Source organism: Streptomyces sp. CA-111067, assembly GCF_050956065.1.
In the GTDB taxonomy this organism is placed as follows: domain Bacteria; phylum Actinomycetota; class Actinomycetes; order Streptomycetales; family Streptomycetaceae; genus Actinacidiphila.
Genome location: NZ_CP192103.1, coordinates 3,912,528 through 3,970,198 on the forward strand (window position 1 = coordinate 3,912,528; position 57,671 = coordinate 3,970,198).

Below are 57,671 nucleotides of genomic sequence, written 5' to 3' on the forward strand. Positions count from 1 at the left end.
TCCGCGCGGCGCCGTACCGACGCTACGGCGGGGGCCGGCAGCTCGCCGATGCCCTCCTCGGCCGCCTGCCGGTAGGCCGCCTCGACCACGAAGACGCGGGCCTCGGTGAGCGACCTGAAGTCGGCCGAGCCCAGCCGCCGCACCTGGAAGCCGCGGTGCTGCTCGACGTCCAGGAGGCCCTGCGCGGCGAGGTCCACCAGCGCCTCGCGCACCGGCGTCGCCGACACCCCGTACAGGTCGGCGATCTCCTTGACGGTGAAGTGCCGGCCCGCCTGGAGCCGGCCGGTCAGCACCTCGTCGCGCAGCGCGTCGGCGATCTGCTGCCGCAGGCTGCTGCGCCGTACCGGCGATCCGCCGCCCTCCTTCATCGCTCTCCTCGCCGCCTCGTCGTGCGCACAGCTGCGTCTGGTTGTGCGTCCGGCATACGGGCGCGGGGTTCGGGGCGTCCGGCATACGGGCGCGGGTTCGGCGTCCGGCGTACGGGCGCGTGTCTGGCATACGGGCGCGTGTCCGGTTGCCGTACATCCGTGTGGCTTGTGCGCACACGATAGGGGGTCGGCCGGGGCCGCGGTGCGGCAGTCGGTGACGGCCGCCGTTTCCCACGCTCACCCCATCCGGTGAGGCGCGCCACTCACTCTCCGGCGTTCATACGAATATTGTTCGCCTACGGGGAGCGGAAACGACATGTCGGTGGCGCCGGACGCGGGGCGGGCGGGGGACGAGGATGGAAGAGCTGAGGACGGACGACCCCCGCTGGATCGGGTCGTACCGGCTGCTGGGCAGGCTCGGCACCGGCGGCATGGGGCGGGTCTTCATCGCCCGCTCGGAACGCGGCCGCACGGTCGCGGTGAAGCTGGTGCGCGCCGAACTGGCCGAGCAGGACGAGTTCCGCACCCGGTTCCGGCGTGAGGTGCGGGCCGCCCGGCAGGTCGGCGGCCGCTGGACGGCGCCGGTGCTCGACGCCGACACCGAGGCGGAGATCCCGTGGGTCGCCACCGGGTACGTGGCCGGGCCGTCGCTGCACCAGGTGGTCGGCAAGGACTACGGGCCGCTGCCGGAGCGCTCGGTACGGGTGCTGGCCGCCGGACTCGCGCACGCGCTGAGCGACATCCATGCGGCCGGTCTCGTGCACCGCGACCTCAAACCGTCCAACGTGATGATCACCATCGACGGCCCCCGGGTGATCGACTTCGGGATCGCCCGCGCCTTGGAGACCGTCGCCGACGACCACACGCTCACGTACACCGGCGCCATGGTGGGCTCCCCCGCCTTCATGTCGCCCGAGCAGGTGCGCGGCGACCGGGTCACCCCGGCCGCCGACATCTTCTGCCTGGGCTCCGTCCTGGCCTACGCCGCCACCGGGCTGCAACCGTTCGGCGCGGCGAGCAGCGGCGTCCACGCACAGATGTTCCGGATCACGCAGGAGCCGCCGGACCTGGCACCCGTCCCCGAGGGGCTGCGCGACCTGGTGGCGGCGTGCCTGGTCAAGGACGCCGAGCAGCGGCCGACGCTGGCACAGGTGCGCGAGCGGATCGGCGAGATACCCGAGGAGGCGGACGGCGGCCGGGCCGCCGAGCCGTGGCTGCCGGGCGCCATCGTGGCGCAGCTGGGGCGGCACGCGGTGCGGCTGCTGGAGATGGAGGCGGCGGAGACGGGGTCGCTGCCGGTGGTGCGGGCGGCGGATCTACCGCCGCAGCAGCATGAGCAGACGGTGCCGAACGCGCCCAAGGTGCAGGGCGCGCCGGGCGTGCGGACGGCGCCGACGGCGGGCGGGCCGGTGCCGCCGACGGTGGCCGGGCCAGGGGGCGGGCCTGCGGTGGAGGCGGGGCCCGGGGGCGGGCCGACGAACGGGACCGGACCGGCTGGAACGGCGACCGGGTTTGGGGGCGTACCAGCGGCCGGGCCGGCGTACGGCGCCGGGCCGACGACCGGGAACGCACCGCCGCCGGTCGCGCGTCCTGCCGACGCCATGCCCCCGGCGGGCGCCGCGCCGCCACGTACGGCCGTGGGCGCCCCGGAGCCGGACGAGCGGTCCTCGGGTCAGCGGGCCGCCGGACGCGGCCGACGCGGCGGCCTGATCGCCGTCCTGGCCCTGCTGGCGGTGATCGCCGGCGGCACGACCGCGTACGTCGTCGTCAGCGAGGGCCGGCACGACGACGGCAAGGCCGCCGGCCGGGGCGGCCCGTCGTCCTCCGCGCCCCCGCTACTGACGACGGCCCCGGCGGCGGGCAGCCCCAAGGGGCATGTCGCCCCGACCGATCCGGACTTCGCCGACGCGGTCAAGCCGCCGCCGCTGATGGTCGGCACGTGGCGGGCGACGCTCAGCGGCACGCCGGGCGACGGGCACGACAACATCCGGCTGCTGGACATCAAGCCGACCGGCCGGGTGGTGCTCGACGGGCAGAGCCCCGACTACACCTGCCAGTGGCTGATGCACGTCGCCGACGCCGGCCCGCCCACCGTGCTGAGCCCGTCCATGGTGGTCAGCGCGAAGCCGGCCGGGCTGTGCGAACCGGGCGGCAGCACCTCCCTGGTCCTGGTGGACCAGGACCACCTGCGCCGCGACAACATCGACTCCGACAAGGCGCCGCTGACGTACGAGCGGATCAACTGACCGGCTGACACCAGCTGACACCGGCTGACCGGCACAACTGCCACGGGTAAGTCCCGCCGTCCAGGACGGCGGGACTTACCCGTGGCGTGCACCCCGCAGGGGACCCGCTCAGAGGAACGAGTTGATCTCGATCGTCTCCGTACGCCCGGGCCCGACCCCGATCGCCGAGATCTGCGCGCCCGACATCTCCTCCAGAGCCTTGACGTACGCTTGCGCGTTCTTCGGCAGATCCGCGAAGGTGGTCGCCTTGGTGATGTCCTCGGACCAGCCGGGCAGGAACTCGTAGATCGGCTTGGCGTGGTGGAAGTCGCTCTGGTTGTACGGCAGTTCGTCAACCCTGCGGCCGTCGATCTCGTACGCCACGCAGACCGGGATCCGCTCCCAGCCGGTGAGGATGTCCAGCTTGGTGAGGAAGAAGTCGGTGATGCCGTTGACGCGGGTGGCGTACCGGGCGATCACCGCGTCGAACCAGCCGCAGCGCCGGTCGCGCCCGGTGGTGACACCGAACTCGCGGCCGATCGTGCGCAGTTTGTCGCCGTCCTCGTCCAGGAGCTCGGTGGGGAACGGTCCGGAGCCCACACGCGTTGTGTACGCCTTGAGGATGCCGATCACCCGGGTGATCCTGGTGGGCCCGACACCGCTGCCGGTGCAGGCGCCACCGGACGTCGGGTTGGACGAGGTGACGAAGGGGTAGGTGCCGTGGTCCACGTCCAGCAGCGTGCCCTGCCCGCCCTCCATGAGGACGACCTTGCCCTCGTCCAGCGCCTTGTTCAGTACAAGGGTGGTGTCGGCGACGAAGTCCTTGAGCTGGTCGGCGTATCCGAGGTATTCCTCGACCACCTGGTCGGTACTGATCGCCCGCCGGTTGAAGATCTTCACCAGGATCTGGTTCTTGTCCTGGAGCGCGGCGTCGACCTTCTGCTGGAGGATCGATTCGTCGAAGAGGTCCTGCACCCTGATGCCGACCCGGTTGATCTTGTCGGCGTACGCCGGGCCGATACCGCGCCCGGTGGTGCCGATCTTGCGGCTGCCGAGGAACCGCTCGGTGACCTTGTCGATGGTCTGGTGGTAAGGCGTGATCAGGTGGGCGTTACCGCTGATCAGGAGCTTGGACGTGTCAACGCCGCGCTCATTGAGCCCGCTCAGCTCGGAGAGCAGGACCGACGGGTCCACCACGACTCCGTTCCCGATCACCGGGACACAGCCCGGCGAGAGGATTCCGGACGGGAGAAGGTGGAGCGCGTACTTCTGGTCGCCGACGACGACCGTGTGGCCGGCGTTGTTGCCGCCCTGGTAACGCACCACGTAGTCCACGGAGCCGCCGAGCAGGTCGGTAGCCTTCCCCTTGCCCTCGTCACCCCACTGAGCACCGAGCAGCACAAGTGCGGGCACAGGCGTACACCCCTTCCGGGCGGGGCATGTCCAACGTGCAGAGAGCCGTCGAACCTGCCCCGGAATAGACGAAGCCCCTGACGCAAAGGCGCAAGGGGCTCTTGCACCGAGATTTTACCTGAGGAAGGACCAAGGTGTCGGCTCAGCTTCCTGGGCATCCTCCCCCGGACTCCGGCAGGGGTCATCCCCTGCTCCTGGTGGTCGATCCCGCGGCGCGCGCCGTCGACGGCGAATCCGTCAGGATCGCCAAGGATGTGCTCTGCGCGGGCGCGGCCTCCGTGAAGATCGCGCTGCCCGACTCCGTAGAGGAGGTCGAACGCGCGCTGGCGCACCGCGGGCGGCGGCACCCCGTGGTGCTCGGCGACGACGCGGCGCTGCTGCGGATGGTGCGGATGCTGCACCGCGACCGCGCGCTGCACGACTGCCCGGTGTCACTGGTGCCGATCGGACCGCGCTCCGCGCTGGCCCGGGCGCTGGGGGTGCCGGGCCAGGTGCCCGCGGCGGCCCGCGCGGTGCTCGACGGCACCGCGCGCGAACTCGACCTGCTGGTGGACGAGAGCGGCGGCATCGTGCTGGGCGCGCTGAGCATCCCGTGCGGCGCGCCGGTCTCGCAGACCGCCGCGCACTGGTGGACCCCGGTGGAGAAGACCGCGCGCTCGCTGGTGCGCACGCTGACGGCGCCGATCCCGGTCAACGGGCAGCCGCCGCCGCGGGCACAGCGGCTGCGGGTGGAGGCGGACGGGGTGCTGCTGACGGACCTGGACCAGCCGGTGCACGAGGTGTCGGTCCGCCCGGCACCGGCCGGCCTGGCCGAGATCCTGGTCCGCCGCACGGCGGGCGCGGCACAGGTGCGTACGACGGCGCGCAGCATCACCGTCTCCGGCCGGGACTTCCGCTACCGGGCGGATTCGGCGATCACCGGTCCGGTGCGGACCAGGACGTGGACGGTGGAGCCGTCGGCGTGGCGGCTGACGGTGCCGAGGTGAGCGGGTAGCGGGGGGCGCGATCAGCGCAGGTCCCGGCTTCACCAGGAGGCCGCGGGGGCTGCTGTCGATGTGCGGCTACCGCCTGCGCGGGCGTGATCAGCGCACGCCCCGGGCGCGCGGGCGTGATCAGCGCAGGTCCCGGCTTCACCCGGAGGCCGCGGGGGCCGCTGTCGATGTGCGGCTACCGCCTGCGCGGGCGCGACCAGCGCAGGTCCCGGCTTCACCAGGGGCGCGGGGAACTGCGCGACAAGCCCCCACCGGCGCGCGGACGGGGAAGGACCGGACCCGCGACGGCGGGTGGCCGCTCGCGCCCGGCTGTGGCGGCGCGCCGCCGGCTGAAGGCGAAAGGCCCCGGCGCACCGGGTCTCACGCGACCGCGCCGGAGGCGACGCCTCACCAACTGACCAGCAGCTCCTCCACCCCGCGGATCACATAGCCAGGCCGCCAGCGCGGCTCGGCGAGCAGCCGCATCCCGGGCGCGTGGCGGAGGAAGCGGCCGAAGGAGGCGCTGAGCTCCAGGCGGGCCAGCGGGGCGCCCAGGCAGTAGTGGATGCCGGCGCCGAAGGTGAGGTGGCGGTTGTCGGCGGCCGGGCGGGTGACGTCGAAACGGTCGGGGTCGCGGAAGCGGGCCGGGTCGCGGTTGGCGGAGCCGAAGAGCAGGGCGACCTCGGAGCCGCGCGGGATCACCGTGCCGCCGACCTCGATGTCGTCCAGTACCCACCGTTCGAACATCTGCAAGGGGGTGTCGTAGCGCAGCAGTTCCTCCACGCCGTCGCGCAGCCGGTCCGGCGACTCGGACAGCAGGGCCAGCTGCTCGGGGTGGTGGAAGAGGGTCAGCCAGCCGACGGTGGTGGTGTTGACGGTGGCCTCGTGGCCGGCGTTCAGCAGCAGCACGCAGGTGGAGATCATCTCCTGCTCGCTGAGGGTGTCCCCGTCGTCCTGGACCGCGATCAGCGCGCTGATCAGGTCCTCGCCGGGGTCGGTGCGGCGGGCGGCGATCAGTCCGCGCAGATAGCCGGAGAACTCCTCGCTGGCGGCGACCGCGCGGCGGGCGGTGTCCTCGGTGGGGTTCAGCTCGAACATGCCGGTGATCGCCGCCGACCAGGGCCGCAGCAGCCCGCGGTCGGCCGGCGGCACCCCCAGCATCTCGGCGATCACCGCGACCGGCAGCGGCTCGGCGACCCGGGCCAGCAGGTCGCCGCCGCCGTCGGCGTGGAAGGAGGTGACGAGTTCGGCGGCGAGCCGCTCCACGGTGGGGGCCAGCTGCTCCACCGTGCGCGGGGTGAAGGCCTTGGCGACCAGCCGGCGGATCCGGGAGTGCGCCGGGGCCTCCAGGTCGAGCAGCCCGTTGCCGTTGAGGGTGGTGAAGGGCTCGTTTTCTGGCGGCGGCGCGGTCCGGCCGAACTCCTGGTGGCTGAAGCGGTGGGTGTAGCTGCGGCCGAGCCGGCGGTCCCGCAGCAGGGCGCTGACGTCGTCGTGGTGCGGGATCAGCCACTGCCGGGTCGGCTCGAACCAGTGCGCGCGGCCGGCCGCGCGCAGGGCGTCATAGGCCGGGTACGGGTCGGCGACGAAGGTCTCCGACCAGGGGGCGAAGGGCGGCAGGGAAGGAGAGGGGGCGATGTGGTTCATGGCAGGTCGATGAGTCCGTGTTCTCGCAGGTAGACGAGTTGGGCCTGTACCGAGAGCTCGGCGGCGGGCCACAGCGTGCGGTCCACGTCGGCGTAGACGCGGGCGACGACCTCGTGGGCGGTGCGCAGTCCGGACTCCACGGCGGTCTCGACCTGGGCGAGCCGGTTGGCGCGGTGCGCGAGGTAGAACTCGACGGCGCCGCGGGCGTCGGCGAGCACCGGGCCGTGGCCGGGCAGCACGGTGTCCACGCCGCCGTCCACGGTGAGGGTCTGCAGCCGCCGCAGCGAGTCCAGGTAGTCGCCGAGCCGGCCGTCGGGGTGCGCGACCACGGTGGTGCCGCGGCCGAGCACGGTGTCGCCGGTCAGCACCGCGCTGTCGGCGGGCAGATGGAAGGAGAGCGAGTCGGCGGTGTGCCCGGGGGTGGCGATCACCTGGAGTTCCAGGCCGCCGGTGGTCACGGTGTCGCCCGCGGCCAGCCCCTCGTCGCCGAGCCGCAGCGCCGGGTCCAGCGCCCGTACCTGGGTGCGGGTCAGCTCGCCGAACCGGGCGGCGCCCTCGGCGTGGTCGGGGTGGCCGTGGGTGAGCAGGGTCAGCGCGATCCGCTTGCCCGCCTCCTCCGCGGTGGCGACCACCCGGGCGAGGTGCGCCTCGTCGAGCGGCCCGGGGTCGATGACGACCGCCAGCGGCGAGTCGGGCTCGGAGACGATCCAGGTGTTGGTGCCGTCCAGGGTCATCGGCGAGGGGTTCGGCGCGAGCACGCACAGCGCGCGGGCGGTGGCCCGGCCGCCGACGACGTCGCGGGGCTGCCCCGGCGGGGTCCCGGCGGTCACGGCTGCACGTCCCCGCCGCGCCGCGGGTCCACACCGCGTCCGGTGATCCCGCCCGGGCGAGGGGCGTCGGCCGGCCGCGAGGCCGGTGCAGGGCGCGGGGCGCGCGGGACGACCTTGGTGAACTCGTCGTGGCCCGGCCAGCTCAGCAGCACGGTGCCGTCGGCGCCGATCGCGGCGCGAGCCTGGATCGGGGTCAGGTCGCGGCTCGGGGCGGCGGCCAGCGCGGCGGCGGCGGAGCCGTAGGGGAGCAGGTCGCGCAGGGTGCTGATGGTGGGCGGCAGCATGACCATCTCGCCGCGGTCGTAGCCGGCCACCGCCTCGGCCGGCGGCAGCCAGACCGTACGGTCCGCCTCGCCCGACACGTCGCGGGTGCGCTGGCCGGGCGGCAGCACGGCGAGGAAGAACCAGGTGTCGTAGCGGCGCTCCTCGAACTCCGGGGTGATCCAGCGCGCCCACGGACCCAGCAGGTCAGAGCGCAGCACCAGGTCGCGGCGGGCCAGGAAGTCGGCGAAGGAGAGTTCGTGGGCGGCGAGGGCGGCGCGGTCGGCCTCCCAGTCGTCGGCGGTGGTGTCGGCCACAACGGTGTGGCCGTCCGGCCCGGCCAGCAGGACGCCCGACTCCTCGAACGTCTCGCGCACCGCCGCGCACACCACGGCCTGCGCGCGTTCGGCCGGGACGCCGAGCGCCGCCGCCCAGAAGTCCAGCCCGGGCCCGGCCCAGCGCACCGGCCGCTCGTCCCGCGCGTCCACCCCACCGCCCGGATACGCGTAAGCGCCTCCGGCGAAGGCCATCGAGGCGCGCCGCCGCAGCAGGTGAACGGCGGTCCCGCCCCCGTCGCGATCCCGCAGCAACAACACGGTGGCCGCGGCCCGCGGCACCACCGCCGTCAGCTCCCCCCGCGCGAGCGCCCGAATCCGCTCCGGCCACGAGGCGGGCACTCCGGACGCGTTGATGCTCATGTCCGGATGCTACGTGCATCCACTCCCCTTGCTCGACCCCCGCCGGCCTCTTCCCCGGCTGCCCGCCGGCGGCCGGGGCTGCGCCCCGGCTACCCCAGGTCTGTTCCTTCGGCTGCCCGCCGGTGGTGGGCTGGTCGCGCAGTTCCCCGCGCCCCTTCAGGGCCACGTTTCGCCCTCGGCCACCCACGGCGGGAGGCCGCTCGCGGCCGGCTATTCGGAAAGCTCGACCTGGATCTCCACCTCGACCGCCGCGTCCAGCGGCAAGGACGCCACGCCCACGGCGGACCGCGCGTGCACGCCCTTCTCGCCGAGCACCTCGCCGAGCAGCTCACTCGCCCCGTTCACCACAGCCGGCTGGCCGGTGAAGTCGGGAGCGGAGGCCACGAAACCCGTCACCTTCACCACGCGGGCGATCCGGTCGAGATCGCCGGCGACCGAGGCGACAGCCGCCAGCGCGTTGAGCGCGCACGTACGGGCCTGCTCCTTGGCCGCCTCGGGCGTGATCTCCGCGCCGACCTTGCCGGTGGCGGGCATCTTGCCGTCGACCATCGGCAGCTGGCCGGAGGTGTACACGTACCTGCCCGACTGCACCGCGGGCTGGTAGGAGGCGAGCGGCGGTACGACCGCGGGCAGCGTCAGCCCCAGCTCGGCCAGCCGCGCCGCGACAGCGCCCCCGCTCATGCCTGCTTCTCCCGCTTGAGGTACGCCACCAGCTGCTCGGAGTTGTTCGGCCCCGGCACGACCTGGACCAGCTCCCAGCCGTCCTCGCCCCAGGTGTCAAGGATCTGCTTCGTCGCGTGCACCAGCAGCGGCACGGTCGCGTATTCCCACTTCGTAGCCATACGGCGACTGTAATGCCTCCGCCGCCGCCCCAACGGCCACCCCGCCACCCCCGATCAGTCACCCGCGACGCCCCCGCGCCGGCCCCCGCCAGCCCCGCGCGAAGCGCCCCCGCCGCACCCCCTCCCCCGCGCGCCGCCACCCGAACAGCCATCCACCCGCTTATCCCACCCCATCAGTGGTTAGGCTCCCAAGGGTGAGCCCTCAACAGTCATCAGCCGCCAGGCTGCACATCGTGACCGGCAAGGGCGGCACGGGAAAGACCACGGTCGCCGCCTCACTGGCGCTCGCCCTCGCGGCCGAGGGCCGCCGCGTGCTGCTCGCGGAGGTCGAGGAGCGGCAGGGCATCGCCCAGCTCTTCGAGACCGAGGCGCTGCCGTACGCGGAGCGGAAGATCGCGTCGGCGCCCGGCGGCGGCGAGGTGCACGCGCTCGCCATCGACGCCGAGCTGGCGATGCTCGACTACCTCGACCTGTTCTACAAGCTCGGCCGGGCCGGCCGGGCCCTGAAGAAGCTCGGCGCGATCGACTTCGCGACCACCGTCGCACCCGGCCTGCGGGACGTGCTGCTGACCGGCAAGGTCTGCGAGGCCGTCCGCCGCAAGGACAAGGCCGGCTGGCCGGTCTACGACGCCGTGGTGCTGGACGCCCCGCCCACCGGCCGGATCACCCGGTTCCTGAACGTCAACGACGAGGTGGCCGGCCTGGCCAGGGTCGGGCCGATATACAACCAGGCGCAGGCCGTGATGCGGGTGATCAAGTCCGCGCAGACCTCGATCCACCTGGTCACCCTGCTGGAGGAGATGCCGGTCCAGGAGACCATGGACGGCGTCGCCGAGCTGCGCGCCGCCGGACTGCCGGTCGGCGCCGTCATCGTCAACATGCTGCGTCCGGTCCTGCTGTCGGACGCCGAACTGGCCGCGGTCGGCAGCCCTCCGTCGGGCAGCGGCAACGGACAGGCCAAGCGCCGTACCGCCGTCGCCAAGGCGCTGTCGCAGGCCGGCCTCGGCGGGGCCAGGCGCGGCGGGGTGGCCGAGCGGCTGGTCGATCCGCTGCTCGCGCAGGCGCACGAGCACGCCGAGCGGGTCGTCCTGGAGCGCGAGCAGCGCGCCGAGATCGGCGGGCTCGGCCTGCCGGTGCGCGAGCTGGAGCTGCTGAGCGACGGCGTCGACCTCGGCGGCCTCTACCGGCTCGCCGACAGCCTGCGCAAGCAGGCCGCGGCCGTCCCGCTGCCGGACAGCGGCCTCGCCGACATCCCCGACGAGGGCGGCCTGGACGCGGACGCGGCCCGGATCGCGGCCGCTCAGGAAGACGACGGCCACACCGACGACGAGGGACCCGAGGTCGGAGACAGATGAGCCTGGAGAGCCCCCTGCTGGAGATCGACCCGCTGCTGGACGACCCGAAGACCCGGATCATCGTCTGCTGCGGCTCCGGCGGCGTCGGAAAGACCACCACCGCGGCGGCGCTCGGCGTCCGGGCGGCCGAGCGCGGCAGGACCGCGGTCGTCCTCACCATCGACCCGGCCCGCCGGCTCGCCCAGTCGATGGGGCTGACCGAACTCGACAACACCCCGCGCGAGGTGGCCGGAATTGATCGGTCGGCCGGCGGCACCCTGCACGCGATGATGCTCGACATGAAACGGACGTTCGACGAGGTCGTCGTGCAGCACTCCGACCCCGAACGTGCCAGGGCCATCCTGGAGAACCCGTTCTACCAGTCGCTGTCGGCCGGATTCGCCGGCACCCAGGAGTACATGGCGATGGAGAAGCTGGGCCAGCTGCGGGCCCAGAACGCCTGGGACCTGATCATCGTCGACACCCCGCCGAGCCGCAGCGCGCTCGACTTCCTCGACGCCCCCAAGCGGCTCGGCTCGTTCCTGGACGGCCGGTTCATCAAGCTGCTGATGGCGCCGGCGAAGGTCGGCGGCCGGGCCGGGGTGAAGTTCCTGAACATCGGGATGTCGATGATGACCGGCACCCTCAGCAAGGTGATGGGCACCGGGCTGCTGCGTGACGTGCAGACCTTCGTGGCCGCCATGGACACCATGTTCGGTGGCTTCCGCACCCGCGCCGACGCCACGTTCCGGCTGCTCCAGGCGCCGGGCACGGCGTTCCTGGTGGTCGCCGCGCCGGAACGGGACGCGCTGCGCGAGGCGGCCTACTTCGTGGAGCGGCTGGCCGCCGAGGACATGCCGCTGGCCGGCCTGGTGCTCAACCGGGTGCACGGCAGCGGCGCCGCCCAGCTCACCGCGGAACGCGCGCTGGCCGCCGCCGAGGCGCTGGAGGACGCGGCCGACGACGCGGACGACGCACACGAGGGCGCGGACGAAGGCTCCCGCGACGCCGAAGCGGAAAAACTCGAAGACAGCCGCATTGTGGATCTACCGCACGGGAAGGCTGACTCCCGGAACCCCGGCCGTACCCCCGACAGTACGGCTGATTCGGCTGATCCCGCTGATCCGGCTGCCCAGGAGCGCACACAAGGAGGCCCGCAGGCCCGAACCGAACGGCTCGCTGCCGGACTGCTGCGCCTGCACGCCGAACGCATGCAGGTGGTCGCGCGGGAACGAAGGACCCGCGACCGTTTCGTGTCGGTGCACCCGGAGGTCCCGATGGTGGACGTGACGGCGCTGCCCGGCGACGTGCACGATCTGCCCGGCCTGCGGGCGATCGGTGACCGGCTGGCAGACGGTCGTCCCACGGCGGCGTAAGCCCACAGCCACGTAGGCCCCCGGGGCCTCAGCCGGCAGCCGCGTAGTCGTCCTCGTCGTCGAGCGGCAGCAGCCCCGTGCTGCGTTCGTACTCCGTGCGTGCCGTCTCCAGCAGCTGGCGCCACGAGGTCACGGTCGGCCGGCGGCGCAGCAGCGCACGGCGTTCACGCTCGGTCATACCCCCCCACACACCGAACTCCACCCGGTTGTCGAGCGCGTCGGCCAGGCACTCGGTCCGCACCGGGCAGCCGGTGCACACCGCCTTGGCCCGGTTCTGGGCCGCACCCTGGACGAACAGCTCGTCCGGATCAGTGGTCCTGCACGCCGCTTGCGTGCTCCAGTCGGTTACCCAGCTACTCATGCTGGCGCCGTCCTCTCCCGAATCGAGGCTCCCCCACGGCGGCAAGCGGCATATTCACCGTTGCCAGTTGAGGACGTTACGGAAGGTAGGCGCGGCGCAACAGCCCTTTCAGGCCCAATCTTGCATGGCCCGAATGGACTATGCGTGCGCGGCAGATCACCCAGCGGAGTGAGCGAGCGCCAAAACGGAACTATCGGACGTATCTCGACAGTTCACCCTGCGGAGGGGCCAAGTCCCTCGGCATATGCCCAAATTCGGACAGTTCTCATCACTCACAAGAGTGACAAAGGAAGACAGTGACGCTCCCGACGTTCGCGCCCCGTCCGTTACAGAGTAGGCGAACAGTTGGGCGCACGTCCGGGAAATGACAACGTAGGCTGCCTTCATGGCTCACAAGCGTTCCGGCGGGGGGCTCACCACGGCCCAGCAAGCCGCCAAGTTCCTCGGTGTCAGCGTGCTCGCCGGCGTGGTCCTGGCAGGGATCGCCCTGCCCGCCGCCGGTGCGCTCGGCCTGTCCGCGAAGGGTACGGCCGCGGGCTTCAACGATCTGCCGGGCGAGCTCAAGGCGCCACCGCTGAGCCAGGCCTCCAAGATCCTCGACGCCAACGGCGGTCTGATCGCGACCGTCTACTCGCGGGACCGCACCGTGATCCCTATCACGCAGATGAGCCCCAACATCCTCAACGCGCTGGTGGACATCGAGGACGCGCGCTTCTACGAGCACGGCGCCCTCGACGTGAAGGGCATCCTGCGCGCCCTGAGCAACAACGCCTCGGACGGCAGCACCCAGGGCGCCTCCACGCTCACCCAGCAGTACGTGAAGAACGTCTTCGTGGAGGAGGCCGGTGACGACGCGACCAAGGTCGCCCAGGCCACCCAGCAGACCGTGGGCCGCAAGATCAAGGAGATGAAGTACGCGATCCAGGTCGAGAAGGAGCTCGGCAAGAAGAAGATCCTGGAGAACTACCTCAACATCACGTTCTTCGGCGAGCAGGCGTACGGCATCCAGGCCGCCTCGCAGCGCTACTTCAGCACCGACGCCAGCAAGCTCACCCTCCCGCAGGCGGCGATGCTGGCCGGCCTGGTGCAGTCGCCGAGCCTCTACGACCCGATCGCCGACGCGCAGCAGGCCATCGACCGGCGCAACGTCGTACTGACCCGGATGGCGCAGCTCAAGGACATCACCCCGGCGCAGGAGGCGGCCGCCAAGAAGGCGCCGCTGGCGCTGAAGGTGAGCAGCCCGAAGAACGGCTGCATCACCGCGGTCAACGGCGCCGGCTTCTTCTGCGACTACGTCCGCGAGACGTTCCTGCAGAACGCCGCCTTCGGGAAGACGAAGGAGGAGCGCGCCAAGACCTGGGACATCGGCGGTCTGACCATCAAGACCACGCTCGACCCCAAGGCGCAGGCGTCGCTGCTGTCGAGCGTCAACAAGCACGTCTACAAGACGGACGTCATCGCGGCGGCCGACACGATGGTGCAGCCGGGCACCGGCAAGATCGTCGCCATGGGCCAGAGCAAGCCGTACGGCTTCGGCAAGAACGAGACGCAGATCAACTACTCGGTCAACATGGACATGGGTAACAGCGGCGGCTTCCAGAACGGATCGACGTTCAAGCCGATCACCGCGGCGGCGGCGCTGGAGGCGGGCTACAAACCGGCGCAGGCGTATCCGTCGCCGTACCAGACGACGTACCCCGACGTGACGACGTGCAGCGGGCAGACCCTTCACAGCACTGCCCACACGCAGAACGAGATGCCGACCGAGGTCGGGCCCTACGCGATGCCGGACGCGCTCAAGCACTCGATCAACACGTACTTCCTGGCCCTTGAGCACGACATCGGCCTGTGCCCGATCATGAAGATGGCCGACAAGCTCGGCTTCGGACGGGCCGACGGCAAGCCGTTGCGCGAGGGCGCGTCCCTCACGCTCGGCGTCAACGAGGTGTCGCCGCTCACCGTGGCCTCCACGTACGCCGCCTTCGCCAACCGTGGCGTGTACTGCACGCCGATCGCGATCGAGGCGGTCACGTCGCCGGCGGGCAAGGCGCTGCCGGTGCCGAAGAGCATCTGCTCGCGGGCCATGTCGCAGCAGACCGCGGACACCCTGAACACCATGCTCAAGGGCGTGGTCGACGACGGTACGGGCACCGCGGCCAACCTCCCCGACCGCGACACCGCGGGTAAGACGGGTACCACCGACGACCGTCTGGACGCCTGGTTCGCCGGCTTCACGCCGAACCTGGCCTCCGCGGTGTGGATGGGCGACCCGGGCGGCCACGGCGAGAAGCACCGCAAGGAGATGAGCAACATCACCATCGGCCCCAAGCACTTCTACGGTGGTGTGCAGGGCGCCGACGGCCCCGCGCCGATCTGGCAGGCCGCGATGTCCGGCGCGCTCGACGGCGTGCCGCCGGAGTCGTTCGTCACGGTGCCGCTGAACGCGCCCGACCCGAAGAAGCAGAACCCGCCGGCCACGCCCGGCGACACCACCACCCCGCCGGCCGCCGGCGACGGCAAGAACCACGGCGGCCACGGCCACCACGGCGGAGCGACGACGATGGGCAACACCGGCGCCCCCATCACCGGCGCCCCGGTGACAGGCGGCGGAGCCACAAACGAGGGCGCCGCAAACCAGGGCACGACGTCCGGCTCAACCGCCGGAACGACCACGGGCACGACCGCGGGCACGGCAGGGACGACGAACGCCGGCACCACGGCCGGCGGCAGCCCGAACCCGTTCCCCTCGCTCCCCGGCCTGACAACGGGCGGCACGGGCCAGAACGGCCCGTAGGGGCGGTGGGTTGACGCGGTAAGGGGCGCCTTCGGTTGGGGGCGCCCCTTACGTTTGGGGGGCGGGGGCCCCGAGGGGCCGCGCGGGGCGGGGCCGGGCCGCGAGCCCAGACGGGCCCCGAAGGGGCGAGCGCAGCCGGGAGCGCGGGGCGGGGCCGGGCCCCAAAGGGGCGCGGGACTGTACCTGACCTGCGGCTCCGCCGCGCGGGCGCGAGGCGGGCCGGGCCCGAAGGGCGCGCGGGACCGGGAGCGCGGGGCCGGGCCGGGCCCCAAAGGGGCGCGGGGAACTGCGCGACCAGCCACAGCGCACCGGCACTCGGGCGACAACGCGGCGGAAGCCGGGGCCGCAGGCCCCAAAGGGGCGCGGGGAACTGCGCGACCAGCCACAGCGCACCCGCACCGTGGCGACAACCCGGCGGAAGCCGGGGCCCCGGGCGCAGCCCGGACACCCCCCACGACCGGCGTCAGCCAGCAAGCTGGCGCTTCACCTCCGCCGCAACCCGCCCACCCTCCGCCAACCCCGCCACCTTCGGAGAAACGATCTTCATGACCGCCCCCATCCCCCGCGGCCCCTCCGCCCCCGACTCCGCGACGGCCTCGCGGACGATCACCGCCAGCTCCTCGTCCCCGAGCTGCTTGGGCAGGTACTCCGCGAGCACCTCCCCCTCCGCCCGCTCCCGCTCCGCGGACTCCGTCCGCCCGCCCTGCGCGAAGGCCTCCGCCGCCTCCCGCCGCTTCTTCGCCTCCCGGCCGATCACCTTCAGCACCTCCTCGTCGGAGAGCTCGCGGGCGGCGGTACCGGAGACCTCCTCCTTGGTGACGGCGGTCAGGGTGAGCCGGATCGTGGCGGAGCGCAGTTCGTCGCGCGCCCTGATGGCCGAGGTAAGATCGTCCCTCAGCCGCTGCTTGAGCGTCGTGGTCATGCCCCGATTTTCGCACCCCGGGCGCGCCCCGGCGCCCCATTAACCCCGGGGCCCACCCCGAAGCGCCCACCCGCACCCCCGCGACCCACGACCCGCGCGAAGAGCGAGCGCAGCCGAAGCGCCGCCGGCCCGCCGACTCTGACACGATGGGCGTATGCGCGCGCGATACGGAATCCCCCTCGGTGTGACGGCGACCGCAGCGGCCTGCGTGGCTTATGCGGCCGGATTCGAAGCGCGGTCGTTCCGGCTGCGGCGCGTCGAGGTCCCGGTGCTGCCCGACGGCATGCGCCCGATCCGTGTCCTGCAGCTCTCCGACATCCACATGGTGTCCGGCCAGAAGAAGAAGCGCCGCTGGCTCCAGTCGCTGGCGGGCCTGTGCCCGGACCTGGTGGTGAACACCGGCGACAACCTGTCGGACCCCACCGCCGTCCCCGAAGTGCTGGACGCCCTGGGGCCGTTGCTCCGCTTCCCCGGCACCTACGTGTTCGGCTCGAACGACTACTACGGGCCCAAGTTCCGCAACCCGGGCCGCTACCTGCTGGAGAAGGCCCGCGGCCAGCACGGTCTGAACGGCAAGGACCACACCGCGCACGGCGTCATCCGCAACCCCTGGGGCGACCTGCGGGACGCGTTCGACGCGGCCGGCTGGGTCGGCCTGAGCAACACCCGCGGCCGGATCAAGCTGGACCACGGCCCGGTGCTCGGCCTGACCGGCCTGGACGACCCGCACATCAAACGCGACCGCTACGCCCCGGTGGCCGGCGGCCCCGACCCGGACACCGACTTCAACCTGGCCCTGGTCCACGCCCCCTACCTGCGCGTCCTGGACGCCTTCACCGCCGACCGCTACCCGCTGATCCTGGCCGGCCACACCCACGGCGGCCAGATCTGCGTCCCCTTCTACGGCGCCCTGGTCACCAACTGCGACCTCGACACCGACCGCGTGAAGGGCCTCTCCACCCACACGGCCACCGGCTCCACGTCCTACCTCCACGTCTCCGCCGGCTGCGGCGCCAACCGCTACACCCCCGTCCGCATCGCCTGCCCCCCCGAAGCCACCCTCCTCACCCTCACCCCCCAAAACCGGATTTCGCCTCCGGCCCCCCGTCCGCTAAAGTAAACGACGTTGCACCGGGGTGTGGCGCAGCTTGGTAGCGCGCTTCGTTCGGGACGAAGAGGCCGTGGGTTCAAATCCCGCCACCCCGACTGGTGACACTGCAGGTGAGGGGCGGTCTTCCGGTTCGGAAGACCGCCCCTCACGGCGTTCCGGGGCCCCTCTGGGAGAAAATTGGGAGAGGATCTTGGTCGGGGATGGGGTCGGCGACCCGAGCGACTTCCTTGCGGATGTAGCGCGACTTCCGCGGCTGGGAAGGCGAACGGGTCTGGCTCAACAACCATCTCGCGCTGACAGGGACCTTCCGTGCCGGCGGACACGTCCACCTGCGCTGGACCCTGCGGTTATTGAGCCCCGCCCCAGTCGGCCGGGCGCGACGGACCGATGAACGCATGAGCCCAGCGTTCTGGCGGTACGTTCGCAGGCGGTGGACGACGGAGGTGCTGGTGTACCTCGTCGTCACGGCCGTAGCCACGAGATCCCGGACGCGCGCCGAGAATTCGGTAGATGGCTGCGCAGGCGAGAACCGGTTCCGGCTCACCTTCTGTGGAATTGGGTGGGGCAAGTGCGCGGGGCGGGGCGGTCACCGCAGGCCGTATTGGTAAAGCCGAGTTCTGGCACCCTGTTCCCATGGACGCGACGGCTACTGCAGAGGACATCACCGAGGCTGCATGGAGGAGGCTTCTCGTCTCCGACCGCGTGGACGGCGATGTTGTCCGCGCCGCGTACGCCGAGCCTAGGCTGCGTGGGGACGAGCGGGCCGTGGGGGCTGGAGGGCACAGGACTTCAGGAAAGTCGAGCCAGAGCCCGTTCGCGCGGACAGAGCCAGCCGAGGCCACGGTGTTTCTTCCTCTCAAGCCCCCGAGCCGTCTCGCATGTCGACGAACCCGGTCTCGATGTCGCCCAGGAAGGTGACGGCCTCCCTGCCGACGCCGAGAGCGTCGAGCAGGACGTCAAGCGCCGCATCGACGTCGGCATGATCTCGGCTGACCCAGACGAAGACGTCGGGAGCAGGGCCGCCCTCCAGACGGCTGAGCGCGAAGTGGAACTTCCGGATGCTGAACATCGCCGCATCCACCCAGCCCAGGTCCTCCCAGCTCCGCTCGACATCCAGCCGCAGCCGCGCGGCCAGCACATCCAACGAGGGCGACAGACCTGCCACGAGCCGGAACGAGCTCGTGGCGTACTCCCACAGGCCCCGCTGGAAAGCCGGGTTGCGCTTCCCGCCCTGATATACCGGCGCCCGTTCCCAATCCGGTTCCGGCCCAGGAACCTCGACCTCGAGTTCCGCCACGCGCCCTCCCAGCCGCCGCTGCCGCATCGCGATGTCCACTCTAATCCGGCCCTTCGGTAGGGCGGCAGGGTCAACAACCCGACGAACGTATGCGGGCACAGCACCAGCATTGACCGACCCGGGAACCGTTCTCCCGGATCCTGCGTGACCTGTCTACGTTGTCGGCTGGTAATGAGGGGCCCGATGAGACGCCGTCCCGCCCGAGACCGCGGACGAACGCGCCCGTACCGCCGTACGCGGCCGAGCTCTGGTCCGCACGGCCCTCGGCGCGAGTCACCCGGCCACGCCGGCCGCCGCAATGCACGGCGGCAGGACACCGAGCTCGCGAAGGGCACAGAACTGCTGGCGCGGGGACGAGCGGAGGATGCCGAGCGGTTGCTCGGGAAGCTCGGGCGCAGACGAGAGGCAGAGCACCGCCCAGCGGACCCGCTTGCCCGCGCCCGCGGCTGCGGCTGCGGCTGCGGCTGCGGCGCAGATCACCGCACTCAACCCTGCCGCCGCTGAGACCGCGGCGCGGACCGCGCTCGCAGCCCACGAAGCCCGGCTCGCCGCCGGTCACCAGGACGCCCAGGCGCTCAGGATCCATCTGGCCTCCGCCCTCAGCGTGCTTGGCCGCCACGAGGACACGCTTGCGATCATGGCGTCCGCACGTCCGCACGTCCGCCGCCGCGGCCTCGGAGACCCACTTCGACCCCACACACCCCAGAACGGTGGCGCCCCGCACGGCGGCCTCCTAGGGTCTGCCCTTCGTGCCCCCCACAGCCAAAACTGCTTGGACGTCGTCGGTGACGGTGCCATCGGGATTGCGGCCGAAGGCCGCCGCAAGTACGGCGGGGAGGTCAACCTCTGCGACGTCCGTACGTACCTCCGCCAGCACGCGCGGGAACTCCTCGTCGTCTATGGCGCCCCCGTGTTCCCGGCGCAGTCGGTGGATGACCTCCACGAGGTCCGGCCGCAGCCGCATCCAAGCGCGAGACGTGCGGATCTCCTCCTCGACCTGACCCATGAACCAGCGCATGACCTCGTACGGAACGTCCAAGTGGCGCCCAGCAGGGACGAAACACACCGTCGGCTCCCGTGCCGGATCCTCGTCGGGGACGATCGTCATCACGACCGTCCGCCGATCGGCAGCGAGGTCCAACTCCAGGTACCAGGCGTCGTCTGCTACGGAGTACATCGCGGTGAGCGCGTAATCACCGTTCGGGGCCGGAGTGGGCATGGCCGCATGCTTGCAGGCCGCCCGGTGGCTGCCAAACCACTATTTTCCCGCGTCCCGGACACACGCCGTGCGATGCACGAAAAACGCCCCGGCCCACTGCTGAAACGACGCGGGAGGCCTCCGTGGTCCTACTCGGTATGGGCGGTCCGCGGTGCCATCGGGTGCATGGCCATGCGGGAACCGATCACCGCTACACGGCTCAGCATGTCGGTCACCTCGGCCAAGGTAGCCGTCGGCGGCAGAACGAAACGGGCGCCGAAATGCACTTCACCACTGAGCGCGGCCTGTCTTTCGCCGAAGCCGTAGCCGAGGAAGACGGGGCTGCCCAACTGCCGCAGCCGCGCCACACCGTCGATCTCCCACGGAAGCTTCTTGCGAGGAGGATGCGCTCGCCACGGTATCCAGTGCTCGGCTGCGAGGTACTCCCGCCACAGGACGTTCAGGTGATCCCAGTCGTAAGTCCGGGACGAGGTGACGTTCTGCTGCACGAGGAAGAAGCGGACTTCTGGTCCGCGCAACCCTGAGCCGTCGGTCAGTTTGCCGACGTCCTGAGTCGGCAGATGCTCGGTCGCCTCCCAGCGCACCGTGTAACTGCTGCCCGGAACAGGCGCATCAACCATGGCGGCGTACAGACCGCCGGAGCCGATCTCCTGCACCGCCGAAGAAGACCCCGGAGGAACGCCGACGTTCTCGCGGAGGTAGGCAGAACGCAGCCGCAACCCGAGGTACAGATCGTCCCCCTCGACCTGGTTCCACACCGTCGCGCCGTCGACGGCAGACACCGTTGCGGCGATGTGACGCAGCCATGCCGCCGCGGTCGTCGCCACCCAGGGAACCGATGACGAGACGAACGGGTCGAGCAGGCCCTCCCACGTCCGGTTGTCCCACTCCACCGCGTGCTCGGTGTTGAGGCGCAGGCGTAGCAACGAGACGGCGAGGAACCGGCAACCCTCACGGTCGGACTCATCGACGTACCGGTAGTAGCGCTCCAGTTGCTCATCACCGAGCCCGGCCAGCAGCTTGACCTCGATGACGGCCACCGTCCGACCGTCGGATTCGACGACCAGGTCGGGCCGATCCGACAGCTTGCGGGCCCGCGACTTGGCCACTTCCCGGCGGATGACCAGCGGGGCGTCACCAGCAATTCCCAGGCTGTGGCGGGTCGTCATCTGATCAGCGTCCATCAGGGTGGCGAGCAGGTCGCTCCAAGCGTTCTCGGAGTTGATGGAGAGCAAGTACCGAAGGTTCGGCGTGGCGGTCATCCGGCATCACCACTCCGTTCCCGGGCGACCTCGTCGATCGCTTGTATCTCTTTAGCGCATCCCCAGGACAACATGACGCCCGCACCTCCGTGGCCGTAGTTGTGCACCACCAGGGTGCCGTCGTCGAGCCGGTCCTGGGCCCGGCATTCGGGTCAGCGGCCACCGAAGCGACCGCTCGATTCGGCCGCCAGGACTTCGCGGGCCCGGTGAGCACAGTCGAAATGGAGAACCTGATGAGCACTGGGAGCGCAGCGACAACCGCCAGACTCTGCCGAACTGGGTGAGCACCGCGCTCGGTCGCACCGGGGATGTGGCGGGAAACACCGTGTGCCGGGTGAGAGAAGCCGTGCCAGAGAAGGTCAAGGAGCCGATCCGTCGCCCAGGTGACGCCGTCGCCAACGACTCGGGCGGGCCGGCTCCAAGGTGTCGGTTCAGGACGTGGCCAAGGTCGTGCCGGTCGTAGGTGTCCTTGTCGGTGCCGGCATGAATGCCGCGATCCTCGGCAGGGTGGCCGCCGACGCCCAGCAGTACTGCCAGACCCGCTTCCCGTGCGAAAAATACGGACTGCCGACGCCGAATGCCTCGCGCGACACACCCCCGTCTAAAGCGACGAGAAGCGGCTTGAACGTACAACCACCGGCTGTTCTCAGGCATCTCACATCTTGTGCGACTGGCCGCGGGGCAGTCATGTGTCCACAAGGGGACTCAGTGAGCAGTGTCGGAAGATCCCGTCTGGCTGCCGTGACCGCGGTCGCGGTCACGCTGGCGGGCGGTCTCGTCGCCGGCGTCACCTCGTCGGCGTCGGCCGCATCGGCGGCGTCGTGCGCGACGAACACCTACACCCGGCAGTTCTTCGCCAACACCGTCTTCTCCGGCGCGGCGAAGCGCACGGACTGCGACGCCTCGATCGCCGAGAACTGGGGCACCAACTCGCCCGGCGTGGCCGGTGTCGGCCCGGACAGCTTCGGTGTCCGATGGAGCGTGAACCGCGACTTCGGCTCCGGCGGCCCGTTCACGTTCGCCGCCTCCGGCCAGGACGGCATCCGCGTCTACCTCGACGGCGTACGCAAGATCGACCTGTGGAAGAACGGCGCCACCACCGTCTCCAAGACGGTCGACCTCACCGTCCCCAAGGGCACGCACACCCTCCGCGTCGACTACGTCAACTGGAACGGCGCCGCCGCCGTCAACTTCGGCTATACGCCGGGAGGTTCCGGCTGGGACCACTTTCCCCCGCTCGCGCCCGCCGGGTTGAAGGTGGTGTACGACAAGGGCACCCACTCCGCCACCCTCACGTGGGCGCCCAACAAGGAGATGGATCTGGCCTCTTACCCCTATCAGGTGTACCGACAGATCGGGGACAGCGGCTGGGACCTCGCTTCGGGGCCGATCAACAAGACCACCTGGACCGACCCCGACGTGTCGCAGGACGGCAGGCTCCGCCAGTACACCGTCGAGGCCGAGGACCGCGTGGGGAACGTGTCCGTGAGGGCCTCCGCCCTGACGGTCAGCCCGCCCGACACCACCGTTCCGACGGCACCCGTCCTCGCCGTCAATCACAAGACGGGCACCGCCAGTTCCCTGGACATCGGCTGGGACCAACCCGTCAACAACACCCAGCAGGAGCTGCTCGGCGGCGGCACCCTCGCCCTCTACCGCGCCACCGGCGACACCCTCGGTGACCACCCGGAACAGATCGCCACGTTGACGGCGGCCTCACCGTCGGTCGACGACTACGTGGACGCGCTGCCGGCGTTCGACGGCACCACCTACACCTACTCCGCCGCGGTCACCGACGCGGCGGGCAACGTGTCCCCGATGTCGAAGTCGGTCACGGTGACCCCGGACAGCGTTCCGCCGCCCGCGCTCACCGGCCTGACCGCGACGCCGCGCGCCGACGGCGTCGTCCTGAGCTGGGACCTCCCGGCCGAGAGCGGCCTGAGTTACACCGCCTTTCGTGTCATCCACCGTCCCGACGGCAGCATCCACTCCGACAGCACCGGCTGCCAGGACCTCGGCTCCGCCTATCCCGGCGAGGATGTACCGAACGCGCTGCTGTGCGCAGGAGCCCCGGACGGCGAGACGGTGACTTTCGCCGTCGTGGCGCTCGACCGGTGGGACAACCACATCGCCTGGACCGACGCCCCCACCGTCACCGTCACCGAACCCGACAACAGGCCCGACGACGCCCGCGGCGAGGAAACCGGCCCGCTCACCATCGTCAACCCCACCACGATGGGCACGTACGGAAACGTGCAGTGGACGTGCGACGACGAATCCGTCTGCGCCGGCGTCACCGAGTACCACGTGGACACCTGGAACCCCTCCACCCACACCTACGTACCTCGCAAAACCGTCCCGAGCTCCAAAGGCCCCCATTTTCAGGCGAGCCTGCCGGTGGTTCGAGGCGATACGACATACTTCCGGATCACCGGAGTCCGGACCGACGGCACCACCGCCGCCGTGAGGCACGGCGCGGCGTACTACGGCGCCATGCTGTGAAAGCCGGTGCCGGCTACCACCGTTGAGCGTCACACGTCCTCGCGTTCCCATCGACCCGACGATCTGGTTCCGCTCCAACGCCCGGACGAATTTCCTGGAGCGGAACCGCGATCCGCGATCGCTGTGCAGAATGCACCCGGCGACGTTTTCACGTCCGGCCACGGCATTTTCATGGGCTGAAGACGTCCTTGACCGCGCAGAGATACAGCTTCCCTTCTCCTGCTGCGTGTTCGGTGATGTCGGTGATGTCGGTGAGCCACAGACGGTTGGGTCCGGCGGCGGTGAAGTCGCGGCGGACGAGGTCGTCGTGCACGGGCGCTCCGGCCCCCTTCGCCCGGCCACGCTTCTTGCCGAACACCCTCCACCAGCGGTTGTCCCGGCAGAGTCCCTTCGTCGGTGGCCGCGCTACGCATCCACGTGAACAGCGTCATCAGACGTCACCCGGCCTGCACCAGACCCGACATCAGATCGCGTACGGCCTTCTGAAGGCTTACGTCCAGGCGTCGACAAATCAACTCATTGCGTTAGCCACAATCGGACGGCGTGATCGAGGTTTGAGATTGCCGCGGGCTGTATGAGCTGCACGGAAAACCGACGTTCGCGGCTGTACAGAAACCGGGTTTGCGGGGCATAATCGGTCGCCTGGGCCAACTGGCCCTCCAGCGAAGACTTTCGGCGGCGAGACGCCTCGCAGGCCACCGGGCGCGTCTCTCCTCATGCGTGGAGTCAGTCCTCACCCGCCTGCCTGTACCTGGCTGCCCGACCAGCATTCAGGGAGCATGACTCAAGTGCGAGCGATAACCAAACGAGCCGTAGGCGTTGCTGCGACCATCGGCTCCATCACGGCCGTCGTCACCCTCGCAGGCATCGGTACGGCCTCCGCGCACGGCAACAACGGCGGCAACAACGGCGCCGGCTGCGACAGCGTCGGGATCGAGTACAAGATCGACGGCGGCCACTGGACGACGAGCGGGCGCATCAACGGGGACACCCCGCCCACCAAGATCAGCGTGCGGCTGACGGACAACCCCGGCAAGAACTGCCGGTACGACGTGTCGCTCGCCTCCTACAGCGCCGAGGGCCCGGCGTGGGAGAACTCCGGCCAACAGGACTTCCTGGGCTGGGACACCGTCACCCTCAACAAGGGCAAGAAGTCCGCGACGCTCGACGTCAGCGGGAGCGCCCCGACCTGCTTCGGACAGGTGGACCTGTACGGCAACGGCACCGAGTTCGACGGGGGTGCCGGCAGCGCCCACGGCCCGCTGCCGCACTACCCGAACTCCGCCACGCCCACCAACCTGATCACGGCGTGGAACGGCGGCCACGAATGCCAGTCGTCGCCCACCCCGACGCCGACGGCGACCACGGACTCGCCGAGCCCGACCCCGACGGAGACCACCGGGTCCCCGACGCCGACGGCGACCACGGACTCGCCGAGCCCGACGCCGACCGAGACCACCGGGTCTCCGACCGCGACGCCGACCGAGACCACCGGTTCCCCGAGCCCGAGCGTCGATGACACGTCCTCCCCGTCGCCGACCACGAGCGTCCCGACGAGCACCACGGCCCCGACCGGTACCCCGTCCGTGCCGCCGGCCACCTCTCCGTCCGGGAACGGCGACCTCGCCGAGACCGGCAGCAACAGCTCGCAGAACGTCGCCTTCATCGGCGGCGGCGCAGCGCTCCTCGTCGTGGGCGGCGCGGCCGTCTACTTCGCCCGTCGCCGCAACAACGGTGCCCACAACTGATGTAGCCGCAGGCTGAGCTGAACGACGGCCGCCCGGCCCGGGGATCCGCCCCCGCGCCGGGCGGCCGTCGTCTAACCCTGGACGGCCGCCACTTCCGACGAAACCCGGGAACCGTTCCCCCGGATCCTGCGTGACCTGTCTACGTTGTCGGCTGGTAATGAGGGGACCCGATGAGAGCACGGACGTTGGTCAGCGTGGCGGTAACGGCTTGCGTGGCCCTGGCAGTGGGCGCGTGCGGTCCGGAGAAGTCGAAGGAGGACACGGGCGCGAAGCCTGCACAGTCCTCGGCTTCCACGCTGACGACCCATGAGCCGTCAGCCACGGCGTCCGCGTCGGCCCGGACCGCGACTCCGTCGGCCGAACCGACAGCCGGCGCCGGGCCCGCGCCCAAGACGAAGGCCGGCGCGATCCAGCGGTACGAGGTCTTCCTCCACGCGGTCGGCCACGAGGACATCAACACGGTCTGCGACGTGGCGGGACCCGCCGCGAAGCAGGCAGAGGACCAGGGCCTCGGCCCGTGCACCTCGACGCTTCCCGTCACGTTCAAGCTGATCTCGCCCGCGCAGAAGAAGGCCCTGCAAACCGCCACGGTCGACCCGCAGCGCGTCGTGATGCGCTCGTCCGACAAGGCCGAGATACCGGCCGGAGCGATCATGGCCTCCATGACCTTCAGCGGAGACGAACTCGGGGACTCCACCTTGGAGTACCTCAAGGGCGACTGGTACATCACCGGCTGAACCGCGCCGACCCGGTCTGCGCGCGTGGGCAGGCCGGCCGAGGACGGGCAGGGTGCCGGGCGACTACTCAGTCTGACGAAGCGTCAATACTTCCGTAGACGAAGGCTGGTTGAGGGCCCGGAGCCCGGCTCGGGATACTCGCGCGATGACCAGCAACACGCCTTCAGCTCGGGTCGGTGGACTGGAACAGGGCAAGCAGCGCACGGCCAGGTGCGCTGTCCGGGTCGAAGCTGTGAATCCCCTGCTGATCCGCGGGCACCACAGGCCCCCAGAGACGGGCGCCCTGGCAGCGGAAGCAGAACGCGATCTCAAAGAGGGACTCACTGGCCTTGCGGGCTCGAATGCCCCAGCCAGGGAAGAAGCAGCGCTGCAGTTCACCCTCGGGCAACTCGGCGACCAGCAGCAGCGCCTGCTGGACCTGGTCCGCCTCCCACAGCGCGGTGTCTTCACCGGCCAAGGCATCTGCCCAGGGGCTGCTCATGGTCTCGGTGATGCGGACGACGTCGATCAGTTCCGTCTGCACAGCGGCAGTGGGAAGCAGCATGGCGCAAGCTTCGCCGATGAACGGCCCGCCGACCAGACTCACTGCCGCTCGCGGGCCGATCGGGGAGGACGGTTCAGGCCCACGCCGGCGTTCCGGGGCCGGTGCTCGGGCGGAACGTTTCGCCAGCTCAGAAGCGGCTCAAGACCAGTCGATCTTGGGCGAATCACGTGGTACGTTCTGTCACCAACGAACTCAATAGAGTGACCCCGGCAGCGCGCGAACGCTCCGGGGTCCGGCACAAGGAGCGCGAACTCCCCATGCGGATTCATCGTAGCCGCCATACGCGCGGCTTCACGGTCCTACCGAACGCCGTGTTGCAGGATCGGCGGCTGTCCTACACCGCCCGCGGCCTGCTGGCCGACCTCCTCTCCCGGCCCGACGGCTGGCGCGAGGACGGCAGGCGGATGGCCGACACCAGCCCGCAGGGACGTCTGTCCGTGGCGAAGGCGCTGCGCGAGCTGGCTGCCTTCGGCTACTACCGCGTCGAGCGGGTGCGCCGCCCGGACGGCACCTTCGTCAGCGAGACCCACGTCTACGACACCCCGCCCCAGGTGGGACCGAGTGCCGCGCTTCCGGGCTCCGGTCGACCGGCTGGCGGCGCGCGTGACGCCCACCCCGTAAAGGACCGTGGGAAAGAACCCTCCCTCCCCCGGCAGCGGACGGCGGCCGACGCCGTGCCCGGCGTCCGCGCGGGAGGACGGGGGGAGATCCCGTCCACGTACCTCGCCCGCGTCGAGCCGCCGGACGCCCCGAGGTCAGAGGCGGCGGCGCTGCTCCACCGAGTGACGGCGGCGGAGCCGCGCCTGCGCCTCGGCACGACGGAAGCAGTCGCCCTCGCACCGCTGGTGGCCCGATGGCTGGAGCACGGCCACGGCGCCCGCGAGCTGTCCCACGCCCTGCTCGACGGCCTGCCCGAACGCGTCCACAGCGCCTCGGCGTTGCTGCGTGACCGCCTGACCCGCAAGCTCCCTCCTGCACCGGAGCCGGCCACCACACCCCCGAAACCCCACCTGCACGAGTGCGCCGCGTGCGCACGCCCCAGCCCGCACGAAGGCATCTGCCGCACCTGCGCGGGCCTGGACGCCGTCCCGCCCGAGACCGCGGACGAACGCGCCCGTACCGCCGTACGCGGCCGAGCTCTGGTCCGCGCGGCCCTCGGCGCGAGTCCCCCGGGCACGCCGGCCTCCGTAAGAGCCTGAGCCGCCCGATCCTCACGGCTGACGCCGCCCCGCGCCGGTCCCTGCCCTGAGGCGCGCCTCTCCCGACCCACCGAGCGATGCTGCCTGCCCACGCTGAAGCATGCCCGCGCCGCCCGGCGAGACCAGGAAGCAGCGTGTCCATCAATCACGACACCAGGGCACGCTAACTCCGAAAGTCTACGAAGCGCGCCCGCTCAGAGAGGACCTGGGCAGCGTGGTCCAAGTCGGCAAGGCGGGCGGCGAGGGTTGCCTCTGCTAGGCGCTGAGGCAGTGCAGCGCTGAACTTGAGGCCGTTCAGAGCACGAGGGTCGACCTCGGGAAGGCTCAGATGGTCGACGGCGTCCACAAGGTTCTCCTCCCACATCAGTGGAGTGAGGTCGGAACGTAGCCGCACGTAAAGGTCGTTGCCCCGCTGGAGCGGGTCGGCGACGCCATTGAGGGTGGCGGCCAGAGTGACGTTGGTCCGGTGGCCGGCCCAGGTCCACCACCTCAGATCCCTGTCCGTGCTGTGGTGGACGATCGTGTTCCCGCCGGGGTGGACGGTTTCCCTGCTCTCCTGGCGGAGTTGCGCCAGCGCCCCTTCCGCACGCTTGGTGAGGGCGACCGGAGGGTCCTCGCCCAGGAGGACTTCACGAGCGGCACGGGCCAGGTCGAAAGACGCCATGCGCAGGCCGCCTCCGTTCCACTTGGCCTTGCCGCCCCCGTCGACCGGCTCGACGAAGCAGCGCTTGCGGAGCCAGTCGATGTAGGTGACTTGCCAGCTTCGCCCGGCAAGCAGCAGGCGCCGCGGCCCAGCGCATTCCTCAGTGAGGAGGGCAGGGTCCGTCTTGCCGATCTCTGTGCGTCCGGTGAGGACGGTGAACTCGGGTGCAGCGGTGAACACGGCCGTCAGGCTCATGAAGTGCCGATGCCCGAAGCGGCGTTCCGCCTCGGGGCCGATGAACAGCATTCCGCCGTCCTGGTCAAGGAAGCCCTCGCGAACCAAGTGACGCACAATGGGCTCGGCAGCCGGGCCGAACGGGCCGAGACCACCCCACCACTCCTGCCAGAGCTTGTCGCCGATCCGGTGTTCCTGCAGGCACAAGGCGAGGATCTGCTGAGCGACGATGTGACGTGGCTCAGGCGGGGATACTACGGGTTCCACCCAGCCCCGGGACCACTGGAGCAGCAGGGCTGCCGCAGAAAGCAGGCCACCCTCGTCGACAGCGAGGAAGAGGCAATTGCGGATGGATCCGGTACGTCGTCCGGTGCGCCCGATGCGTTGCAGGAAGGACGCGACGCTGCCGGGAGCGTCGATCTGGATGACGCGGTCCAGGTCGCCGACATCAATGCCAAGTTCGAGGGTGCTGGTGGAGACGATGACGCAGTCGCGCGCGTCGGCGAAAGCTTCTTCCGCGCGGCGGCGCTCGTCCACAGACAGGGAGGCGTGGGAGAGGAAGGTGGTGACGCCCTTGGTGCGCAGGCTCTCGCCGAGTTCTTCGACCTGCCGTCGGGACTCGCAGAAGACCAGGCGCTTCTCGCCCCGGTGCAGGGCAGCAATGACGGTGGAGGCATTGCTGAGCGAGCCGACGTAGTCGAGTTGAACGTCGCCGGGCGGCGGCCCAGTCTGCGTGCCCGGCGAAGCATCGGCTTGAACGCGCAGGTGTGGGGCGACCACCTGCGCGGGACGCGACCCTGCGGCTGAGCCTTGGAGCCAGCTCAGGAGTTCCTCCGGGTTCCCGACGGTGGCGGAGAGCCCGACGCGTTGCACAGGACGTCCGGCGACGCGTTGCAGGCGTTCCAGTACGGCGAGGAGGTGCCAGCCTCGGTCGTCACCCGCGAAGGCGTGGACCTCATCCACCACCACGGCGCGTACACCGCCCAGAAAGGCTCGGTGATCAACGTTGACGCTCACCAGCATCGATTCCAGCGACTCGGGGGTGGTGAGCAGGATGTCGGGGCGTCGCCGCAGGATGGCTTTGCGTTTGGGGTGGGAGACGTCGCCGTGCCACAGTTCGGCCGTGCGGCCGAGCCAGGAGGTGTACGTCTCCAGGCGCGGCAGCAGGTTGTTGAGCAGTGCCTTGAGGGGACACACGTAGAGCACGGACGTGCCGGTCCAGTTCTCGGCGGCCATCCTGGACAGCAGAGGGAACGTGGCGGCCTCGGTCTTGCCGCCCGCGGTGGGGGCGAGGAGCACGGTGTCGGTTCCGGCCAGCAGCGGGTCGACGGCCTCCAGTTGGAGCGGGCGGAGCGACTTCCAGCCGAGGGTGTTGACGATGTGGTGCATCAGTACGGTGTCGAGTCGCTCCAGCGAGTCGTCCCCGGCGGTGGCCGTCACGGCAGGTCCAGCTCGACGTCGTCGGCGCTCGATGCGGCGGCGTTGCGTTCGACGTCGCTGAGCTCTGCGGAGGAGACGGTGAGTGCGTAATGCCTGCGTGGGTCGAAGTCCTGGAACTCGTCGACGCGGTCGAGAACGTCCGCCACGAGTTTGCGCAGGAACAAGCGGGGTGCGACGCCGACATTGCCGCCGAGTCCGCCGGTGACAGCTGTGGCGAGCTGGCTGACGTAGGAGTCGTCCACGGCCCGGGCGATCCGCTCGGGGTGCGTGGCCTGGTCGACGTAGAGGTCGCGGATGTTGCGGCCGAGCTCGCCGAGTCTGGCCAGGTCGAAGCCAGGTAGGCGCAGTTGCACGGCTCGTGGCGAGTCGAAGCGGGGATCAGTGGAGAAGTCCGTGGCCAGGCGCTGCGCCAACGGGGGCAGCCGCTGGACGCCCTGCTGCCCGTCGTAGAACGCTGGGGTTCCGGTGATGACAAGGAACAGGCCGGGAAAGCGTCCGGCGTCGATCTCGTCCAGCAGCTGCCGCAGCGCGTTGAGGCCCTTTTCCCGGACGTCACCGCGGACCCGCTGCAGGGTCTCGATCTCATCCAGGACCACGAGCAGCCCTGGCTGGCCGCAATCCCGCAGTACGGTCAGCAGGCCTTGAAGGAATCCGAGGGCACCGAAGTGATCCAGGTCTCCGCGTACGCCGGCGGAACGCCGCGCCGCGGCGGCGACGGACTTCTGACCGCCGAGCCAGGCGATGAGTGCTTCGGCGGTGGGCGCGTCCCCGGTTGCGCGCGCCTGGCGGTAGCCGCGCAGCGCTGAGGAGAAAGCCGGAGTGGTGCGGGCCACCTCGGCGAGGCGTTGCTCCATGAGGGCGTCCACGGCTGCGGCAAGGGTATCCGCGTCGTCTTCGTCGATCTCGCCTGCGTCGAGGACCTCCTCCTCGAGGGTGAAGAACCACGAGTCGATCACAGAGCGCAGCGCGCTCGGGGGATGGGTGGCGGTGGTGAGGCGTTCGGTGAGGCGGCGGTAGACGGTCTCGAGCTTGTGCAGGGGGGTCTCGGTCTCCGAGATCTGGATCTCGGCGGTCGCCAGTCCGGCCCGCTTGGCGCGTTCGGCGAGCCAGCGGGCGAAGAAGGTCTTGCCGGAGCCGTACTCGCCGCGGACGGCGTGAAAGGCCGCGCCCCCACGTGCCGCGGTGGCCAGGTCGTCGTCCAGGGCTCCGGAGAAGCGATCCAGGCCGACGGCGAACAGATCCAGGCCCGATTGCGGCACGGTACCGCGCCGCAGAGCGTCCACGACCTCGCGGCGGCGGGCGGCACTGATCGGAGAGACCGTGCTCATCTACGCCCCAACCCCGAACTGTTCCTGCAGGAGTGTGATGTCGAGTTTGACTCGCGCGCCCGCGTCGATGAGGCCCAGGACCGGGTACCCCTCGACGTTGAGCAGCCGCTGCAAGGCCGCGACGAAGAACTCCGCGTTGCGTGGCGCACGCCCGCCCGAGGATGCGGCGGCCGTGCTGACTGCGGCGAGCGAGAGCCTACCGTCCGCCGCAACCAGCGCGTCGATGACGGCGACGACGGCCTTCTTCTCCGGGCCTCTGCGTACGAACTGCTTCTGCGCCACGTACACGCTGGTGTCGACCACTCTCACGCCGAGGGTCGTTGGCGTCGCAGTGTTGTCGGAGCTGGTTGGTTCGGCCTTCGTCCGGGCCGCTGGGCCGGACACGGCATCGGACGGCGTGGCATTGATCGCGCCGGTGCGCGACGCGCCGTGCCACCACGCCGGGGTGACGACTTCCGGGGCCAGCAGCGACCACCCGGTCGGCAAGGCCTCTGCCGACGGCAGCATCACCAGCACTGGCACGGTCATCTCCGCCAGGGCCGCGCCGCCGTGGTAGCCGGCCCGGCGGGGGGTGTAGCGCTGGTCCTCACGCCACAACACGGTGACCTCGCCATCGCCTTCGAGCACACGCGGCCCGGACAGTCGGACCTCGTCCTCACCAGGCTGCTCGTTGGGGGTGCCGATACGCCACCGCGCCGACTCGACGCCATGTGCGGTCAGCGGTCCTTCGGTGGTGCGGTCCAGGACGTGGCCGTGGTCGGCAACCAGCACCACCGGGCGGCCCTGGCCGCGCGCCGCATCCAGCAGCTCGGACAGGTAGCGCACGCTGTCCACCGTCCAGTCGCCCTTGGCACCCTCCTGCCCGTGTTCGAGCGCATCGTCGATCGTGTCCAGGACGACTCCGACAACGCCGTCCCCTGCGATGGCCTCGACGACCTCGGGTGCCAGCCGGTGCCCTGCCGGGCCCGGCAGGTCGCCTTTGTGGAACAGCGCCGCCTCGTGCCGTCGCTTCCGCCAGAACGCGGCGAAGCCGTCCTTCTCCACATTCTGGCGCCCCGTCACCAGGCCACCGGTGAGGAGCGTGGCGCGACTGACGGTGGTGACCGAGGGGATCGCGGCCACAGCGGCGGCCCGCCGGCCGGCCTCCCGTGCGGCCTCGGTCCAGCGCGGGCTGCCCAGTTCCTCACCCAGTTGGGCGGCAACCGCGCTGGTCATCCCGTCGAGGAGCAGGATCAGCGGGGGCCGCTTCGCGGCGAGTGGCACGACGAGGTGCCGCAGCACATCCTCGACGAGCAGCGCCCCGTCAGGTGCAGTAGTGGTGGCGTGCTGTGTCCAAGTAGCCAGGGCCTTGGCGAATCCGCGGTCCAGGTGGTCGCGGCGGGCCCGGGCAGCGTCGTGGACCACCCGGTACGCCTCGTTGACGTGCGGGTCAGCCGCCCCGTCCCCGGCCCACAGCCGATTCAGAGCGCGGTCGGCCCAGCCCCAGTCGCCGAGATGGGAGTGAACTGCGGCGGCTACCTCACCCGAGCCGGGCGCAACCTGAGCCTCGGGGATCATCAGCCAGCGTTCGAGGCGTACGGCCATCTCGGCGAGTTGCACCTGCTCGCGGAACAGCAGACCCGCAAGGTGGTGGCTCCTCAGCTGGCCTAGGGCTGCCTCGGCTTCCGCAACGCCATGCTGGTCAGGGCGCGGCGTGAGGGTAGCTGCGAGCGCCCGCAGCCGAGCACGGAAGCCAGAGGGCAGGAAACCGCTGTCGGCAAGGGCCTCACGCAGACCCGCCCGGTCGGCCAGGTGGTCGGCCTGTTCCAGGACGTCCAAGACCTTGGTGCGCGCCTCAGCGCTACGCGGTCCGCCAGCAGATGCCTGGGTGATCCACCGGGCGACGACGCCGTCGACGGCTCGGGTGTAGTGCCGCAGTTCTTCCGGTCGGAAGGGGACAGGACCGAATAGCGCTCCCACAGCGAGGGCCGCGTCTGCCGTGGCTTTCGGTCCCGTCAGGACTGCCGCGACGACGCCCAGCGCCATCGCATCGCCACCGCGCCCAGCCTGCGCCAGTGTGAGGAGAAGCGGCGCTGAGTCGCCCACCGCATGGTCCAGCCAGCTCGTCAGACCGGCCCGCTCCTCGGGCTGCAGTTCCGCGAAACGGGCTGGGCCGCCGGCCGTGCGGGACCAGGTGAGCAGGGCCTCCACGTCGAAGGGCACGGCATCGGTGGACAAGCCGTCGCCCAGACTGATCCGGGCCTGCACAAGGGCACGCATGGCAGCGTCCAGGGTGAGCACGGAGCCGACAGGGAGCCATCCTCCGGCTGGTTCCGCGGCCAGCAGCGCGTCGGCGAGCCAGGGCTCGCGGCGGATGCGCGGGTCGACGTCCATGGCACCGAAGCGTTGTTTGACGATCTCGACGCGGTCCACGGTGAGCAGGGAGCGGCCGATGGCTTCGCCACGCAGATCCAATGGCATCGGACGGGTGTCGGGAGCGTCCGTGGTGACGACGAGGACGTCGCTGCCGCTGTTGCCGTCGACCTGCCTGGCGAGATGGTTCTGCCAGGCGTCCACAATGCCGAGCACCGAGGACTGGTGGCTGACGTGCACGCGTCGCTGCTCCGGCTCGCCGTTCTCTGCGGAGTCCGTGACGAGACGGGTCGTGAAATGGTCAGGAGCACCGTCGCGGTAACGGCCGCGGACCAGCACCAGGCGACTGCCCTTCGCGTGCGGCAAGGCAGTCCACAGCAGTGCTTCGACCGCGCGCTGGTCGATCTCGGGGACAGTCCCGCTGATTGCCTGGGTCACGAAGCATCACCCTCGCGCTCCCGCCAGCCGATCTCAATCTCAGCGCCGGGGTGTGCGGCGGCGTGGGCTTTGATCTGCTGGGTGAGTTCGGCCAGGGCCCGGGCCAGGTCCGCCCCCAGGCTGTCGGGGCTGGTCGCGACGATCAGGCGGCGGCGCCGATTGGGTGCCGCCAGAGTGCTAGGCATGTCCTCGATCTCCGCTGCTGCCGGCGCGGCAGCGGGCAACGGGGGATGACCGTGGACCGCCAGGCTGACCTGATCGGCGTCTCTCGGGGCCGGAACGGAAGCAGGTGCCGCAGCGGGAGGAGGTACCGGAGCGGCCAGTGCATTGAGGCGGCCGGACTCACTGATGATGTCGACGGCCCGGCTCTCGGCCTGGTTCATCACCGGGGCCAACTCCCGATCGCGTTCGAGCGCCGCGGCCGTCTCGGCGATCTCCGTCAGCAGCCGCTCGGCCCGGTCCGCGAGCCCGTCACCCCGGCTCACGAGACCGCGCACGCTGCCGAGCAGCTGCCACTTGACGCGGTCCAGCGCGTCCAGGGTGATCTGCGCCGAGGACATGGTCCTCGCCAGCGCGTCGTCCGTTGTGGCGTAGCCAAGTGCGGACAGCTCCCGAACCAGGGCCGTTGCATCTTTGTGCCGAACCAGGCGGGCGATCAGGTCTGCTGCGTCATGCACCGCCAGCTCGCGGGCGCTCTGCTCCTGCGTGAGACCCAGGGCACCCCGGTGGTTGGCCAGTGAGCGTCGCAGCCCGTTGACGGCGGCCTCCCAACGCTGCGCCTTCACTCGTACCTTGTCCGCCAGGTCGTTGACGTTGCGGGCATAGCGCACCCGGGGCACGCTCTCCCCGAACAGCGCGGCGGCGCGCTCGTGCGCGGCGGTGAACTCCTCCTCGCTGGGCAGCTCCTGAGCGCGCAGTGCCCACCCGGTACCGATACGGTCCAGTTCGGGTGCCGCGGCCGAGGCGCCGTTGAAGACCCAGGAGCGGTCGGCTACCAGTGCGTACGCGGCGATCAGCAGGTTGCTGACCGCCTTGTCCAGGCCGGTCCAGCCCAGCTCGGCGATCCAGCGGCGGATGTCCTCACCCTCGTAGTCGCCGGTGACACCGTGCGCGGTGGCGTGCTGCTCGATACGGCGGCGCCACTCGGTACCGACGTTCAGCGGCCCGTCGTGGACCTCGCCAAGTTCCAGTGCGTGCACGATCCGCTTGACCAAGCCCAACTGCTTGCCGTCCACGACGACACGACGCGAACCGTCCTCCATGGCACGAGTGATCCAGCCGTAGACGGTCTTCAGCTCGCCGGGGGTGACGGCCTTCCGGCTCTCCTGCGGGTCGAAGTCCGGGTGCTTGGGGTAGAGCGCGGCGAACAGCCCGTCCGCAAGCTTGGCCAGGTTGTACGTGAACGGTGCGCCGCCCTGGAGCTGCGGGGTGTGTCCCGGGTAGAGGGAGTAGACATGCAGCCCGTCAGGAGTCTCCGCGCCGACGTTGGTTTCGTCCACGCTCGCGATTCCGTAGAGCTGTCGCAGCACGTCGGTGAGCTGGCTGGTGAGGGTGTCTCGTTGGGCCTCGAGCTGGTGCTTCACCCGGATCTGGTCGTCAGACGGCAAATGGGCGGCGTAGTTGGCGAGCCGGTCCCGCTCCAGCAGGTACTGGATCTTCAGCAGGCGGCCGAGCTGCGCCGAGCGCTGCGGGGAGAAGAAGAACGGCAGCCAAACGACGGTGGGAGCCTCGAAGCCGTCCTGCCGTAACCACTGGATGCGCGCGGTGTCGTCGCTGGGATGCCCGTCGGACTCGTCGAAGGGATAGTCGACGACGAAGCGGACGCGGCCCTCGACACTGGGCGCGAACTGCGTTGTCGGCATGGTCGCCGGTTCCTTGACGTTCTCGAAGACGAACTCGGCGATGCGCCTGGTACCGCGCCACACCACCTCGTGCTCACACACGAACGCACCGGTGTCACGAACCCCCAGCGCCTGCCACAGCTGCTGCTTGACCCAGATGCGGCGCTGCCCGACATTGTCTTTCTCGCCGACCGCGTCCAGGATCGGCTCGACGTCGAGGTTGGACAGGTGGAGGGTGAATACCGGATCGGCGTCGTTGCCGTCACTGCGCAGCTCGCCAGGGAACTCCGCCTGAAGCTCGCGGAGCCGACGTACCGCCAACTCGCCCGGCGTCACGGCGCGGGAACGCAGCGAACCGTGGTTGAGGGCGGCAAGGCGTCCCCCCGTGAGGCGGCTCAGGGCAGGGACCTCCGGTGAGAGGAAGCCGAGGAGGAGAGTCTTCACGAAGCGGTCGTCGGCACGGTAGCCCGGATCCTCGGTGGAGCCGTACTTCTGCAGGAGGAACGCCTGGACCTTGGTGTGGAAGCGGATTGCGGCCTCGGACTGGGCGCGCAGGCGATCGGTGAACGCCTCGCCCATGCCCTCCGCAAGGACGTCCCACAGGTCGCCCAGGGGTATGAGGTCGCCGAGCTTCATGTCGCCCCGGCGGCGGTAGAGCATCTCCTGGATAAGCTTCAGACCTGTGCGCTCGCGCTGCAGCGCCCCGGAGAGGGCCACGAGGGCATTGAGCAGGACGGGCGAGAGCGGGTAGAGCTCCTTGAAGTCCCCCCAATCCGCACGGGTCGCCCCGGCCGCGTCCAGCAGCACCTCGCGGACGGCGGCGTCGGAAGACTCGACTGCGGCGAAGGCGCTGCTCAAGGCGGCGCGGGCAGCGTCGTCCTTCGGCTGAAGGACGCGTTCCTTGATGATTGCGGGGAGGTTGCGGTCCTCCAGGCTCACGACATCGAAGCGGCCGGCGAGATAGCCGACCTGCTGCTCGAGGTTTTTCACCTCCGCGCCGACCACGTCGGAGCCGACGAGCTGGGAGAGGTCGCGCTGCCGGGAGATGAACGACACGATCGGGACCGGCCGGTCGGTGTCACCCGACTCGATCAGCTTGACGAGCTTGCTGACCTCGTCGTTGACCATCGCCTTCTCGGAGAGGTGCGCCTGCAGCCAAAGGATCAGCTCGTCGAGGAAGAGGACAAGTCCGTCGTAACCGAGGCTTCGTGCGTGCCGGCTGATAACCGCGAGGCCGTTCTCCAGCGGCAGGAATGCGTTCTTGTCGCCCTGTGCGCCCCGGGCGTAGGCCGACATGGGGCCGGAGTCCGAGATCAACGCGGAGATAAGTGCGTTGCGCAGCTCGTCGCCGGGAGCAGCGGCGAAGGCCGCATCCAGGCTGGCTGAGGTCCAACCGGAGGCGGGAGCGTCTTTCGCGTCCAGATCGTCCAGGTCGCCACCGTCGCCCGCATCGCCCTGGGTAAGGGCATCTGGGCCGGAGGGGTCGCTGAGCCACTGGATGAACTTCCCGTCGTCAGCGAGGAAGTCGCGCTGCCGGCGCGCGTCGGCGAGTGCGGCGTCGGCTCGGTAGACGGGCGGCACGGGTGCGCCGGGATGCAGCCGCCGTGAGGTGGCGACGTAGCCGCCAAGCAGGGCCGAGTCGAGTGATGCGGCGCCGACCAGGTGGTACGGCACCATCAGGAACCGCTTCCTCGTCCCCTCCTGCACCAGCCAGTCGGCGTGGTCGGCGATGACCGCCTGCAGCTTCGGCTGGTCGCGGGCCACTGCCGCGCTGTCGTTGAGGATCGCGTGGAGGACGGTGAGAAAGTGACTCTTACCGGAACCGAAGGACCCGTGCAGGTAGGCGGCGTGCGAGCTGTTGTCACGGACCGACGCCTTGACAATGCCAAGGGATTTGCGGAACGCCTGCTCGAGCTGGTCGGTGACGACGTACTCGCGCACCCGCTGCGCGGATTCGCCGAAGCCGCCGGATAACTCAACCTTGAAGTCGCCCGCAAGGACCGACTCCGGCAGATTGAGGACGTCCTTCAGGTAGAGGGCGTCGCTAGAAGTACTCATGGGCGGTGGTCTCCCTCTTCCCACTCAGCCGCCAGCGTGTCGGCGGCGGAGGTGTCGGTCTTTTTCGCCGTACGTGGAGCGGCGGCCTTGCGGCTCCGGGTCTTCGGCGCGGGACGCCAGGCTGCGAGCTGCTCAGTGGTCAAGCCGCGCTTGGTGCGCTCGGTATCCAGGAAGGTGCCGAACTCCTCAGCGGCGTTGCCGCCCCACTCCTGGTCGTCGGTGCCGAACCACTGACGCACCCACGGCATCAGCTCGACCAGGCCGGCCAGGAGCGGCGTGATGCGGTCGTTGTCCCAGCTCAGCTGGGAGGTGCGGTCCTTGACGAGGTTCACCAGTGCCTGGGCCTGGTCGCGGTGGTCCCAGCCGGCCCAGCCGAGCAGCAGGGTGGGATCGGCGTCGGGGCTGGCACCCGCGTAGGAGACGAACCGTTCCTTGGGGACGTCGAGCTTGCCGCGGTTGGACCAGTAGGAGGTCTTGGCGAAGTCGACGGAGCCGTACTTCGGCGGGACAGGGATGTTCAAGCGCTCGCCGGTTGCATCCTCTTCCCGCTGGAGATCCCAGACCTCCTCCCACTGGGCGCGCTTCCGCAGGCCGGTGTCCTTGTAGCGGAGAGCGGCGAGATAGGGGACGTGCTCAGTATCGAGCGCATCGGCCAACACGGCTTCGAGCGGGAGGTCGCGCTTGCCAAGGTGGTCGGTTGCGTAGAGCGCGGCGACGGCGGGCACGTCGGGATCGAGCTTGGCGAGTTCGTCAGCAAGCCGGCTGACCGTGAGCGGGCGCGGCTGCTCGAACCCGTCGCGAAGCCTGAACCAGAGGCGGCGGTCCTCGGCGCGGTCAAGCAACCAAGTGCGGAGGGCTGCCTTTTCCCGCTTCTCCCACGGCTCCGACGCCCAGCGGCGTTTGCACTCCGGCCGCTCGATCAGCGCGATGTCTTTGTGCTTCTCAATTACGTCAATGCGGTTCTGAACGATGACACGGTACCAGTCAGGCCAGTGTGAGGGGATCTCCGTGATAGGCGTCGAGCGATGACGGCTGAACCACGCGGTTTCCTGCTCCCCGGCGGCGACTTTGCGCGCAAGCACGATCTCGAACGCGCGCTCACCGAGCCTGACGGGCGGGAGCACATCGATATCGGGAACGGTGAGGCACTGGTCAGGTGTCCTGCTCAACTGGACCAGCCTGTAGGCTCCGTAGACCTCCCAGTCGAGCTCCTCCTGCAGCGCGATCATGCGCTCGCGGGTGGCGGTGTGAACGGCGTGGGCGGCGTCGAGGTGGTCACGAGTGGGGATGGCATCACCCGCAGAGACGGCGGAAGGCTCGTGAGTGGATAGCTCCTGCGCGGCGCGGTCGAGGGCGCGGCCGAGCGCAAGGGGGAGCTGAGCGGAGAGCGGGAACTGACTGACCTTGGTGCTGTTGAACTGGTAGAAGTCTTCCCAGGGAACTGAAGTGGTACGGGCGCCCCTGCTATCGGCCCCATTTCCCTTGTTATGGCAGACCTGCTTGAGCCAGAAGGCGGCAGTTGACGAGTTCAGGACTCCCAGCAACTGCAGGTGTTCACCCTCGCCAGCCTCAACGGGCAGTTTGATCACTGGGGCTGTCTGCTTGAAGACCTTCCCGCCTCTGTCCAGCACAAAGTGGTTGTGTGTCGCCACCTCCGCAAACGTAATCGACAGAGGCGCCTGTAGTTTATTTGGGTAGATTTCCTGCCACTCATACCAGGACATGCCTCGCTGCAACATGGGCACACCAAAGCGCTTTCGGTGGGAAATAGCCGCCCGATAAGAAAGCAGCAGTTTCCCAGATGAGCCGACCTCCTCAAAGGCCAAGGTTTCGAAATTATCACCATAGACCCACAGCGCTTCATACATGGGTTTCATGGCGTGATCACGAATCACGTCGCCGGTGACTAGAAGACGCGTTGCGGAGACCTCCAATCGGGCGGCAGCGCCATTGCGAGGAAGCAAAAAGAGATCATCTTCACCTGTTACTGAAGTGATCCCAGCAGAGTCGGTAATTCTGGCAAGCTTGGCTGTGGCTGCGGCTTCGATGAGACCAACCAGGCCGCCCGAACCACCGCCACTGACCGACCAAGGGTGGAGCGCAAATCGTCTCCTCTCTGCATCCTCGACCGAAATCCACTCCGACTCGCTACCTGGATTTCCCACCTGGCCAACGATTGCCTGCCACACCAGCCCCTTTGCCGCCTCTTCAGGCTGCGACGGCTCGCCGCGCACACCCAAAACTGCCCGCACAGGCTCCTTCTGCCGCGGAATGTGGTTGCGTCCGATCAGGATAACCGTCGGCGTCCCGTGCCCCGGTATGTATGCGCCCGAGGTGTCGATGATGTGAGTTAAGTGAACCCCTACCCGCTCACTGACGAAGAACCCCTCGATCAGCTTCTTGCCAAACTCCCGCTTCATGAAAGAATTCGCCGTGATCTGCCCGACATAACCAGCGGCGCGATCCGACCCACTCGTCCGCACTGCCAACTGGAACAAGCGCTCGACAAACGGCACGGACAGCGCGTACTTTCCCGAACATGACTTGTACGCTCGGTAGTTCTTGTTCTCCTGCTTGTCCTTCACCGTGATATAAGGCGGGTTGCCGACCACCACGTGGTACGTCGAAACGCCCAGTAGGTCGTAGCGCTTCTCGTGTTTCTTGACGTCCTCTGTCCGGTAAGCAAACGCCTCGCCGTCCGACAGCAGGTCACCCTGGATGCCCGCCGCACCCCGTCCGTGCAGCAGCGAGTCACCTGCCGCCACATTGATCGGGAACGCCGGTGCCTGGTCGAGTCGCTTCGCGCCGCCAGCTTGCAGAGCCGCGATCAGGAGGCGGAAGCGAGAGATCGACACTGCGAACGGGTTCTTGTCACACCCGTGCACTGACTCCAGCGCGCGCCGGATCAGGACCCCGCCATTTGTGCCTGGCGCAGCAGCCTTCCACTTCGCCAGCAGCCGCTTGAACATCCCCAGCAGGAAATGCCCAGATCCGCACGCCGGATCGATCACTCTCAGGCCCGTCACGATCCGCTCGTCCCGACCGATCTTGGTCTCCGGAACGAGCCCGAATTCCCGAACCGCCGGCTCCAGCGTCAGGTCGAGGATGAACTCCTCCACGAACTCCGGTGTCTGCAGCAGCGCGTACATCTTCCGCGCATGCTCGCTCAGGTCCTGGTACAGGTCACCTAAGAAGCGCGTGCTCAACCCCTCGTACTCAACAACGCCGTCCTCGCCGACCACCGGCTCGTCGGTGAAGTCGTGCAGGATCTCGCCGTCCGGCCCGGGCCGCCGCCAGAACTTCAGCAGCGCGCTCGCCGCCTCGTACGACGGTTCCAGTTCCCACAGCGGGTTGTGTGCACGGTCGAACAGGCCGGCAACCGCCGGATTCGTCGCCGCCAGCGAATCGAATGCGTGCACCAGCCAGTCGCGATCGTTCTTCTCCGGATTCAGGCGGAAGAACTCGGCATCACGGTCCTCAGCGTTCTTCAGGCGTTCGCCCGGGCCGGCCAGGTATGGGTCGGCGATCAGCAGGTTGTCCTCGCAGAAGCGGACAAAAACGCAGGCCAGTACCCACGCCGCCGCGACCTGCGTGATCCGCTCGTCCCGCCACGCCCCGTACGTCGCCGCCGTGCGCTTGGCCTCCCGCGCCTGCGCGTACTCGGCCTCCAGTTTGGCCTTGTACTCAGCTACGTCCTCGCTTCGCTCGCGAAGGTCGCCCTCAAGTGTCTTCACCTGCTTGCGCAGGTCCTTCAGCAGCTCTAATTGGTTCACACCACGCCCGGACACAGGCCCCACCCCTCTTCGTCTTCATTGACCACGACGGCAACCCGCAGCACCGCCCACCGCCCTCCCCGAGCGGTGGTCGCTCAGCCGACCAGCGGTTCCGCCGCCTCCGCCCTCATGGCATCGAGGAACGACCGCTCCAATACCACCCGCTCGGCTTCCGCCAGCACCTCGACCGTGCGCCGATCGAGGTGGGAGGCTCCGCGCGGGGACTCCGACGGGCACAACAGCCACAACCCGTGCGGGGTCTCACCGCCCCGGCGTGCGGTGTTCTGCAGGTCAACGAGAACCTCGCGACCGCCCGCCTCCCAGTACCGCGAGAGCAATCCGGCCGTGTGTACGAAGACGACGTCACTCTGCCGCTCTCGTGCTGTCTCCGCGAGACGCTCGCCGACCCGGGGCCACACCCGTGTGACGTAGGAACGCAAGCCCCCAGGCAGCTCGCCCGAGCGCGTGAACGTGGCGTCGGCGCCGAGCACCTTCGCCCAGTCCGTCCCGCGCTCACCCGCGAAGGCACGGAACTCCGAGAGGAACACCTGGGCGAGATTCACCGGCACCACTGGGAGGGCCCCGGACACCGCCTCCGCTGCGCCCGCGAGGTATTTGAGGTGCACATTCAAAGCCACGAACCCTCCGCGCGCGACAGCGCTCCGCAGCTTCGCCATAAGCAGCGCATCGGGGCTTCGCCCGGCCGCGGCCGCACCCATCGCAACGCCGCCCGCAGCGGTCAGGCTGCCCGTGGACACTCCGCTGCGCAGCTGGGTTCCGTTCACCGAGGGCGCGGGGGGACGGAAGCAGTGCGCGGCGGTGTCGTACTCCAGTTGGAAGTCCGCTTTCTTGAGCGCGTCCTCGACCGTGACGTGCGTCGGCGCGCCGAAGTCCAGTTCAGGAAAGCGGTAGCGAACCTTGGCCAGCAAGTCCTCGACCGTGATGCCCAAGTCACGCCGGACACCCGCCGGGGCTTGTGAGATGCGCAGTGCCCGGTCCAGGGCCAGGTCGCGCGGATACAACTCCAGCCTCGGCGATGCTGCCGCCCTCGTCGCAGCCGCGGCGGCCAGGGCGACAAGGCGGGTCTCGGCGAGCGGCGCCATGCCCTCGGGCGTGGGGACGGCGCGCAGGTCGCGTACGACCGAGGCCCGGCCGGGGAGGGGGTCAGACGCGGCCAACTCATCAGCCTTCGCACCCAGCTTGGTGGCGTAGTCAGCCAGGTCAGGGGCGCTGGGTGCGTCGGATCCCGGAAGGGATTCCAGAGCGACGAGCACCCGATCGCCGCGGCGAAGCACGGCTAATCGGGGCTGGTGTTCCTCGTCCCGCCCGTCGGGCAGGGCCTCGGCCTCCACGGCTGCGCGGACGACGGCCCGGGCCCTGGCCAGGGTCCGTACCGGCGTGTCGGAGCCGGCGCCGTGACGGACGCGCAGTTCGACGGCGAGTTCATGGACGGTCATCACGCGCCCGCCCGCGTCCAGGAGAGCGACGAGCTCGTTGCGTATGTGCTGCAACCACCCGGTCTCCGCCCACCCCTTGATGGCGGCAACGTGGTGTCGGGAAACGGTGGGCTGGGCGGCTCCCAGAGCGCCGGCGACGGCGACCTGGGTGGGCCAGGGTGCGAGTTTTCCGTCCCAGGGATCGGGTTCGGGACCGTCGCCCGGCAGGCCGAGGGTCGCGCGGAGCACCTCGGATTTGTTGGAGTTGGCACGGGCAGGCCCGGGTCGGAGTAACGCGGCGAGTTGGTCGATGGAGCCGCGGGCAGTTATCTGATCGAGGACTGTCTCACCGGTTCCGGAGGCGCCCAAGACCGTACTGACCGACGTGCTTGCAGCCTTGGGGGGCTTTCCGGACCCCGCCGTTCCCGCCGCGGGCTTGCTACGCAGCGCCATCGTCCACTGCTTGTGACGGCGCTTCAGCTCGTTGCGGATGAGCACACCCGCTCCTCGCGCCTGCGAGAAGCGGTGCGGTGGCAACGCCAGGAGTTCACCGACCTTGCTTGCGCCCAGGTCTGCGGCGACGGACACGGCGCGTGGGGATAATCCGGCGGCGACCAGCTCCGTCGTCGGCTCGGCGGCCAGCGCCGCGGCGTCGCGGATCTCCTGCAGGGTGGCGGCGTCAGCCGTGACCGTGGCGGGGGTGGTGGCGGGCGGGACGGCGTCGGCATGGGTGAACAGGTCGCGCCATGCCGCACCTATCTGCTTGAGGGAGTCGAAGCGGCGGGCGGTGTCACGGTGTAGGGCTCGAGCAAAGAACGCGGTGAGGCCTTCGCGCAGGCCGGGTTCGAAGAGGTCCTCTGCGAGCGCCGGGTGCTCGTCGCTGGTCGTGCGCGGGTCGCCGGTGCCGTCGCCCCAGACGGGACGCTCGCCGCTGGCCATTTCGTACAGTGTGACGGCTGCGGCATAGTGCTCGGCATAGTCGTCGTACTCGCGACGGTGTCCGTGGTCGAGGAACGGGTCCAGGTAGCCCCTGGTGCCTGCCTTCAGATCCCGATCGGGTACATCGGCCAGGGAGAAGTCGAAGAGCATCAGGTGCTCGCGGCCGTCCGCGCCGCGCTGGACACCGAGGTTGTCGGGTTTGATGTCCCGGTGGCGGACGCCCTTTGCAGTGAGCTCTTCCAGTGCCTTGAAGAGGTCCTCGCCGAAGCTCTCGAGGGCCTCGTAGCCGAGGCGGCCCTGGCCGCGCAGACGCTGGGCGAGGGACTGCTCGCCCGCGTACTCCAGCTCGAGAACGGTTCGCCGACCCAGGGTGCGTGGACCCTCGAGCAGTCGGACGATGCGGCCGCCGCCGACCTGCTTGAGTGCTATGGCCTCGGCATGGAGCCGGGAGTCCTTGTCGTCGTCCAGCGCAACCTTGAAAACACGTAAGTGTGGGAGAGGCGCTCCCGTCTCGGGATCGCTCTGCACAAGCAGGGCGCGAGCGGTGGCGCCGCTGCCCAGCACGCGGACCACGGTCCACTCGTCGTCGAGAGCCTGGCCGGGAGTTGCGCTCAGCGGATCCACCTCGGCAGCGGCGGCCTGCGAGTTGACGTCCTGCTCGGCTATGTCGAGCCGTCTGAGGAAGGCGTCGACGGATTCGAGACGATCCGCGGCGTCGGCACGCGTGGCCTGGTAGACGAGTTCGTCCAGGGAGGCGGCGATGCTGTCGCTGACCGCATAGGGATGCAGGCCACCGTCGGCTCCCAAACGGGCCATCAGCTCACTGCGGCGGTCGGCGGGAGCGGTGCTGGTGAGGATGAGGTAGGCGACCGCGCCCAGACCGAAGACGTCCAGTTCGACCGGGTCGGCGTACTCCTCGCCGTAACCCGGGGCGAGGTACGCCTCGGCAGCATCCTGAATATGCTCCTCGCCGAGGGGGCTGTTACCCAGCGATCTGAGCGAAGTGGCTTCGAAGTCCCGCGCAGCACTCTGCCAGTCGGTGATACGCAGCACGGGCTGCCCGCCGTCAGGGCGGGCGGTGACGTAGATCGAACGTGCGGACAGCGCACGGTGGTAGAGGCTACGGCGGTGGGCGTAGCGGAGGGCGTCTGCGAGTTGGCGCACCATGTTGCGGCGGGTCTCATCGCTGAACTGAGCGCCGTGTGCGGCGAGGTAGGCGTCCAACCTCAGGTCGTCGTGGCGGTGGCGGAACAAGATGGCGGGTCCGCCGTGGTGCTCGCGGAAGTCCACGGCCTGGGCTATGCCGGGGTGCGCGATGCCCTGCAGCACCTGGTACTCGCGCAGAGCAGCGCGCTCGGTGGAGCGGCGTGCCGTCTCGGTGGCCTGGAGTTCCACCAGGTAGACGCGAACTCGGCCCTCCTCGTGGAGCAGTCCCTGGCGCGTGGCGAGACGATCCTCCCAGGTATCGCCGGCGTCGAGGGGGCGTGATTCCAGTCGCCAGTCTCCGAAGTCGAGGTGCGCCGTGGAGGCTCGGACGCCAATCTTGCGCATCAGGTCGTCGAGGTGACGGACGAAGTCCGCGGTGACACGGGTGCCCTCACGTTGCGGAGGCTGGCCGAGCAGTCCCTCCCAGATCCCGGGCAGCCCGCTCGCAATACCGTCGCGCCCGTAGACCCGGACACGCTGGACCTCGTCAAGCTCGCTGACGAGGCCGGGGTCGGAGAGGAAGACGGCCGGCTCGACACGCGGGATCCGCAGGCGTGGGTAGAGCCGTTGTGCGGCCCATACGAGTTGGCCTTTGAGTTCCTTCGACTTCAGGTCGGTCAGGTGCAGCGGATTGGAGATGGTCCGTCGCTTGTCGCTGCCCTTGAACGACCAGGTGGCTCCGCTGTTCACGAGGTGTCCAGGGTGCGCCTTGAGCTCGACCAGGTAGAGGCCGCGCGGGACGGCGATGAACAGGTCACACTCGTTGACGCGACCCGAGGCGGCGGTGAAGGAGAAGGTGGCCCAGGCCCGATATGGCTCGGTCTGCGGCATGAGCCGCTTGATGTGGTCGAGCGCGTCCTGCTCCCAGGGGAACGGGGACGTGCGGGTCTGGTGCCAGCGCTGGATCCTGGGCGGGGCGGGCTTGGGTGCCGGCTTCGGTTGAGAGGATGCCGAACCGTTGACTGCCGCCACGGGTGTTCACCGCGCCTTCCATCATCTTGCCAGCTACGCCTGTGTCCGGCGCCGCATTACCAGCTACTTGGTGTGACTGCGAGCGAATCTGTCAGAGCGGACCATTCTGGCGTCGCTGGCCCATGACATCACGTCAATACCCTTGCTGTCAGGCGGAGTTGGCCTCCCACACCTGAGGTTTGGATCGGCGATGGCAACCCTCCTCCCCAGCGACGTACTCGCCGACAGACGCCGCTGTTCAGGCCCACGGCCGGAGGCATCGCACAGCGCTCTTCGAGAAGGGGAAGCCGTCTCGATTGCCGACGAGCCTTCCTGGTCGCCTCGTCATCCAAGAGCCCATGGGGTACCCGAGAAAGCCCGGGTAACCTTGGTCCCATAGTCATCGCGGCCCGACGGGCTTCCGCTCCACCCCGGTGGAGTCTCGAAGGACATGCCCCCACCCGCACGAGTCACTTCGTGCTGCCTGGGGGAAGTCCTTGCTGTTCCGCGCGTCAGCCAGGACGGTCGCTGTCATGGCGCTCGACGGCTCGCTCTTCCTGCACCTCACCGAGCAGTTCGTCCACATGCACGGATACCGTCCCGGAAACTCCGAGGTCCGCTCGTGGGAGCGCAGCATTCCCGCGCTGGCCTCGGCCCTCGGCGACGCCGGCCTCGGTGACGTCGAAGTGATGCTGGAGTACGCGCTGCCCCTCAACAGCAAGCGTGCTGACGCTGTACTCGCCGGCGTGCACCCGGTCAGCGGGGAGCCGTCCTACGTCGTTGTCGAGCTGAAGCAGTGGAGCCAGGCCGAGCCGCACGACGACGACCCCGTGCTCTGCCAGGTCGACGCCTACGCACAGCCGGTCCTCAACCCGATCGAGCAGGTGCGGCGCTACTGCGAGTACCTGGTCAACTTCAACGGCGCCCTCGCCGAGCACCCTGACCGCGTCAGCGGGGTGGCGTACCTCCACAACGCCACGGAGTTCGGCGTGAGCGGGCTGCGGGAGATCGAGACCGACGACCGGGGGCAGCTCTTCACCGCCGAGGGCAGGGGTGCGTTCCTCGACCACCTCCGTGCCAAGTTGAGCGACAGGCAGCCGGGAGCACGAGCGGCCGACGAGCTCCTGGCCGGCAAGGCGGCACCATCCAGGCAGCTGATGGCGCTGGCCGCGCAAGAGGTGCGGGAGCGCGAGCAGTTCGTCCTGCTCGACGAGCAGCAGGTCGCGTACCGGATAGTGCTGAACGCCGTCCGCAAGGCGAAACAGTCCGACTACAAGGAGGTCGTGGTCGTCACAGGCGGGCCCGGCACCGGCAAGAGCGTCATCGCGCTGTCCGTCCTCGGCGAGCTGTACCGGCAGGGCGTGCCGGCACTGCACGCCACCGGTTCCAAGTCGTTCACCCAGACCATGCGGAAGGTGGCGGGGGCCCGCAAGCGCGAGGTGCAGGACCTCTTCAAGTTCTTCAACGGCTTCATGACGTCTGAGAAGAACTCCCTCGACGTGCTGATCTGCGACGAGGCACACCGTATCCGGGAGACCTCGGCCAACCGCTTCACCTCCGCGACCCACCGGACGGGCCGGCCGCAGATAGACGAGCTGATCGACGTGGCCCGGGTCCCGGTCTTCCTCCTGGACGAGCATCAGGTGGTGCGCCCCGGCGAGATGGGGACGGTGGCCGAGATCAAGGCTGCCGCCACCCGCAAGGGCGTCGAGTGCGCGGTCGTACGGCTGGAGAGCCAGTACCGCTGCGGGGGCAGTGACGCCTACCTGCGGTGGGTCGTGCGCCTCCTCGGCCTGGAGCCGGGAGGCCCGGTCCCGTGGGAGCCCGACGACCGCATGCAGCTCCGCGTGGCCGAGAACCCGGAGGAGATGGAGGCGTTCCTCCAAGCTCGGCGCAGCGAGCACTACGGCGCCCGCATGACCGCGGGCTATTGCTGGCCCTGGTCGGAGGCGAAACCCGGCCAGCCGCTGCCGGCGGACGTCGTGATCGGCGAATGGGCGCGCCCGTGGAACCTGCGTGGCGAGCGTGCCATCTCCGGGGCGCCCCCGTCCGCCCTGTGGGCCACCGACCCGGCCGGCTTCGGACAGATCGGCTGCGTCTACACCGCGCAGGGCTTCGAGTACGACTGGTCCGGTGTCATCCTCGGCCCCGACTTCGTCTGGCGCGGAGACCGCTGGGTCACCGACCGCACGAAGTCCAAGGACCCGGCGTTCAAGAAGGCCGCGTCCGACGCCGACGTGGACCGCCTGATCCGCAACACCTACAAGGTCCTGCTGACCCGCGGCATGGTCGGCACGGTGGTGTACTCGACGGATCCGGAGAGCCAGGCAAGGCTGCGCGAGCTGGTGGACGCGCGCCGGAGCGTTGTGCGGGCCTGATCACTGGTGATGCGCGGTGCGGCGGGGCGGGGGCCTCGCCAGCCTGCAACGCGCTCCCCCGTGACCGAGGTCAACTGGCGGGCTCCGTCGCGCCGATCAGGCGGACGCCCCCTGGCCGGCCATGAGTCGCTGGACCGCGGCCAGGATCACGTCCACCGCGTCGGGTTCGGCGGCGACGTCGGTCAACGGGACGGACAGCCAACCCCTGTAGCTCCTCTCCTTCTGCACCTCCCGTCCCTTTGCCAGAAGAGGCGACGCCGGAAGAGAAGACGCGAACGCGGCAGCGGTCTCGACACCGAGATGGTGGGTGATCGATCCGAAGCTGAAGGAGATCTCCTCCTTGGCAGGGCTGTCGTACAGGGAAATCGTCCAGACCGGAACCTGCCGTCCCGAGACGGTGTAATAGACCGACATACTCGGGTACTTGCCGGTGCCGCCCAGCAACCGTCCGTTGGCCGAGGCGTGGTCGAGCAGCGCGGTCACGATCCGCCCGTGCTCCGGTGAGAGCCGGGTCCGTATCACGGTGTCCATGTCGGCCCTGGTGGTCCGCTGTGCGGTGCGACGGGCGCTGGGGGACTTGGCAGCGGTGGCGACCTCACCATGGACGCGCGGGACGAGGACACGAAGGTCCCTGCTGCCCCGGTACTGGGTCAGCTCTACGGCATAGACGTCCGTGTGCCGCATCTGCCGATTCAGGAACTCGACGATCGCCCTCAGCTCCAGCGGAATCCGATCCGCCACGAACAGCAGCCGCATCTGCCCGGCGGACAGGCGTTCCTCGACCTCCGTCCAGAACTCCTCCGGGGAGCGGTCGCCGATCAGTTCGCCGTACGCCTCCTCGATCGATCGGCCGTCCTCAAGGCAGGTCGCCTCGAAGGAGCGCTGGAGCAGCGTCCCGGGCCAATAACGCGACCCGTTGGCGGCGTAGTCGAGCATCTGTCCCACCACCTCCCGCCGGATGCGCGTATCGGTCGCCCGCTTGACCTCCACCAGCGTCGGCACTCCGTCGGCATCGACGAACAGATGGTCCAACGAGTACACGGAACCACCCTCCGCGCTCGTCGGCACACCCATCTCCCGCGCCACCAGCACCAGTCTGAGCGGGCGGCCGTCGGCCAGACTGCCGAAGTCCAGCACTCGCGGGTGACGGGCAAGCAGTTCCTGGAACTCCGCCTCGGTCTCGAACTCGGCCGGCTCCAGTGCCTGCAGTTCCTCTCCCAGGACGAATACCGGCTGATCAGCCATTCGCTCCCCCACTTACCCCGAACTTCCCACCGTGCTCAACGAGCATTTCCACCTGGAATGACAACGGAAATCTTCATCAACGCCGAGAGCACGCGCGCGGCAGTCGCCCAGCGGCAGCCGGACCACGCTACACAACTCCTGCCAATGAGCGGCCGACAGCGGGGAAGAGCAGAGGAGCCATACTCGGCCATGGCTCTGACAGGCCGCCTTCGTGAGGGACCACCGCCGAGAAACGTCACCCGCCGCAGGGTGGCCTGCCGTAGCCTTCGGCACGGACACCAGCGACGTCGGGCTGCTGTGCGTCCCCTGGGGGAGGAGATCACATGCAAGACCCTTCGGACTCGATGGAATCGGCTGACCTTGGGGAAAGGGGTCAGAGCGAGACCATCGACTCCCGTGTAGAGGAATCTGCGACACCCCACCCGGGTGACGACTCGGCGGAGGCGTCGACGACGCTGGTGGAGGTGCGGCCCGGGGTTGCCGTCGCCCTCGGGGAAGTCTCCGCAGAGCTCGTCGCGGAGCTGAAACTCGATCCGGTCGATGTTGGGCTCCTGTCGGACGACGACCGTTCGCGCATCGCCGCAACCCTCGCCTCGATCGGCAACACGGCGGCCGTTGGCGGCAATATCGCGAACGCATTCGCCAGTGTGGAGGGTGTCTACCGGCTCAGCGACGCCACGCGGGCGTATCTGAGCGCCGGAGGAGCACTCGCGGTCAAGGACGGTGCGAATCTCGGAGGGGTGTTCGTCAACGGCCGGGTCGTTCATCAGGCCCGGCTGATCCCCGTGACCGCGGTCAGCGCGGCAGAGTTCGCGGTCGCGATCGGGCCGGCCCTGGCCATGGTCGCGCTCCAGATGATGCTGAGCCAGGTCGCGGGCCTTGTCAGAACCAACATCGCACTGACAGGCGAGGTCCTCAAGACGATGCGCCTCGGCAAGTGGGCCGAGCTGTCGGCGCTGGTCGACACCATCGATCGCGCGGTCGGCCGCGCGCAGGAACTCGGGTCGGTCGCGACGACCGAGTGGGAGAAGGTCGCGGCCAAAGAGGACGCCCTGCGTACGCAGCGCGAGACGTACCGGCTGAACGTCGGCGAGCACGTCCGGCAGCTCGGTCTGCTCGACACGGCCGCCCGACGTCAGTATCTCGAGACGAACGCCACCGCGGTCATCTTCGACGCCTACGCCCTCCTGTCCTCGCTCATGGCATGGACCGGTTACCAGACGCTCCACGCCTCGCGTGCGCGAGCCGCCGGACGTGAAGAGGCCGACGAGGCACGGCTCGTCGAGATCATCGAGCGCGAGACCGGCGAGGAGATCAGCACCGCCCTGGCCGAGACGACTGGGCTCGTCAACGCGCTCGCGCGGGAGCTGCGGATCATCGCCGAGCTGCCCGGACGCGCGACAGTGCCGTTGTTGGGGAAGCGAAAGGACGCGAAGAAGGCCCGGCTCACCAGCGCCCAACTTCTGGAAGCTATCCAGCCTCTGGCCGACGCCCTCCGTCCGCCGGCTCCGCCACTCGAAGCCCCCGAAGTCCTATGCGCGCCCAAGGCCCTGGACTCGGAACGGTATCTGCGCATCCTGCGATGGTTCCTGGAGGACGGTGAGACCCTCCGCGTCCTCGGGCTTGACGCCCCCGCCCGCATCGGTGCGCTCCTCGACGGAGCGAAGGGGAAGGTGGCGCCGGCGATGGACAAAGCGGCGGCAAGGAACCTCGTTGCCGTCACGGACCGCCGCATCATCACGGCCAGGACTCATGCCTTTCTCGGGCAGGGTGAAATCGGTCAGGACATCCCGGTCGACCGGGTGCGCTACGTTCGGGCCCCGGCCGCACGGGACGGAAGCGGGCGCACGGTGATCGACCTCATCACGTCCGACGACAACATCCGGTGGACATTCGACTCCGACGTCGACGACGCACAGGTGGTCGCGCTCGCGGCCGTGCTGGCCGAGTCGATGAACATCCCGGACGAGGAACGCGCCCTGCTCCGGCAACCGCGCCACGCCTTGCTGGGGGCGGGATCAGAGGACGGGAGTACCGGTTCGATGTCTGTGGAACAACATGGGTCCGAGGCTCCCGTGAACGATGCAGGATAGGGATCGGTGAGGGGGCTGGGTTCTCTGGGAGATGATCATGAAAAAACCGCCTCCCGCGACCCGCTCAGACCAACGCCCACCCAACTCCTGACCTGCTGTTTCCCGAACCTCGCAGGTCAGCGCAACACTCCGACTGCCTTCGGGGTGAAGCGGCCGCGGGTTCAAATCTCCCGGTCAGGAGGCGCGTCTGCCTGCCGGTGCCCGGTGGTGGGTCAATTGGTGTGGGTCAGGAGCGCGTTGATGATCGTGGGCCAGAGTGCCCGGGGGCGGTCGTGGCCCATGTCGGGGATCAGCAGGAGTTCGGAGGCGGGGATCAGGTCCGCGGTGCGCTTTCCGCCGCTGGGGGCGATCAGGGTGTCGTCGAGGCCGTGGATCACCAGGGTCGGGACGCGCAGGTCGCGCAGTGCGTCCGCGCGTGATCCGCTGAGGATCATCGCGCCGAGCTGCCGGGCGATACCGGCGGGGTGGTAGGCGCGGTCGTAGCCGGCGGCGGCCGACTCGCGTAGCGCCGTCGCGTCGCCGTATCGTTTCGAGGCCCACACCAGTTCGTTCTCGGCCGCCGCGACGTACCCCTCGCGGTCCGCGGGTCTCGGGCTGAAGAGGACGGCCTGCGCCTCCGGGCTGGGGTGGCCGTACTCCGGCTCGCCCGTCGAGGACATCATCGACGTCAAGGTCAGCACCCGCTCGGGGGACGAGACGGCCATCGTCTGCGCGATCATTCCGCCCATCGAGGCGCCGACCACGTGCGCGCGTTCGATGCCCAGCGCGGTGAGCAGCCCGAAGCCGTCGGCGGCCATGTCGAGGAGCCGGTAGGGAATCATCGCGAGGGCGGCGGGGATGTCGCCCGAGCTGACGGCGGCGATGAACTCCCCGATGTCGACGGGGCGATCGTCGAACCTGGTGGACAGCCCGCAGTCGCGGTTGTCGTACCGGATCACGTAGCGTCCGCGTTCTGCCAGCAGCCGGCAGAAGTCCTCGTGCCAGGCGAGCATCTGCGCTCCGTAGCCCATCACGAGCAGGACGGGAGGATCTCCCGCGTCGCCGAAGGTCTCATACGCGAGGGAAACCCCGGGAGACACCTCGACGATCGGCATACCCGGACCCTGCCACGGCCACCCACGAAGCGCACCCGGATATCCCGAGCGCGCAGCCCAGCGGGCAGGGCACCGCGCAGCAGCGAGCACGGCGCCCCGCCCCGGCGAGCAGGGCGCCCCGCCACCGCGGGCCGGGCCCCGCGCCACCGCGAGCACGTGGCCATCGGCCATCGACCAGCGGCCAGCGACCGACGCCTGAATCCACGATGCGTGCGACCCCGAGGTGATCGACAATCTCTCCCATGGAACCGACCGAAGCCGCGCACGCCGTCGTCAAGGAACTGCACCCCGACGCCAGGGCCGCCTTCCTCTGCGGCAGCGTCATCACCGACCGCCGCACGGCGACATCCGACCTCGACGTCGTCATCCTGCTGGACGGCGAGCCGGCACCGTACCGGTTGAGCGTCCACCGGCACGGCTGGCCGGTCGAGATCTTCGTGCACACCGAGGCGTCCTGGCACGCCTTCATCGAACGGGAAGTGCCCACGCGCAGCTCCCCGCTCATGTGGATGTGCGCCGGCGGCACCCTGCTCTTCGACACCGGCGGCGTGGGCGCGCGCATCAAGGCCCGCGCCGAGTCGCTGGTTGCGGCCGGGCCCCCGCCGACGCCCGTCGAGGAGATCGAGAGCCGCCGCTACGCGCTCACCGACCTCCTCGACGACCTCGCCGGCTGCACCGATCCCGGCGAACTCCTCTTCATCTGCGCCGACATCGCCAACCGCACCGCCGAACTCGCCCTCGCCGTCCACAATTCCTGGAACGGCGGCGGCAAATGGCTCGCCCGCCGCCTCGACGAGGACGAAGCAGCCCCCGGCCTGAGCACGCGCCTGCACGACACCGTCCGACAGGCCCTCGAAGGCCGGACGGCGCCGCTGGCCGCGGCTGTTGACGAGGTGCTGGACCAGGCAGGAGGCCGGCTCTGGGCCGGCTACCGGCGTAGCGGCACCCCCTAGGCAGCGGAACGCCCGCCCGCGCCTCGCACCACGTCCGTGCGCCGCTTCCGGCAGCACGGGCCGGAGCCGCCGGGCACCTCAGCTGCGTGCTCGTCGCGAGAGGGAGGATGGGGTGGTGATCCGCCACGACGCCGAGATACAGGCCCTGTACCGCCGCTACTGCCTCCCCGCGCGGCGCTATCTGAAGCTCGGCGGAGCGGTACTGCGCATGCCGCGCGAGGAGTACGAGCCGTTCGTCCACGCCCTGGCCGCTGATGCGGACGCTGTCTCCGACGCCGAGCTCACCACCCTCCTCGAAGGCAGCTGGCGCGAACGGCGCACCGCGGCCTGGCTCGCCGCCGTCTCGCGCCGGGACCACTTCCGCGAGCGTCTCGGAACGCTGCTGCTGGAGAGCGAGGTCTGCTACGCCGGCGGGGCCTACTGCGCGGCGCTGGCGAGCTTCGGCACCGCGCGGGACGCCGACCTGCTCGCCACCTACCTCGACCGCTACCTGCGCCGACCCGACCTCGCCTACGACCAGCCGACGGCCATGGGCGCCCTGGCCTACACCGGCTCCGTCCTGCACGACGACCGGGCCGGCCGCTTCCTCCAGGACGGCGGCCTGTGGCGGCAGTGGTTCCAGGACGCACCCCACATGCACGGCGACGACGGCATCTCCGGCTACCTGAGCGGCATCCGCCTGGCCTGCGCCGTCATCGACGAATGCGCCGGCACCTGACCCCGTCCCGCTCCAGGAGGTCCGCCTCTCACGGCGTTCCGCGGGGACCGCGGGAGGCTCGACTGCCGGGCCCCCGGCGCCCGTTGGGGACGGACGCATAGGGTGGGGGAATGGGGTGGGGGGAGTCAGTGTGATCGGTGAGCCGGAGATGGGTGACGGGGAAGGCGAGGAAGGCGGGGAAGCGTCGGGGGAATTGCTCGACGGTTCCGGGGAGCCCGGTGGCGCGAGGACGGCGGCGGTGCGCAAACCGCGGCCGTGGGTTTGGGGCGTCGGCGGGGTCGTGATGGCTTCGGCGGTGTGGGGGGCGGTGCTGCACGGGAGCGGGGGGTCGGGGCCGGACCTGCACGGGTATCACGTGGACGGCAACCCGTGCAGCGGTGAGGCTCTCGATCCGCTCAAGAAGGCCACGGGCGCACGGGACTTCACCGCGTTCAACGGCACCGTGAGCAAGGGGCCCGCGATGGACAAGCTGTCCTGCTTCCTCGCCAGCTCGCCGCCGGCCCGCCAGGGATGGGCGACCACCTACTCCATCAGCGTCAGCGTGGAGCTGCACAAGAAGACCGACCCCCGTGCCGAGTTCGAGGACACCCGTCACGCCCAGGTCTCCACCCTCCCCGGCTACAACACGAGCGGTAGCTTCTCGGTCGCCGTCACCGACAACGGTTACACCTCCGCGGCCGACGTGCATCCCGTCACCGGTATCGGCGACGCCGGATACCTGCTGACGCCCCACTCGTCCCAGGAGCAGACCCTGGAAGTCCTCCACGGCGGCGCCGTCCTCACCCTCCAGGTCAGCGGCTCCACGCAATGGAACAGCCTCGACGGATCCGACACGGGCCCCGGCGAGGAGCCGGCCGATCCCGACCTCGGCCACCTCCGCCCCGCCATGATCACGGCCATGCACCACCTGATGACGTCCCTGTCCTCCTGACCCGGCGGAAACCAGCACTTCGCGACGCCGTTCCAGCGGGAACTCACCCCGCCCCGGTACGACTCGGGCACCACCGGCGATCACGCGCCGCGGACGACGAACATCGGCAGCTCCCCGTCGAGCACAGCCCCCCGGGGCAGCCGCAGGCCGAAGTGCTCGCCGATCGTCAGCACGCTCAGCCGGCGGACACGCTCGGCTTCGGCCTCGGCCTCGGCTTCGGCCGCACGCAGTTCGGGTCGCGCCGGCAGGACATCCGCCTCGGTGAGCGCCGGGGCCAGCAGATCAGGGCGCTCCCCCCACCGTTGCCCCTCCTCGCCGATGCCGAACGAGCAAATGGCGTCGCCGTCACGGAAGTAGCTGAACACCGACGGCGGATGCCACGGCGTCAGGAGGAAGTTGACCGCCTCGGCCGCCCCCGCCGAGGCGGCCCGCAGGCCGGAACCGGTCGAGCCGACGGCGTCGCCGTACTCAACCGCGAAGGCCCACTCCCCCGCACGACCCACCCTGGCAACCGTCGACGCCGCCCCGCCACCGAGCAACCCCGCCGCGTCTTCCGCGGACCCCGAACGCGCCTCCTGCCCCGGGCGGGCGCCCAGTCGAGCGGCAAGCTCCGCCGGCTCGACACCCCGCGCGAAGGTCACGCAGTCAACGAGATACGGCTCCAGAATCCACCCGATGCCCTCAGCCACACTTCCCCCTCACGCGTCTCGCGCATCCTCCCCCAAACCCCTGACAACGGCAGGCCACATGGGCCCGCCGTCTGATCTGACGGCGTGCTCCGGGGGGGTTACGCGAACGGGTTCGCAGGACCGTCATGTGGCTGCAACGTAGCAACGTTGACCTTCTGGGCGGGGGGCTGCCAGCATCGAGGGGGAGCGAGGTGGGGCGATGCGGGAGTGTTCGGGCTGGTCGGAGAAATCGCCGTAGCAGCGGGTGTCACCGCGCGCGGTGACCTCGTACACGCTGGGGGAAGGTCCGATGGCCGTCGCCGTGGAACGGAACGCCGGGCAGGTGCCGCCGCCGCTGGTTGCCGTGCCTGTCCCGGGAGTTGAGCCAGGAGCGTGGGCCGCGGAGGGGGGCGGGGCCGGGGCCGTGCTGCGGGCCGTGTTGGGGCGCGGGCCGGTGGGGAGGACGGAGCTGGGGCGGCTGACCGGGCTCAGTCCGGCGGCCGTATCGCGGCACACCGCCGCCCTCGCCGATCTCGGGATGCTGCGCCAACTGCCGCCGCCCGCACGGCCGCCGCGGGCCGGGCGTCCGCAACTGCCGGTCGACATCGACACCGCCCACCATGTCGCGCTAGGCGTGCACATCGGGGTGCCGTGGGTCACCTTTGCGCTGGTCGACCTGCGCGGCTGGGTCATCACCGAGCGCCGCTACCCGCGCGAGGGCGACGCCGCGGAGGTGTTGGCCGGCATCCGGCGGCGGCTGCCGGAGTTCACCGCCCGTTACACCGGGGGCCGTTCGCCGCTGGGACTCGGCGTGGTCACCGGCGGCTGGGTGGATCCGGAGAGCGGCACCGTCATCGAGCACGCCCCGCTGGGCTGGCATGACGTGCCCGTGCGGGAAGAGCTCAGCGGCGCGGCGGGCGCCGGCGTACGGCTGCCCGTGCACGTCGACAGCCACGCCCGCGCGCTGGCCCGCGCCGAGTTGCTGTTCGGGGCCGGGCGCGAACACTCCGAACTGGTGCACCTGTTCGTCGGCAACGTCGTCGACGCGGCCATCGCCACCGGCGGCACCGTGCTGCGCGGCCACCGTTCGGGCGCCGGCGACATGGCGCACATGCCGCTGAACGGGGCTACCGAGCTGTGCGGGTGCGGGCGGCGCGGCTGCTTCCAGGCGGCCGTCTCGGAACGCCGGCTGGCCGAGCGCGCGCACGCCGAACACCTCATCCCCGCACCGGACTTCACGCTGCTGCTGGTCGCCGCCATGGAGGGCCGCGCCCGCGCGCTCGATCTGCTGCGC

Annotated in this window: 38 protein-coding genes, 1 tRNA gene and 2 pseudogenes (2 of these 41 cut by a window edge); 18 read left to right on the forward strand and 23 right to left on the reverse strand. The window is 69.9% G+C overall.

Annotated features, from left to right (window positions below):
* A protein-coding gene (locus tag ACQPW6_RS16975) for a GntR family transcriptional regulator (protein WP_433890476.1) crosses the window boundary here: on the reverse strand, positions 1-368 show its 5' portion. 310 nt of this gene lie to the left of the window's left edge; 368 of the gene's 678 nt are visible here — the first part of the coding sequence; the start codon lies at positions 366-368; its stop codon lies beyond the left edge, outside the window.
* Between the two features lie 356 nt (positions 369-724).
* Here ACQPW6_RS16975 and ACQPW6_RS16980 point away from each other — a divergent pair, with 356 nt between their 5' ends.
* Positions 725-2,614, forward strand: a complete 1,890-nt coding sequence (locus ACQPW6_RS16980; RefSeq protein WP_433890477.1) for a protein kinase domain-containing protein — start codon at positions 725-727, stop codon at positions 2,612-2,614.
* Between the two features lie 108 nt (positions 2,615-2,722).
* On the opposite strand, the gene ACQPW6_RS16985 is transcribed toward ACQPW6_RS16980, so the two are convergent.
* Positions 2,723-4,006, reverse strand: coding sequence for an adenylosuccinate synthase (locus ACQPW6_RS16985; RefSeq protein ID WP_433890478.1), 1,284 nt, complete (start codon positions 4,004-4,006; stop codon positions 2,723-2,725).
* A gap of 194 nt (positions 4,007-4,200) precedes the next feature.
* On the opposite strand from ACQPW6_RS16985, the gene ACQPW6_RS16990 reads away from it, so the two are divergent.
* Positions 4,201-4,992 carry a diacylglycerol kinase family protein gene (locus ACQPW6_RS16990; protein ID WP_433894561.1) on the forward strand — a complete coding sequence of 264 codons (792 nt, stop codon included), beginning with the start codon at positions 4,201-4,203 and terminating at the stop codon, positions 4,990-4,992.
* Between the two features lie 393 nt (positions 4,993-5,385).
* Here ACQPW6_RS16990 and ACQPW6_RS16995 read toward each other — a convergent pair whose 3' ends face one another.
* The 5 genes from ACQPW6_RS16995 to ACQPW6_RS17015 all read right to left on the reverse strand — a co-directional run bounded on the left by ACQPW6_RS16995 (position 5,386) and on the right by ACQPW6_RS17015 (position 9,252).
* Positions 5,386-6,621 (reverse strand): cytochrome P450, encoded by a 1,236-nt coding sequence (locus tag ACQPW6_RS16995; RefSeq protein ID WP_433890479.1) that lies wholly within the window; start codon positions 6,619-6,621, stop codon positions 5,386-5,388.
* A complete protein-coding gene (locus ACQPW6_RS17000; protein ID WP_433890480.1) occupies positions 6,618-7,451 on the reverse strand; it encodes an MBL fold metallo-hydrolase in 834 nt (277 codons plus the stop codon). The genes ACQPW6_RS16995 and ACQPW6_RS17000 overlap by 4 nt, the downstream gene beginning before the upstream one ends.
* On the reverse strand, positions 7,448-8,410 hold the full coding sequence (locus tag ACQPW6_RS17005; protein ID WP_433890481.1) for an NUDIX hydrolase: 963 nt from the start codon (positions 8,408-8,410) through the stop codon (positions 7,448-7,450). Before ACQPW6_RS17005 ends, ACQPW6_RS17000 begins: the two co-directional genes overlap by 4 nt.
* A 210-nt stretch (positions 8,411-8,620) precedes the next feature.
* The gene (locus ACQPW6_RS17010; protein WP_433890482.1) at positions 8,621-9,091 is read right to left on the reverse strand and encodes a RidA family protein; all 471 of its coding nucleotides are present in this window, start codon (positions 9,089-9,091) and stop codon (positions 8,621-8,623) included.
* Entirely contained in the window at positions 9,088-9,252 is a 165-nt protein-coding gene (locus ACQPW6_RS17015; RefSeq protein WP_433890483.1) for a DUF4177 domain-containing protein, read from the reverse strand. Before ACQPW6_RS17015 ends, ACQPW6_RS17010 begins: the two co-directional genes overlap by 4 nt.
* Before the next feature lie 194 nt (positions 9,253-9,446).
* On the opposite strand from ACQPW6_RS17015, the gene ACQPW6_RS17020 reads away from it, so the two are divergent.
* Together ACQPW6_RS17020 and ACQPW6_RS17025 are read left to right on the forward strand one after the other, a co-directional pair.
* Complete coding sequence (locus ACQPW6_RS17020; protein WP_433890484.1) at positions 9,447-10,607, forward strand: ArsA-related P-loop ATPase; 1,161 nt, start codon at positions 9,447-9,449, stop codon at positions 10,605-10,607.
* Entirely contained in the window at positions 10,604-11,962 is a 1,359-nt protein-coding gene (locus tag ACQPW6_RS17025; protein WP_433890485.1) for an ArsA family ATPase, read from the forward strand. The genes ACQPW6_RS17020 and ACQPW6_RS17025 overlap by 4 nt, the downstream gene beginning before the upstream one ends.
* A 28-nt stretch (positions 11,963-11,990) precedes the next feature.
* Here the strand turns inward: ACQPW6_RS17025 and ACQPW6_RS17030 are convergent, their stop codons facing one another.
* The gene (locus ACQPW6_RS17030; protein WP_433890486.1) at positions 11,991-12,323 is read right to left on the reverse strand and encodes a WhiB family transcriptional regulator; all 333 of its coding nucleotides are present in this window, start codon (positions 12,321-12,323) and stop codon (positions 11,991-11,993) included.
* A gap of 385 nt (positions 12,324-12,708) precedes the next feature.
* Here ACQPW6_RS17030 and ACQPW6_RS17035 point away from each other — a divergent pair, with 385 nt between their 5' ends.
* Entirely contained in the window at positions 12,709-15,117 is a 2,409-nt protein-coding gene (locus tag ACQPW6_RS17035; protein ID WP_433890487.1) for a transglycosylase domain-containing protein, read from the forward strand.
* A 463-nt stretch (positions 15,118-15,580) separates the two neighbouring features.
* On the opposite strand, the gene ACQPW6_RS17040 is transcribed toward ACQPW6_RS17035, so the two are convergent.
* Positions 15,581-16,039 carry a GatB/YqeY domain-containing protein gene (locus tag ACQPW6_RS17040; protein ID WP_433890488.1) on the reverse strand — a complete coding sequence of 153 codons (459 nt, stop codon included), beginning with the start codon at positions 16,037-16,039 and terminating at the stop codon, positions 15,581-15,583.
* A gap of 154 nt (positions 16,040-16,193) precedes the next feature.
* Between ACQPW6_RS17040 and ACQPW6_RS17045 the strand changes: the two genes are divergently transcribed.
* The 3 genes and pseudogenes from ACQPW6_RS17045 to ACQPW6_RS17055 all read left to right on the forward strand — a co-directional run.
* Positions 16,194-17,159 carry a metallophosphoesterase gene (locus tag ACQPW6_RS17045; protein WP_433890489.1) on the forward strand — a complete coding sequence of 322 codons (966 nt, stop codon included), beginning with the start codon at positions 16,194-16,196 and terminating at the stop codon, positions 17,157-17,159.
* 12 nt (positions 17,160-17,171) lie between these two features.
* Positions 17,172-17,245, forward strand: a tRNA-Pro gene (locus ACQPW6_RS17050).
* 156 nt (positions 17,246-17,401) lie between these two features.
* Positions 17,402-17,758, forward strand: a pseudogene (locus ACQPW6_RS17055) (DUF6228 family protein); the annotation flags it as partial.
* A 248-nt stretch (positions 17,759-18,006) separates the two neighbouring features.
* Here the strand turns inward: ACQPW6_RS17055 and ACQPW6_RS17060 are convergent.
* The 3 genes from ACQPW6_RS17060 to ACQPW6_RS17070 all read right to left on the reverse strand — a co-directional run bounded on the left by ACQPW6_RS17060 (position 18,007) and on the right by ACQPW6_RS17070 (position 20,928).
* Positions 18,007-18,447, reverse strand: coding sequence for a hypothetical protein (locus ACQPW6_RS17060; RefSeq protein ID WP_433890490.1), 441 nt, complete (start codon positions 18,445-18,447; stop codon positions 18,007-18,009).
* Between the two features lie 733 nt (positions 18,448-19,180).
* A complete protein-coding gene (locus ACQPW6_RS17065) occupies positions 19,181-19,666 on the reverse strand; it encodes a hypothetical protein (protein ID WP_433890491.1) in 486 nt (161 codons plus the stop codon).
* A 128-nt stretch (positions 19,667-19,794) separates the two neighbouring features.
* Positions 19,795-20,928 (reverse strand): PD-(D/E)XK nuclease family protein, encoded by a 1,134-nt coding sequence (locus tag ACQPW6_RS17070; protein ID WP_433890492.1) that lies wholly within the window; start codon positions 20,926-20,928, stop codon positions 19,795-19,797.
* Positions 20,929-21,669: 741 nt separating this feature from the next.
* Here ACQPW6_RS17070 and ACQPW6_RS17075 point away from each other — a divergent pair.
* The gene (locus ACQPW6_RS17075) at positions 21,670-23,430 is read left to right on the forward strand and encodes a PA14 domain-containing protein (RefSeq protein ID WP_433890493.1); all 1,761 of its coding nucleotides are present in this window, start codon (positions 21,670-21,672) and stop codon (positions 23,428-23,430) included.
* A gap of 36 nt (positions 23,431-23,466) precedes the next feature.
* Here the strand turns inward: ACQPW6_RS17075 and ACQPW6_RS17080 are convergent.
* Positions 23,467-23,815 (reverse strand): annotated as a pseudogene (locus ACQPW6_RS17080) (IS3 family transposase); the annotation flags it as partial.
* Between the two features lie 403 nt (positions 23,816-24,218).
* Between ACQPW6_RS17080 and ACQPW6_RS17085 the strand changes: the two are divergent.
* Positions 24,219-25,178, forward strand: a complete 960-nt coding sequence (locus ACQPW6_RS17085; protein ID WP_433890494.1) for an LAETG motif-containing sortase-dependent surface protein — start codon at positions 24,219-24,221, stop codon at positions 25,176-25,178.
* 170 nt (positions 25,179-25,348) lie between these two features.
* A complete protein-coding gene (locus tag ACQPW6_RS17090) occupies positions 25,349-25,915 on the forward strand; it encodes a hypothetical protein (protein WP_433890495.1) in 567 nt (188 codons plus the stop codon).
* A 163-nt stretch (positions 25,916-26,078) separates the two neighbouring features.
* Here the strand turns inward: ACQPW6_RS17090 and ACQPW6_RS17095 are convergent, their stop codons facing one another.
* A complete protein-coding gene (locus ACQPW6_RS17095) occupies positions 26,079-26,459 on the reverse strand; it encodes a hypothetical protein (RefSeq protein ID WP_433890496.1) in 381 nt (126 codons plus the stop codon).
* A 257-nt stretch (positions 26,460-26,716) separates the two neighbouring features.
* On the opposite strand from ACQPW6_RS17095, the gene ACQPW6_RS17100 reads away from it, so the two are divergent.
* Positions 26,717-27,658: a hypothetical protein gene (locus ACQPW6_RS17100; protein ID WP_433890497.1), complete on the forward strand. Its 942-nt coding sequence runs from the start codon at positions 26,717-26,719 to the stop codon at positions 27,656-27,658.
* Between the two features lie 163 nt (positions 27,659-27,821).
* Here ACQPW6_RS17100 and ACQPW6_RS17105 read toward each other — a convergent pair whose 3' ends face one another.
* The 6 genes from ACQPW6_RS17105 to pglW all read right to left on the reverse strand — a co-directional run bounded on the left by ACQPW6_RS17105 (position 27,822) and on the right by pglW (position 46,318).
* Complete coding sequence (locus ACQPW6_RS17105) at positions 27,822-29,924, reverse strand: DEAD/DEAH box helicase (protein ID WP_433894562.1); 2,103 nt, start codon at positions 29,922-29,924, stop codon at positions 27,822-27,824.
* Positions 29,925-29,971: 47 nt separating this feature from the next.
* A complete protein-coding gene (gene brxD, locus ACQPW6_RS17110) occupies positions 29,972-31,303 on the reverse strand; it encodes a BREX system ATP-binding protein BrxD (RefSeq protein ID WP_433890498.1) in 1,332 nt (443 codons plus the stop codon).
* Positions 31,304-34,093: a BREX-2 system phosphatase PglZ gene (gene pglZ / locus ACQPW6_RS17115; protein ID WP_433890499.1), complete on the reverse strand. Its 2,790-nt coding sequence runs from the start codon at positions 34,091-34,093 to the stop codon at positions 31,304-31,306.
* Positions 34,090-37,992 carry a PglY protein gene (locus ACQPW6_RS17120; RefSeq protein ID WP_433890500.1) on the reverse strand — a complete coding sequence of 1,301 codons (3,903 nt, stop codon included), beginning with the start codon at positions 37,990-37,992 and terminating at the stop codon, positions 34,090-34,092. Before ACQPW6_RS17120 ends, pglZ begins: the two co-directional genes overlap by 4 nt.
* Positions 37,989-41,765, reverse strand: a complete 3,777-nt coding sequence (gene pglX / locus ACQPW6_RS17125; RefSeq protein ID WP_433890501.1) for a BREX-2 system adenine-specific DNA-methyltransferase PglX — start codon at positions 41,763-41,765, stop codon at positions 37,989-37,991. The genes ACQPW6_RS17120 and pglX overlap by 4 nt, the downstream gene beginning before the upstream one ends.
* A 95-nt stretch (positions 41,766-41,860) precedes the next feature.
* Complete coding sequence (gene pglW, locus ACQPW6_RS17130) at positions 41,861-46,318, reverse strand: BREX system serine/threonine kinase PglW (protein WP_433890502.1); 4,458 nt, start codon at positions 46,316-46,318, stop codon at positions 41,861-41,863.
* Positions 46,319-46,794: 476 nt separating this feature from the next.
* Between pglW and ACQPW6_RS17135 the strand changes: the two genes are divergently transcribed.
* Positions 46,795-48,675, forward strand: coding sequence for a DNA/RNA helicase domain-containing protein (locus ACQPW6_RS17135; protein WP_433890503.1), 1,881 nt, complete (start codon positions 46,795-46,797; stop codon positions 48,673-48,675).
* 96 nt (positions 48,676-48,771) lie between these two features.
* On the opposite strand, the gene ACQPW6_RS17140 is transcribed toward ACQPW6_RS17135, so the two are convergent.
* Entirely contained in the window at positions 48,772-49,920 is a 1,149-nt protein-coding gene (locus tag ACQPW6_RS17140; protein WP_433890504.1) for a hypothetical protein, read from the reverse strand.
* Between the two features lie 323 nt (positions 49,921-50,243).
* Between ACQPW6_RS17140 and ACQPW6_RS17145 the strand changes: the two genes are divergently transcribed.
* Positions 50,244-52,013, forward strand: coding sequence for a hypothetical protein (locus tag ACQPW6_RS17145; RefSeq protein WP_433890505.1), 1,770 nt, complete (start codon positions 50,244-50,246; stop codon positions 52,011-52,013).
* A 212-nt stretch (positions 52,014-52,225) separates the two neighbouring features.
* On the opposite strand, the gene ACQPW6_RS17150 is transcribed toward ACQPW6_RS17145, so the two are convergent.
* On the reverse strand, positions 52,226-53,107 hold the full coding sequence (locus ACQPW6_RS17150) for an alpha/beta fold hydrolase (RefSeq protein ID WP_433890506.1): 882 nt from the start codon (positions 53,105-53,107) through the stop codon (positions 52,226-52,228).
* 242 nt (positions 53,108-53,349) lie between these two features.
* Between ACQPW6_RS17150 and ACQPW6_RS17155 the strand changes: the two genes are divergently transcribed.
* The 3 genes from ACQPW6_RS17155 to ACQPW6_RS17165 all read left to right on the forward strand — a co-directional run bounded on the left by ACQPW6_RS17155 (position 53,350) and on the right by ACQPW6_RS17165 (position 55,709).
* Complete coding sequence (locus tag ACQPW6_RS17155) at positions 53,350-54,060, forward strand: nucleotidyltransferase domain-containing protein (protein ID WP_433890507.1); 711 nt, start codon at positions 53,350-53,352, stop codon at positions 54,058-54,060.
* Positions 54,061-54,175: 115 nt separating this feature from the next.
* On the forward strand, positions 54,176-54,778 hold the full coding sequence (locus tag ACQPW6_RS17160; RefSeq protein ID WP_433890508.1) for a DUF6000 family protein: 603 nt from the start codon (positions 54,176-54,178) through the stop codon (positions 54,776-54,778).
* 283 nt (positions 54,779-55,061) lie between these two features.
* Complete coding sequence (locus ACQPW6_RS17165; protein WP_433890509.1) at positions 55,062-55,709, forward strand: hypothetical protein; 648 nt, start codon at positions 55,062-55,064, stop codon at positions 55,707-55,709.
* An 80-nt stretch (positions 55,710-55,789) separates the two neighbouring features.
* On the opposite strand, the gene ACQPW6_RS17170 is transcribed toward ACQPW6_RS17165, so the two are convergent.
* Entirely contained in the window at positions 55,790-56,398 is a 609-nt protein-coding gene (locus tag ACQPW6_RS17170; protein ID WP_433890510.1) for a DUF6461 domain-containing protein, read from the reverse strand.
* Between the two features lie 289 nt (positions 56,399-56,687).
* Between ACQPW6_RS17170 and ACQPW6_RS17175 the strand changes: the two genes are divergently transcribed.
* Positions 56,688-57,671, forward strand: the 5' portion of a protein-coding gene (locus ACQPW6_RS17175; protein ID WP_433890511.1) for an ROK family protein. 405 nt of this gene lie beyond the right edge of the window; 984 of the gene's 1,389 nt are visible here — the first part of the coding sequence; its start codon is at positions 56,688-56,690; its stop codon lies beyond the right edge, outside the window.

Coding starts and splice junctions, on each gene's coding strand:
- ACQPW6_RS16980 (WP_433890477.1), top strand. CDS start 725: ATGGAAGAGCTGAGGACGGACGACCCCCGCTGGATCGGGTCGTACCGG.
- ACQPW6_RS16995 (WP_433890479.1), bottom strand. CDS start 6,621: ATGAACCACATCGCCCCCTCTCCTTCCCTGCCGCCCTTCGCCCCCTGG.
- ACQPW6_RS17005 (WP_433890481.1), bottom strand. CDS start 8,410: ATGAGCATCAACGCGTCCGGAGTGCCCGCCTCGTGGCCGGAGCGGATT.
- ACQPW6_RS17010 (WP_433890482.1), bottom strand. CDS start 9,091: ATGAGCGGGGGCGCTGTCGCGGCGCGGCTGGCCGAGCTGGGGCTGACG.
- ACQPW6_RS17015 (WP_433890483.1), bottom strand. CDS start 9,252: ATGGCTACGAAGTGGGAATACGCGACCGTGCCGCTGCTGGTGCACGCG.
- ACQPW6_RS17025 (WP_433890485.1), top strand. CDS start 10,604: ATGAGCCTGGAGAGCCCCCTGCTGGAGATCGACCCGCTGCTGGACGAC.
- ACQPW6_RS17030 (WP_433890486.1), bottom strand. CDS start 12,323: ATGAGTAGCTGGGTAACCGACTGGAGCACGCAAGCGGCGTGCAGGACC.
- ACQPW6_RS17035 (WP_433890487.1), top strand. CDS start 12,709: ATGGCTCACAAGCGTTCCGGCGGGGGGCTCACCACGGCCCAGCAAGCC.
- ACQPW6_RS17040 (WP_433890488.1), bottom strand. CDS start 16,039: ATGACCACGACGCTCAAGCAGCGGCTGAGGGACGATCTTACCTCGGCC.
- ACQPW6_RS17045 (WP_433890489.1), top strand. CDS start 16,194: ATGCGCGCGCGATACGGAATCCCCCTCGGTGTGACGGCGACCGCAGCG.
- ACQPW6_RS17065 (WP_433890491.1), bottom strand. CDS start 19,666: ATGCCCACTCCGGCCCCGAACGGTGATTACGCGCTCACCGCGATGTAC.
- ACQPW6_RS17070 (WP_433890492.1), bottom strand. CDS start 20,928: ATGACCGCCACGCCGAACCTTCGGTACTTGCTCTCCATCAACTCCGAG.
- ACQPW6_RS17090 (WP_433890495.1), top strand. CDS start 25,349: ATGAGAGCACGGACGTTGGTCAGCGTGGCGGTAACGGCTTGCGTGGCC.
- ACQPW6_RS17095 (WP_433890496.1), bottom strand. CDS start 26,459: ATGCTGCTTCCCACTGCCGCTGTGCAGACGGAACTGATCGACGTCGTC.
- ACQPW6_RS17100 (WP_433890497.1), top strand. CDS start 26,717: ATGCGGATTCATCGTAGCCGCCATACGCGCGGCTTCACGGTCCTACCG.
- ACQPW6_RS17105 (WP_433894562.1), bottom strand. CDS start 29,924: ATGCACCACATCGTCAACACCCTCGGCTGGAAGTCGCTCCGCCCGCTC.
- brxD (WP_433890498.1), bottom strand. CDS start 31,303: ATGAGCACGGTCTCTCCGATCAGTGCCGCCCGCCGCCGCGAGGTCGTG.
- ACQPW6_RS17120 (WP_433890500.1), bottom strand. CDS start 37,992: ATGAGTACTTCTAGCGACGCCCTCTACCTGAAGGACGTCCTCAATCTG.
- ACQPW6_RS17140 (WP_433890504.1), bottom strand. CDS start 49,920: ATGGCTGATCAGCCGGTATTCGTCCTGGGAGAGGAACTGCAGGCACTG.
- ACQPW6_RS17145 (WP_433890505.1), top strand. CDS start 50,244: ATGCAAGACCCTTCGGACTCGATGGAATCGGCTGACCTTGGGGAAAGG.
- ACQPW6_RS17150 (WP_433890506.1), bottom strand. CDS start 53,107: ATGCCGATCGTCGAGGTGTCTCCCGGGGTTTCCCTCGCGTATGAGACC.
- ACQPW6_RS17155 (WP_433890507.1), top strand. CDS start 53,350: ATGGAACCGACCGAAGCCGCGCACGCCGTCGTCAAGGAACTGCACCCC.
- ACQPW6_RS17165 (WP_433890509.1), top strand. CDS start 55,062: ATGGCTTCGGCGGTGTGGGGGGCGGTGCTGCACGGGAGCGGGGGGTCG.